Source organism: Streptomyces sp. 150FB, from assembly GCF_000818195.1.
In the GTDB taxonomy this organism is placed as follows: Bacteria; Actinomycetota; Actinomycetes; order Streptomycetales; family Streptomycetaceae; genus Streptomyces.
In genome coordinates, this window is sequence record NZ_JTHL01000001.1 from 9188621 (window position 1) to 9246291 (window position 57671).

Below are 57671 nucleotides of genomic sequence, written 5' to 3' on the forward strand. Positions count from 1 at the left end.
GGAGCGCCCGGGGCACGTCCGTCCGGATGCCGGGGAGGCCGAACTCGGCTACCTGTTCCTGCCGGAGGCCTGGGGACGCGGGTACGCCGCGGAGGCGTGCGCGGCGGCACTCGACTGGTTCGCCGACACGCGTCCCGGCGAGCCGCTGGTGCTCTGCACCCAGACCGCCAACGACCGCGCGATGCGGCTCGCGGCGAAGCTGGGGTTCACCGAGGTGGAGCGGTTCGAGGAGTACGGCGCCGAGCAATGGTTCGGCGTGTGGTCCCCGGCCGCTCCGTCCGGTTGAGCTCGTACACCCTGTCCAGGCTGATCACCGCGTGCGTCACCGATTGGCGCCCCTCATCCGACGTATTCGATGAGCTGCATCATTCCCCGGTCCTCGTGCTGGAGCTGATGGCAATGGACGAGAGCCCGCCCGGCGAAGTCCTTGAAGCGGACTCGCATGGTCACTGAGCCCGCCTTGTTGATGCCGACGGTGTCCTGCCAGACCGGGGTGTCGAGGGGGCGGCCGTCGACGGCGGTGACCAGAAAGTGGTTGGTGTGCAGGTGAAACGGATGGTTGGCGTGGCCGGTCGAGTCGTTGTGGAGCGTCCATTCCTCCGTCTCGCCGAGCCGGAGGGTGTGGTTGACGTACGTCGGGTCGAACCGGCCGTAGGTCGGATCCGCCGGGTCGGCCGGGTCACGGGTGGCCGGCGTCGCACCGTCACCGGTGATCCGGAACGCATGGCTGAAGGGCTGCCCGGGGAAGGCATCCGTGTCGCTGTGGAAGGTCAGGGAGCGACGCCGGGTCACTTCGCGCGGGTCGATGAACGGGGCGGGACCCGGCAGATCGGTGGGCAGGTCCATCCGTACTCCGGCGCCGGACTGCACGGTCATGGTCGCCAGCAAGGTGTCGCCCGCCATGATGCGGTAGTTGCCCGGGCGCTGCGCCCTGATCATGACGTCGGCGCGGTTGCCCATCGACAGGGTGACCCGGTCACGCTCGACGGTCCGGGTGAAGGCGACGCCGTCCATGGCGATCTGGTGCAGGGTGTGTCCCTCCACCTCGATCGGCAGGGCGGTGAACGCGGACGCGTTGACCAGCCGCCAGCGCTGCACCTCGCCCACGCGCAACCGCATCACCGGCTGGTAGTTGCCGTTCATGACGAACGTCGACTTGACCGCGCTGAGGTCTTCCTCGGCGCGCAGCTCGGGTACCTTCCCGTTGGAGATCTTGAGCTCACCGACACACATCACGATGTCGCTCGCGGCCGCGATCTCCGGAACCCGGTCGATCGCGCCTTCCACGATCAGTGCGCCCAGCAGACCGCTGGAGAGTTGCACGGCGGCTGATCCGTGCACATGCGGGTGGTACCAGAACGTACCGCCCTGGTGGTCGGAGGGAATCTCGATCCGGCTGCGGTAGCTCCTGGTGGTCAGGCCGTTGGCAGGATCGTAGGGGGCGAACTCACGGAAGACGTTGTCCGCGTTCCCGACGGGCGACACGTGCAGTCCATGGGTGTGCAGATTGAACGAATTGAACTTGTGCGGAATGTTGTGATCGCCGTGAGAATCCTGATCAGGGTTGGGCGGCAGATTGTTGATGTGCTCAAGGTCGAGCAGATCGCCCGGACGCACTCGCAGCGTCGGCCCGTTGACGTGCCCGTTGTAGAGCCGAAGATTGACGTTGCCGACCCCGGGGAGTACGCCACGGGTGAACGCGACCCGCAAGGTGGTCGACAGGACACCGTTCGCCGAGCGGATCAGCGGAGGTTGACGGAATGGCCGGGGCGCCGCCGACGCTCCGGGAGCGAGCATTACGCCTCCGGCCAGGACGGGAACCGACGCCAGTAGCGCACGCCTGCTGATACCGCGTGATGAGTCCACGGATTCACCCCTACTCGTAAACGGCTAAATGTCGTTCAGCATGGCGAGCAGCCCATCGCTTCCACCGAACGACACGTTCCCGCACCCGGCCCTTCCCCCGATTGGCGCAGGGTGGACCGGGTTACTGCGCTCAGTTGCCCGAGGTTCCGGGCGACAAGGTGGAGGTGCCTGGGCGTCAGGAAGGTGATTCCATGAATTCCACGAGGACGGGGGCGTGGCTGAGGGCACGGTTCTTGGTGCTGTAGAGCAAGGTGACTGTCTCGTTCTCGTCGGCGAGGCGGCGCAGTTCATCAACTGCCGGATTGGCGTGCAGCTCGGCGACATAACGGCGAGAGAACTCGGCAAAGCGGTCAGGGCGATGCGAGAACCAGTGGCGCAGATCGGCGCTCGGCGCGATGTCCTTCAGCCACACATCAAGGGCGGCGCGTTCCTTGGATACGCCTCTGGGCCAGAGACGGTCGACAAGAATCCTCAGCCCGTCTTCGGGGACCGGGTCATCGTAGACTCGTTTGATGAGATAAGGCACGGGATCATCATGGCATTCCGCGAGAGACGACGCTCGTTTCGAGACGCCGAAGAAATGACGGCGCCGCAATCGGGTTCGGTCCTGAACGCTTGTTGCGCAGGGCTCAAGAGCACAGCAACTGCGCGACGGCGAGAGCCGCGTCGGTGTCGGCGCTCGTCAGGTCGGCGTTGATGCGCGCTCCGGCCAGGGCGCCGGCGGCGGCGGAGGCTCCGACCTGGGCGGTCAGGTCAGTCGCGTTCCCCGCCACCCACACACCCCGAACGGACGTGGTGCCCGCCGTGCCGGTCGCGAAGTGGCTGCCCATGCCGCCCGGCAGGTCCAGCATCGGTAGATCCAGGCCGGCGACGCCGTCGGTGCGGGCCCGCACCGTGGTCGCGACCGCGAGGATCCGGCGGGGAACCACCTGACCGTCGGTCAGCCGTACGCCCGCGATGCCGCCGTCCTCGGTGGACTCGACCGCGGCGACGGGGGTGTCCACGACGCGGATGCCGCGCGCGGCGAAGCGCGCGCGGGTGTCCTGGTCCAGGTCGGTGCCGCGAGTGAAGTAGACCAGGTCGTCGGTCAGTTGCCGGAACAGCAGCGCGTGGTGGATGGAGGCAGGGCCCACCGCCAGGATCCCGATGGCTTCGTCGCGTACCTCCCAGCCGTGGCAGTACGGGCAGTGGACCACGCCGTGCCCCCAGTGCTGCGCCAGCCCAGGAACGTCGGGCAGTACGTCACGCAACCCGGTGGCGACCAACAGCCGACGCGCCCGCAGAACGCTGCCGTCGGCCACAGTCACGGCAAAGCGCGGATCACCCTCGGCGGTCGGGCTGGCCGGGACAGCGGCGGTCACCTCGCCGGCCACGATCCGGCCGCCATAACGGCGTACTTCCTCCCGTCCGCGGCGCAGCAGTTCCGCCGGCGCGATGCCCTCCAGGCCGAGCAGGCCGTGCACACCCTCGGCGGGTGCGTTGCGGGGCGTGCCGCTGTCGATCACGACGACCGAGCGGCGGGAGCGCGCGAGCATCAGCGCGCCGTTCAACCCCGCGGCACCCCCGCCGATCACCACGCCGTCGACGGTCTCACGGGGCAGCTCGTCGGTCGCGTACTCAGTCGCGTACTCAGCAGTTCTCATAGACATGCGTGAGGCCTTTCCTTGCGGTGAGTGAGCCCTGAGCGGGCCCTTGTGCGTTCACAGTAAGCACGCTTTGCGCAAGGGGCATATAATATTGCCTATGACGCAAGAAGATGGCGAGCTGGACAGCCTGGTACGCAAGCGGATCCGCGCTCTTCGGGTGGCCCAGGGCTGGTCTCTCGACGAGCTGGCCGCCCGAGCCCGGCTCAGTCCCTCCACGCTCAGCCGGATCGAGACCGGCCGGCGCCGGCTGGCTCTGGATCAGCTCGCCACCCTCGCCCGTGCCCTGGACACCTCGATCGATCAGCTCGTCGAGACAGCCGCGGACGAAGTGATCTCCAGTCCGGTGATCGATGCGGCCCACCAGTTGATGCGGTGGCCCGTACGGGCGGACCCGGGCATGACGGTCGTGCGTCAGCGGATGACGGAACCCCCGCCCGACAACCCGGCGCGTATGCGTGCCCATCCCGGCCGTGAGTGGCTCGTTGTCCTCTCCGGCACCGCGGCCCTGCTGCTGGGCAACCGCCGCTTTCGCGTGGAGACCAATCAGGCCGCGGAGTTCCCCACCATGCTTCCGCACGCCATCGGCGCCGAGGGCGGCCCGTGCGAGATCCTGGGGATCTTCGACCGCGACGCCCGCCGCGGGCACCAAAGCGGCGAGAGCGCAGGGGACGCCGCCGGGCCGTCGCAGTGATACGAGCGCCGTGCGCGGCCGTCTCTCCTCGCCGCAGGTCGCGAGCCGCTTGCTGATTCAGCAGTCCACGCGGCCATTGCCTTGCCCATTCCGAAAGCGACGCTGCCGCAAGCCCATGATCCTCTTAGCGTGGGTGCCATGACACACGCATCCCCGCACGCATCCCCGCACGCAGCGCACGACCAAGGTGCACCTACGATCCACCAGCACGGACAGCAGCACGACACCGATGGGCAGGCGGAGATCCTCGACCTGGACGCGGAAGTGCTCGCCGAGCACAACGCCGCCATCACCGCATGGCTGCCCGTCAGAGCCACCCCTCGTCACATCGTGGATCTGGGCTGCGGGACCGGAGCCGGCACTCTCACCCTGCTCAAGCGCTTCCCGGAGGCCGAGGTGACCGCCGTCGATTCCTCAACCAGCCATCTTCGCCGCCTGCTTGAGAAGGCCGAGTCGCAAGGGCCGGCCGGCCGCGTGCACACCGTTCAGGCCGACCTCGACACGGCCTGGCCCGAACTCGGCAGGCCCGATCTCGTGTGGGCGTCGGCTTCCATGCACCACATGGCCGACCCCGACCGCACTCTGCGACAGATCCACGAGACGCTCACGCCAGGCGGGCTGTTCGCCCTCGTCGAACTGGCGGGCTTCCCGCGATTCCTGCCGGCTGACGCTCCAGCGGACCGGCCCGGCCTCGAGGAACGCTGCCACGCCGCACTCGACCATCACCACGCCGAGCACGTGCCCCACCGGGGCGCCGACTGGGGACCCAAACTGACCGCCGCCGGCTTCACCGTCGAGGGCGAACGCACCATCACAGTGAACCTCGGCCCGCCCCACACCGAGGCGGTCGGCCGCTACGCACTCAGCAGCCTGCGCCGCCTGCGTGGCAGTGTCACGGAGGCGCTGACGGTCGAAGACCTGGCCGCCCTCGACCAGTTGCTGAACACCGAGGGCCCTCACAGCATTCTGCGCCGCGACGACCTGACGGTACGGACCGAGCGCACCGTATGGGCGGCGCGACGCACCTGAGCAGGGCGTCGTCCACACGGCCGGAGCGCCTGCCCCAAGGGATTGTGGTCAGCCCCGCTGTACTGGCGGCGACTCCCACAGGCAACACGGCGCGCAGAGGGTCAGATCCGGCCCATTGACACCTCGGGAACCGTCTCCATACTGGCACTCAGCATCTCGAACGAGTGACGAAATATCGAACGGTGCGGGCAGTCGCCCTACCTCTCACGGCAGTTGGAGCGCATGTGCGGCGGGCGCCGCCTCCCTCCTCGGCGAGGGTGCCGCGCCCGGACAGACGTACCGGTCGAGGACCGCGTACTCGTTCAGCAGCCGATCCGGGCTCCGGTGGGTGCGGGTGCGGGTCGGAGCCTGCCCGCCGGACGGTCGTAACGCGGCCAGGCTCCTCGCGGGCGGTGTCCCTTCGTGATCAAGAAGGAGATCAGAATGGCAGAACTCTCACGGCGCGACGCCTTGCGACTGGTCGCACTGGCCACCGCCATCCCGGCGTTCCAGACAGCGGCTTCCCTTGCGTCACCTGCGCAAGCGGCCACGGCAGGCGGTGCGGCCACCGGCAACTCGGTCGCGGCGGCGACCGGTCACGCCTCCGGTCCGGCCCTCCCCGTCCCTGCCGCCTGGACCGTCAAGCCGTTCGCGAACGAGCAAGTGGCCCTCGCGCCCAGCCTGTTCACGGTGAACCGTGACCGCGTGCTGAACTTCCTGCACGAATACCCTGCCGACCGGATGCTCGCTGTCTTCCGTATCAACGCCGGACTGGACACCCTCGGCGCTCGCCCGCCGGGCGGCTGGGAGACCGCCGACGGCAACCTTCGCGGCCACTACGCAGGGCACTTCCTCAGCGCCCTGGCCCTGGCCTACGCCGGCACCGGCACCGCCGCCTACAAAACCAAGACCGACTACCTGGTCACCGCCCTCGGAGAGTGCCAGGAAGCGCTGAACGCGACAGTCGGCCAGGGCGATCCCGCCGCGCCCAGTCACGCCGGCTATCTGGCCGCGTATCCCGAGGCGCAGTTCATCCAGTTGGAGCAGTACGCCACCTACCCGACGATCTGGGCACCTTGGTACACGTGTCACATGATCATGAGGGGGCTGCTCGACGCCTACGAACACGCGGGAAACCAGCAGGCGTTGAGCATCGTGCTCGGCATGGCCGACTGGGCCCACAGCAGGCTCGGACACCTGCCCCGTACGCAGCTCGACCGGATGTGGAAGATCTACATCGCGGGCGAATACAACGCGATGCCGGTGGTGATGGCCGATCTCCACGCGCTCACCGGCAACGAGGACTATCTGACGACCGCCAAATGCTTCGACAACACGTATCTCTTCGAGGCGGCGGTCGCGGGCCAGGACACCATCGACGGGGAGCACGCCAACCAGCACATCCCGCAGTACCAGGGCTACCTGGAGATCTTCGAACGGACCGGTGAGCGGCGGTACTTCACCGCCGCCAAGAACTTCTGGGACATGGTGGTGCCGCACCGCACCTACGCCGACGGAGGCATGGCGGGATCCGGGGAGATCTTCGGGGCCCGGGACGTCATCGCCGAGACCATACAGAAGGACAACGCGGAGACCTGCTGCGTCTACAACATGCTCAAGCTCAGCCGGAGCCTGTTCTTCCACACGGCCGATCCCAAGTACATGCAGTACTACGAGCGGGCCCTCTACGGGCAGATCCTGTCCTCACGCAAGAACGCCGACAGTGACGACGACCCGCTGCTGACCTACTTCGTGCCGGTGAATCCCGGCGCGCGGCGTGCGTACGGGAACATGGGTACCTGTTGCGGCGGCACCGGCCTCGAGTCACACGCGAAGTTCCAGGACTCCGTCTACTTCAGCTCCGTCGACGCAACGGCCCTCTACGTCAACCTCTACCTCCCGTCCACACTGGACTGGCCGGAGAGGGGGCTGAGCATCACCCAGTCCACGAACTACCCCACGGACCCGGCCGGTACGAGCACCCTGACGGTGACCGGCAGCGCTGCCCTGGACCTCAAACTGCGAGTGCCGTACTGGGTCGAGCGCGGTTTCACGGTGCGGCTCAACGGCGTGGTGCAGAAGGTGAAGGCCACTCCCGGCACGTACGTCACGCTGAGCCGGCGCTGGCGGACCGGTGACACCGTCGAGATCGCCGCCCCGTTCACTCTGCGCATCGAGCGGGCCCTGGACGACCCCGCGACGCAGAGCATCGCCTACGGTCCCGTCCCCCTGGTGATCGAGAGCTCAGCGACGAGCTACCAGAACCTGACGCTCTACCGGGACTATCCGCTCAGCCGCGACCTCAGCCGGGCCGTACGGCCAGGGGCGACGCCCATGACGTTCACCGCCAACGGCCTGACGCTGGTGCCGTTCTACCTGAACACCACCGCGAATTACCACATGTACTACCGGCGCGCGGAACCTGAGGTCGTCTTCGGCTCGACGGACACCGGCGTGGCGAACCGTGCCGGACGCGACGGCCGGACGTTCCTCGACGAGGTGTGGGACCAGGGGCCGTTCGCGCACCGGGCGGCCTTCATCCGCGCGGTCGCCGACGTCTCCTCGGAACGGTTCGGCGCGGGCGAACTCAGCCGCCAGGAGCGTCAGGCCCTCGTGGTGGCAGCGACCCGCGCGGACCTCCCGGCGTAGGAAGGCGCGGCGCGGGGCGCCGGCCTGGTGCGTGGCGACGCCGCGACGCCGGTGCTGGGCCCCGTACGCGTCTTACGAGCAGGCACCCGGGACCGGTGCCCGGCAGCCAAGACACCCGATGAATCTGCGCTACGGGCAGTCGAGGCGCTGTGCGCAGACCCTTGACAGGGAACACGGGCAGGCCGAGGATTCACCAAACATCGGATGTAAGCGCAGGGGCGGCCAGGCAGTGCAGGCGACTCCACCGCTCGCCTACCCGTTCGTCCGTTGACACCCGGGCCGGCGCCGAGGGCCCCAGGGCCCTCGACGCCGGTACGCCCTTGATGAGGATTCGCGCTGCCCGGCCTCCCCCACGCCCTCCCTCCGGTCAATCAGAAGCAGCTCGTCCGTACAAGGGAAGGACCCACCCGTGTCACCACAAGGTTCGATCACGCGGAGGCTGCTGCGCCGCGCCGGCCCGATCGCGGCAGTCCTCGGTCTGGTTCTGGCGGCGCCCGTAGTTCAATCCGCCGCAGCCGCACCCTCGGTGACGCTCTACGCGTCGCCGTCCGGGGCGGGTTCGACCTGTTCCTCCTCGTCCCCGTGTTCTCTGTCCGGGGCCCAGAGCGCGGTTCGTACCCAACTCGCCGCCAACGGTTCCGCGGACGTCAGCGTGCTGCTGGCCGACGGTGTGTACCGCTTGTCGAAGACCTGGTCCCTCGGCACGGCGGACTCGGGCACGCCGGGCCACCCTGTGGTGTGGAAGTCCGCGCCAGGGGCGCGTCCGGTGATCTCGGGGGCCTCGCAGGTCACCGGATGGACGCAGGTCGGATCGAGCGGGGTGTGGTCCGCTCCGGTACCCAGGACCAGCGACAGCCGCCAGTTGTACGTCGGCGGCCATGAGGCCCCGATGGCGCAGGCGACCCCGGCGAGCCTGGGATTCCGGGGCTCGTGGACCGGCTCGTCGACGGGCTACACGATCTCCGGCGACCAGGCGGCGATGGCGTGGTTCGGCTCGCTGACCGCGAGCCAGGTGGCGGGAGTCGAGTTCGACTACCCCGGTGGCAACGGGCCCTGGACCGAGTCGAGATGCCGAGTGGCGAGCTTCTCCGCCGCGGCCGGCACGCTGAAGATGAGCCAGCCGTGCTGGACCGATGTGACCGCCCGGGCGTCCTTCGCACAAGGCAGCGGTGGCCTGCCGTCCATGTCCACCAACACGATGCCCGCGCTCATCGAGAACGCGCGGACTCTGATCGGTTCCGGGCAGTGGTTCCTGGACGGCGCCGGCGGCACGCTGTACTACAAGCCTTCCGCGGGCCAGCAGATGTCCGCCCTCGACGTGGAACTGCCGCACCTGGAGTCGCTGGTCCAGGGCGCCGGTACGCTCGACGCGCCCGTGCACGACATCACCCTCAGCGGTCTTCAGTTCTCGTTCGCCACCTGGAACGCTCCCTCCACGAGCGCCGGGTTCGCCGACGTGCAGAGCAACCTCCGGATGACCGGCGCGAACAACCAGGGCATGTGCACGTTCTCCACCCCTGCGGGAAGCTGCCCCTGGGGATCGCTGACCCAGCCCCTGGCGAACGTCTCGTTCACCGCTTCCAAGAACATCACCCTCACCGGCAACCGGTTCGCCGAACTCGGCGGCGCCGGACTGAACGTGATGTACGGAGCGGCCAACACCCTCATCCAGGGCAACGAGTTCACCGACATCGCCTCCACCGCGATCCTCCTCGGCTGCACCTACGACCCGCTGCCGACCGACCCGTCCGAAGCCGCGGGGATCAGCCAGAACTGCACTTCCAACGGGGCAACTGAACGCGCTGCGATCGGTACCAACGAAATCCTGACCGGCACCACCGTGGCGGACAACGTCATCCACCACATCGGTACGGACTACTCCTCGGCCAGCGGCATCACCCTGCTGTTCTCGCAGCACACGACCATCACCCGGAACAACCTCTACGACCTGCCCTACACCGGCATCACGGCCGGAGTCGTCCAGGGACACGTCGACCAGGCGAGCACCCCGCAGAACAGCACGAACATCAACAGCTCGAACACCATCAGCGACAACATCTTCCACGACTACCTGTCCGTCCGGAGTGACGGCGGCGCCATCTACGTCGAGGGACACCAGGCGCAGTACGTGTACCAGGCGGACGGGAAGACGATCGACCCGGTGCAGACCCTGGCCAAGGGCCTTCAGGTCACCGGCAACATCGCCTACCACGGCCCGTCGACCAACTTCACCTACTACGACGACGCCGGCTCGGAATGGGTCAACTGGCAGGGGAACGTCGCATTCGGAGCAGGCGGCAGCGCACAGGGCGGCTGCAGCCCGACGGGCCACTTCTGGATCACCGGCAACTACTTCTCCGCCGGCATCCAGTCGTACCCGTGTGCCCAGCCCGTCGACACACACGCGAGCGGGAACACGACCATCCCGGCGACCCCCAAGCCGACCGACCTCCCCAACGCCCTGCTGAAGGCCGCGGGCGCGGGCTCCGGCTCCTTCACGCCGGTCCTCTCCGTCCCCGCGAGCATCTTCTACGTGTCGCCCACGGCCGGCGCGACGCAGGTCCTCGTCGCCGGCGAGGGCTTCGGCCCGTCAACGCCGGTGTACATCGGCAGCACCCCGGTCAGCAATGTGACCCACCTGTCCAGCGGATTCATGATCGTCCCGGTTCCGGCCGGCACCACGGCCGGGCAGATCTCGGTCACTCCGCAGGTCCCTGGATCGATCCGGGTCAACGACGACGACAGCAGAGTCGCCTACAGCGGGTTCACGTACGCGGGCGGCCGCTCGTACGGCGACTACCAGAACGACGTCCACTACGCGACGGCCAGCGGGTCGACCGCGTCGCTCACCTTCACCGGCACCACCGTCACGGTGTACGGCGAGCAGAACACCGACCAGGGAAACATCGGCGTCAGCGTCGACGGCGGAGCGCAACAGGTCGTCAGCACACTGCCGAGCGACGGCGTACGACACGCGAACGTCGCGGTGTACACCTCGGGCCGACTCTCCTCGGGCACACACACCGTCGTGGTGACCAAGCTGTCCGGTCAGTACAGCACCCTCGACGGATTCACCGTGTGACGGCGAACGAACCGGCCTCGGCGCACCACTGACCGACAGAACTCGCCCCCTTGCCACCACTGTGCCTGGCACCCTCCTCCACGGGGGTGCCAGGCACAGTGGTGCGGGACGGCAGCTACATCGGGGTATCAGCCTTCAGGCCGCGCCCGCGCCGGTGGGTGGGACGGGTCGCGGAGAGGGCGTGCAGATCGTCGAAGGCCTGGAGGAGATGCGCGTCCAAGCTCTGTGAGGGGTCGTCGATCCAGGCTTGGGCCGCGTGGTGGAAGGTGGCCCAGCCGGTCTGTGCGGCCAGGCCGGCCAGCCGGTCGGGGACATCGCGCTGACGTAGTGCCTCCGCCACCGCTTCGGTGAGGGATGCGGCCTTGGCCAGGTCGCGTTCCCGGAGCGCCGGAGTCTGGGCGATGAGCGCCAGCCGTGGCTCGGAGAACGGGCGGTTGTCCTCAAGGATTCGTCCGGCTCTCCGGAAGGCCCACAACAGTACGCCGAGTGGCGGCAGATCATCGGGGGCGTCGGCGACCTCCTGCGTCAGCGCCGCACGGAGGCCGGCTTCGCCGTCGAAGAGCACCTCGCGCTTGTCCGGGAAGTGCCGGAAGAACGTGCGCTCGTTGAGGCCTGCCCGGGCGGCGATCTCAGCCGTGGTGGTCTGGTCGAATCCGCGCTCCCGGTACAGCTCCAGGGCTGCCTGCTGAAGGCGGCGGCGCGCTTCTGCTCCGCTTCGTGGCACCCCTCGAAGATACCGCATACGCCAGCGACTGACACTGCTTGACGCCAGTGACTGGCGCTACGTAAAGTCAGTGACTGGCGCTACTTAGTGCCAGTCGCTGGCGTCACGTGTCGTCGTTGGTGGGCAGCGGTCCGTTCACCGGATTTCACCGGACCGATGACCCAGTGGCGGCCGCGGTGCGCACACTCACGGAGAGGGCGTTTCATGCATATTTTTGTCACTGGCGGTTCTGGCCAAACAGGCCCCGCCGTTGTCGCAGAGCTCGTCGCGGCAGGCCACCAGGTCACTGCTCTGGCTCGCTCGGATGCCGCCGCCGCCCGGCTGGAGTCACTGGGCGCCGCATCGCATCGCGGCTCCCTGGACGACCACGCCAGCCTGCGCCGCGGCGCCGAAGCCGCCGACGGCGTCCTGCATATGGCTTACGGCGGTGACTTCTCCGACCTCGACGACATGATGAGGCGCGACCGGACCGCGATCGAGGTCCTCGGGCAGCCGTTGGAACACTCGGGCAAGCCGCTCGTCGTCACCTCGGGCACCCTGGTCATGCCTGCCGGCCGGGAGACCACCGAGAACGACGAGCCCGACACGGCCGGGATAGCCGCCTTCCGTATCGCGGGCGAGCGAGCTTGTCTGGACTTCGCCGCCCGGGGAGTACGGGCGAGCGTGATCCGGCTCGCTCCCACCGTCCACGGCCCCGAAGACCATGGCTTCATCACCATGCTCATCGCCACCGCGCGAAAGACCGGCGTCTCGGCCTACGTGGGCGACGGCACCAACCGCTGGCCCGCGGTTCACCGGCTTGACGCCGCGGTCCTGTTCCGCCTGGCACTGGAGAAGGCTCCTGCGGGCAGTGTGCTGCACGGAGTGGCCGAAAGCGGCGTCACGATGAAGAACATCGCGCAGACGATCGCCCGGGGCCTGGACCTGCCGACCGTCTCGCTGACACCCGACCAGGCCGCCGGGCACTACGTCAGCCCGTTCATGGCCAGGGTCTACGGCTTCGACGCGCCCGTATCCAGCGCTCACACACAGGAGTTGCTCGGCTGGTCGCCCACCCGCCCGACACTGCTCGATGACCTGGAGCACGGCGACTACTTGGCCAGGCCGGCCTCCTGACCGTCAGGAGGTCCGGCCGTCGTACAGCACCGGGTTCAGTGGGGTGTCGGGGATCTCGCCGACCCCGGCGCCGGGCATCCAGTCCCGGTCCCGTATCTGGGGTGCGTTGGCGGGCTCGGTCACGCGGATGTCGGCATCCATGTAGATGACGGTCATCACCCGGCGCGGCACACGCCCGCGGTTCGGGCCGGCGTGGTGGAAGGTCCAGCCGCGGTGGAAGCTGGCGTCGCCGAGTGCGAAAGGCCGCACGATGTCCTCGAACCCCTGCTCGACGACGGCCTGCTTCAGCCTGTCCTCGGACTCGTCGGAGATGGGCAGGTCGCGGCCGTGGGCGAAGTTGTGGCTGCCGCGCGCGAAGGCCAACGGGCCCATGTCGAGGGGGGTTTCCTGGAGCGGCAGCCAGATCGTCAGGCAGCGGTCGGAGGACAGCGGCCAGTAGTACTGGTCGGCGTGCCAGGGAGTGATTCCGCCGCTGGGCTCCTTGTACAGGGCCTGGTCGTGGTAGAGGCGGACCGCGTGCACGCCCAGCAGCCGGGCCGCGATGCCGGCCAGCCGGCGCGAGAACACCAGTCGCCTGACCGTCTCGTTCTCCCGCCACAGGTTCGACACCTGGAGGAACGCCCGGCCGTACGTGTCGCGTTCGGCCAGCGGGAGGTGCTGGGTGTTCAGCCGGATCACCTCGGAGGTGATCACCGGCTCGTACCGGGCGATCGTCCCGGGGGACAGCACGCCGGTCAGGTGCGCGAATCCGTCGCGCGCGAAGTCGGCGGCGGCTGTCGCGGGCAGGCCGGGGTAGGGGACGTCGAGTTCGTCGGTCTGCGTTTCCGGTATCACGGTCATGTCGGACGACTCCAGACAGGAGAGGGACGGGCGGGTTGCCGACTCCACCGTCCCAGCGCGTCAGCGGTGGCGCCACGCTGCCGTTGCCCACTTCTGGTACGCAGTTGCCGCTTATCCGAACGGCCAGGCCGCCGGGCCTAGGCTGGCCCGTGTGAAGCCCCGTTACGAGCAGCCACGTACGCTCGACGGCACCACCTTCCTCAGCTATATCCGCCGTGAGCGAGCCTTCGGCTTCGGCTGGCACTACCACAGGGAGTACGAACTCACCCTCATCGCCGAGGGGGAGGGCACCCGCTATGTGGGTACCACCGTCGAGCGCTACCGACCCGGCGACCTGGTCCTGCTCGGGCCCGATCTGCCGCACACCTTCACCTCCGAGCCGTACGAGGGAATGGCCGAGGCGGCGGTGACGCAGTTCCGGCACGACTTCCTCGGCCCGGGGTTCTTCGAGCTGCCCCAGTTCCGCGGCATCGACGGCCTGCTGGCCCGGTCAGCCCGGGGCCTGCGCTTCGGCGGCGTCGGCGAGGACGCGCGGGCGGTGCTGACCGGGCTGCCCCATCTGGAGCCCGCCGCCCAGACGGTGGCGGTCCTGGACGTGCTGCGCCGCCTGGCCGCCGACGGTTCGGCCACCCCGATCACCGGCCCCGGCTACGCCCCGGCGCCCAGTAACGCCACGCGCGACCGTATCGACGCGGTGTGCCGTCACCTCCAGCAGACGCACACCGAACCGGTGCGCCAGGAGGACGTGGCCGCCCTGGTGCACATGTCGCCGACGTCCTTCAGCCGCTTCTTCCGCGCCGCCATGGGCCGTACCCTCACCGACTACGTCAACCAGCTCCGCGTGGAGACCGCCTGCTCCCTGCTGACCGGCACGTCGCTGCCGGTGACGGAGGTCGCCGCGCGCGCGGGCTACCGCAACCTGTCCAACTTCAACCGCCGCTTCCGCGAGTTGAAGGGCCTGCGCCCGACCGGGTACCGCGCCGCGCACCAGCAGCCCGGCACCACCGTGTGAGGCGCGTCCCTCACATGTGCGTCCTTCACACCTGCGCCGCCCCGCCGATGACCTGGGCGCGGTAGCGGGACGGTGTGGTGCCGGTCTCGCGGCGGAAGGCCGTGGCGAAGTGCTGGGACGAGGAGTAGCCGAGGTCCGCGGCGAGGGTGGTGATCGGCAGGTCGGTCTCGGCGAGCAGCAGCCGGGCGCGCTCCGTACGCAGCCGGGTCCGGTACCGGCCGGGCGTCTCACCCGTCTCGGCGCGGAACAGCTCGGCCAGGTGGGACGGCGAGAGGTGCGCCGCGGCGGCCAGCTCGACGACCGTCAGGCCGTCGGCGAGGCGGTCCTCGATCAGGCGCTTGGCCGTGGCGAGCGCCGGGTGCAGCGCCAGCGGGCGGCCCGGCCGCCGGCCGTCGGCCAGCCGGGACGCCTCGGTGATCAGCAGTGCCGCGGAGTACGCCAGGCCCGCCGCGCGCAGCGGCTGATACGTGGTCACCTCCCGCAGGAACAGCGCGAAGGGGGCGACCATCGAACCTGCGTCGGCGACGACGAACGGCCGGCGCTGCCGCCACACCGGGTGCAGTTCCTCCGGCGGTACGAGCTCCGCGGGCGCCAGCGCGGCGAAGTGGAAGTGGTACGGGGCTGTGCTGGCGGCCGCCATCGCGTGCGGCACCTCCGGAGGCACCGCCAGCAGGCCGCGCGCGGGCACCTCCCACGTCCGGTCCGCCACGGTCCACCGGGTCGGCGGGTCCGCCAGTTGCAGATACAGCTCCCAGGCGTCGTGGGTGTGTGTGCGGATCACCCAACTGGTGGGGGCGTGCTGGTCGCCGGCGTGCCGCAGCCCGGGCACCCCGGCGTGCCGCAGATGGGCGTGGAAGCCCGCGCTGAGCCCGGTCGGACGGTCGATGGACATCCGAGGATTATGTACATCCGCCCGGGTCACCCGCACGCCCCGGCAGGGGAGTTGGCCGTAGCGTCTCGGCCATGACGAACGACACGCTCACCGCGCTGCCGACCGACGAGGACGTGGCCTTCTACCGGGAGAACGGGTACTGGATCTCCCCTCCGATCCTCCCCGACGACATACTGGACGCCGCCGAGCGAGGCATGCGCCGCCACCACGCCGGCGACGTGGACCGCGAGATCGCCCGCGACCCGGAGGGGGTGTTCCGGGGCTGGCGCCCCGCGGACGGCGACGTTCTGCGCAAGAACGACGGCGCCTCGCTGCGGGTCGACGAACTGGCCCTGCTGGTACGGCAGTCGGTGATCGCGGGCTGCGCCGCCCGGCTGGCCGGAGCGGACGAGATACGGCTGTGGCACGACCAGTTGCTGTACAAGCCCAGCGGCTCCGACCGGCAGGTCAACGTCGGCTGGCACACCGACCGGCGCTACTGGCTCGGCTGCTCCAGCCAGGAGATGCTGACCGCCTGGGTGCCGTTCCACGACATCACCGAGAGCCACGGCCCGGTGATGTTCGTCGCCGGAAGCCACCGCTGGGACGCCCGGGCCGACCTGGACTTCTTCGACCAGGACCTGTCCACCATCGAGCGTTACGCGGCCCGGCGCGACCTGCGCCTGGTCACCGCCACGCTCGGCCGGGGGCAGGTCAGCTTCCACCATTGCCGGACCATCCACGGGAGCGGCCCCAACACCAGCGGCGAGCCGCGCCGGTCGCTCGCCATCCACCTGCAACCCGGCGACAACCACCACGTCGCCGCCCGCAACCCCGACGGGGACCCCGCCACCCACCACAACGACCGGCTGACCGCACGCCCCGACGGCACCCCTGACTATGCCGATCCCGCGGTGTGCCCCCGCCTGTGGCCGCCGGCCCCGTGACACCCCGGCCGGGGTTCAGCGCCGACGCGTACACCGTGGTGCGGACCAGGAACCAGCGGGTCCCCGGCGAGGAGGGTGACCAGCATCTCGTCGGTCTCCGCGTCGGGCGCCAGCCGGTCGGCGAGCAGCGCCAGGTCGCGGGTGAACGAGGACGCGTGCACGTCGACCCGGTAGCCGCCCTCCACGGCGGTGGCGTGTGCCGTCCAGGCGTCAGGGGCGCAGGCCAGTTCCGGGTCCTCCAGGAAACAGTGGACGACCCGGGTGTCGGCGCCCGCCGCCACGAAGACCTCCCGTTTCGGCTCGCCGGGCTCCAGCAGCGAGCCGGGCAGCTCCAGCCGCGCCACCGAGCGGGGCGGCACGTCCAGCGCGACATCGGCCGCGTCCCGCGCATCGCCGTCGAAGGACTGCCGTTCGGCGTGCGGCGCGCCCGTCGCGCGGCTGGACCGTCAGCAGCCGCGGGGCGGGCGCCTGGCGCAGGGCGTACCACAGGGGTTTGGGCCGACCGTCGCCGTCGACGGCGGACCAGGACGTGACCGGCCAGCAGTCGTTGAGCTGCCGGACGATGGCTCCGGCGGTCCGCGGCCACCAGGAGCGGAAGTGCTCGATCGCGGAGGCGATGGCGCGGGATCCAGCGGTCCAGCGTCGCCCAGGTGGGCGGGGCCTGGAAGCCGAAGTCGGAGCAGAAGCGGGCGCACATGGCGCGAACGAGCCCTGGACCGTCGGTCGTCGCCGACTCCGGGCGAGCCGCGCCCATCGGTGAATGCGCTCTCAATGCTGCGCATGAAGCATGCGATTCGTCTACAGCCTCGCACCCAAAGCCCTTCAGGAAGCCCTGACCGACGGCTTGACACTGTTCTGCAAGCGCGTGCAGGATTGCAGAAAAGGAGGTGAGCGATGACTGTCCACGCACGCGCCGCCATCGTTGGTACCGGAAGCCGCGCTCAGCAGTTCACCGAAGGTCTCGCCCGCCGCGAGCACATCGAGGTCGTCGCGTTCTGCGACCCGAACCAACAGCGCATGGCGCACCACAACCGGCTGCTCGCCGCCGCCGGGCGGCCGCCGGCCATCACGTACCGGCCGGACCGCTTCACCGAGATGCTCCGCGCCGAACGCGTCGACACCGTGGTCGTCACCACCATCGACGCTCTGCACGACGGCTACATCGTCGCCGCGCTGCGCGCCGGCTGCCGTGTCGTCACCGAGAAGCCCCTGACCACCGACGCCGAGCGCTGCCGTCGCATCCTGGCCGCGGTCGACGAGACCGGCGGCGACCTGTCGGTGGCCTTCAACTACCGCTTCAACCCCGTGCACGAGCTGGTCCATGCCCAGTTGCGGCAGGGTGCCATCGGCGACCTCGTCTCGGTGCACTTCGAGTGGATGCTCGACGTGCGCCACGGCGCGGACTACTTCCGCCGCTGGCACCGGGAGCGGGCCAACAGCGGCGGCCTGATGGTGCACAAGGCCGGCCACCATTTCGACCTGGTCAACTGGTGGCTCGGCGCCCGCCCGCAGCGCGTCTTCGGTCTCGGCAGGCTCGCCTTCTACGGCCGGGAGAACGGCGAGCGCACCGGCTACCGCCGCGACTACGAGCGCGCGCACGGCTCGTCCGCCGCGCTGGACGACCCCTTCGCCCTGCACCTGGAGGACAACGAAGGCCTGCGCGCCCTGTATTTGGACGCCGAACACGAGGACGGCTACTTCCGCGACCGCAACGTCTTCGGCGACGGCATCACGATCGAGGACGACATGGCGGTCCTGGTACGTTACGACTCGGGTGCGTCCATGTCGTACCACCTCACCGCCTACTCGCCTTGGGAGGGCTACCGGGTGATGTTCAACGGCACCCGTGGCCGGCTTGAGCTGGAGGTCGAGGAGAGCGCGTGGCAGCGGCCCCAGGCGAAGGTCACGTCCGCCAAGGGGAACGTGCACGGAGACACCGAGATGGAGAACGCAGGCGGCGCCCGCATCCTGGTACGCCCGCTGTGGCAGCCGCCGCGCGAGGTCGAGATCCCGGAGTTCGACCACGCCGGACACGGCGGCGGGGACGCCCGGATGCTGCACGCGCTGTTCGACGGCGGAACGGGTGGCGCGGAGGGCGGCGCGCAGACCGCTACGGCCGCGGACGGCGCGCTCGCGCTGGCCGTCGGCCTGGCCGCCAACACCGCCTTCAGCCGGGGTGAGGTCGTGGACATCGACGACGTGGTGCGCGTCAAGTGACCGCCACCATGGCGGACGTGGCACGCGAGGCGGGGGTGTCCGCATCCACTGTCTCGCGTGTCTTCAGCCTGCCGGACACGGTACGGGCCGACACCCGCGAGCGGGTGCTCGCCGTCGCCCGGCGGCTGGACTTCACACCCAACAGGGCGGCCAGCTCGCTCGCCCGGGGCCGTACCCGTACGTTGGGGCTGCTCGTGCCGGACGTGGCGAACCCGTACTACGCGGAGATCGTCAAGGCCGTGCAGCACCGGGCGCGCGCCAAGGACCACGCGCTGTTCCTGGCCGACGTCGGCGACGACCCCGGCGACGGCTTCGAACTGGCGCAGGCGATGGCCCGGCAGACCGACGGCCTGCTGCTCGCCGGCCCGCGTATGACCGACGACATGGTGCGCGCGCTGGCCCGGGCCGGCCCGGTGGCGCTGATCGGGGCCCGGCTCGCGGAGACCGACAGCGCCTACGCGGAACTCGGCACCGGCATGCGGCACGTGGTCCGGCACCTGGCGGCCCTGGGCCACCGCCGGATCGTCTACGTCAACGGCACCCGCACCGCCCGTACGGCGGGTCACCGGCAACCGGTGCGGGAGGCCTGCGACGAGCACGGGGTCGAACTGGTCGAGCAACTCGGCCCGTTCGACCTCACCTTCGACAACGGCGTGGCGGCCGCCGACCTGGTGCCCGTCAGCGGTGCGACCGCGGTCATCGCGCACAACGAGATGGTGGCGCACGGCGTCGCCGGCGGCCTGGCCCGCCAAGGCCGTTCCATCCCGGGCGACTTCAGCCTGGTGACGGTCGACGACACGTTCATGGCGCGCGCCATCCACCCGGCGCTCACCGCGCTGCACATCCCGCTCGACCTGATGAGCACCAGGGGAGTCGACCTGCTGCTGCGGCGGATCGACGACCCCGACGGCGAGCCGCGGCACGCCGCGCTGGCGACCAGTCTCGTGGTCCGGTCCTCCACCGCGCACCCGGGCGGCCCGGCCGCCTGACCGGGCGCCCGCGCGGTCGCGGGCCCGCGACCGCCCCGTACCGCTTTCCCCCTTACCCTGCGCGCGCCCGCACGGGTCATCCCGCCCTGCGCGCCCTCCCCGGGGTCCCGCGTTCCCACGCCCAGGACCCCTTCGGCACCCACCCACTGAACGGTCCGCCGTCCCGGCGGACCGAGAAGGAGGAATGGTCCATGAAACACACAGCCAAGGCCGTCGCCATCGCCGCCGCGGTACTGCTCGCGGCGACCGGCGCCGGCACCGCCGCCCAGGCCCAACCCGCCCCCGCGCAGCCGCAGGCGGCACCGCAGGCCGCCGCGGCACTGCTGGGGAACGGCTATCTGGGCACGAACGGCAGCCAGATCGTCGACTCCACGGGCAAGCAGGTACGCATCTCCTCCGTGGCCCTGCACGGAAACTCCCGCCTCGACCAGAACGAGATCGTCAACCAGGACACCCCGTTCGTCGGCCTGGACGCCAACATGCGGGCCATCCGCGCCGCCGGATTCAACACCGTCACCCTCGCCTGGAGCGACGCCAGCCTGCACGACGCCAATGCCGCGAACTACGTCGCGGGCCTCGACGCGGTGGTCGCCGCCGCCAAGGCCAACCTCCTCAAGGTCATCCTGAACCACCACAACGACGAGGGCGCCGCCGGCAACGGCAACTGCCTGGCGCAGCAGGGCAACGGGCTCTGGTACGACAGCGGCCCCGGCACCGACGGCACGGACGGCTGCGGCACCCCCGGCACCGTCACCCAGGCGTCGTTCCTCGCCGACTGGAAGCAGATCGCCACCCGGTACAAGGGCAACCCCACCGTCATCGGCTTCGACATCGACAACGAGCCGCTCGCGTACCCCGGCGAGAGCACCTGGGGAGACGGCGGCGTCACCGACATCCACGCCATGTACACAGACGTCGGCAACGCACTGGAGTCCATCGACCCCGGGGTGCTCATCATCTGCGAGGGCCCGCAGAACTACGGCGGCTCCTTCGCCGGCGGCGCGGGCGTCAAGGCCTTCGAAGGCGACCTCACCGGGGTCGCCGCCCACCCGGTCGTACTCTCCGGGGCCAACGGCGGACGGTCACGCGTCGTCTACTCGGTCCACGAGTACCCGTACTCGGTCGGCCACACCGACCCGGACAGCGGCACCGCGGCCGTCCAGCGCATGAACGCGGTGTGGGGCTATCTGGTGTCCCAGGACATCGCCCCGGTGTGGATCGGCGAGGCCGGCGCCGCGATGGACAGCACGCGCGACGCGGCCTGGGCCGACACCCTCACCTCGTACGTCAACGGCCAGCAGGGTGCCAATGGCGGGCCCACGTTCTCCGGCACCGAGAAGGGCGTCGGCATCACCTGGTACGTCTGGGACACCCAGGGGCTCGGCGCGCTGAACGCCGACGGCACCCTCAACGCGGCGCGGAACGCCGTGTACTCCCAGTGGCAGTGACCTGATCCCCTTCCAGGGCCTCGCTCTCCGTCGCCCCACGTGGCGCCCCATGTACCCCGTCGCGACGGGGTACATGGGGCGCCTCCTGGCGGACGCCCGGACGGCACCGTGGAGTTGGGGCCCTCCGTCCGTTCGGACTGGTGACTCTCCGCCCTCCCGGGCCGCCCTCAACTGATCCAACGGACTTTCTTTGTCCGATGCGTTGACGTTGGACCGTTCCAAAAGTAAGTTCCACAACCAGCGCTGGAACGGTCCAACGCCTCTCTGACAGCGTGGCGTTGGACCAGTCCAACAGAAAGAGGAACGGCATGGCCAAGCTCACCATTCGCGACATAGCCCGGCTCTCCGGCCTTTCGAAGTCCACCGTCTCCCTGGTGCTCAACAACAGCCCCAAGGTGGATCCGGAGACCCGCCGCCGGGTGATCGCCGTGATGCGCGAGCACAACTACGTGCCGAGTTTCGCCGCCACCGCACTGGCCAAAGGGAACACCGGTCTTATCGGAATGATCGTGCCGGGTCTGACCTGGCGCTTCATGGCGAACATCAACTACGGCGTGGCCAAGGTCGTCGAGGACACCAAGTACGAGATGGTCCTGTTCACCAGTACCAACGAGCGGGACTACGGCGGCGCCATCGACCGGGTCATGAGTTCGGGCCTGTGCGCCGGTCTCATCGTGGTGACGCACGACCAACAGCCGCTGGACCGGCTGGTCGACCTGCACGCGGGCGGCCTGCCGCTGGTCCTCATCAACACCCTCGGCGCGGTCAACGCACTGCCCTCGGTCGGCGCCGACAACTACACCGGCGGCCTGCTCGTGGGCCGCCATCTGCTGGAGCTCGGGCACCGCAGGATCGCGGGCATCCTGGGGCCGCTCGACCACCCGTACGTCCAGGAGCGGCGCAGCGGGCTGCGGGAGGCCCTGCGTGAGGCCGGCCTGGAGCCCGATCCCGAACTGGAGGCCGAGACCGACTTCGCGGAGGCGCTGATCCGCAGCCGCACCCGGGAGCTGATGGCACTGCCCGCGGACCGCCGTCCCACCGCGCTGTTCGCGTACCACGACTCCGCGGCCTTCACCGTGCTGGACGAGCTGGTACGGGCCGGAGTGCGGGTCCCGCAGGACGTGTCGGTGGTCGGGTTCAACGACATCGACGCGGCAGCCCATGTGCGCCCGGCGCTCACCACGGTCCGCCAGCCCTTCGTCGACATGGGACGGCAGGCCGCCCGCATTCTCATGACCGCTCTCGACGGGGTCGAATCCGACGAGGAGTCACAGCGCGTCGTCCTTCCCACAGAACTGATCGTCCGGGACAGCACGACGTCCGTTCCGGCCGATCGTTGAAGCGCCCTTAATTCCCTGGGCAAGCTCATTCATTCGCACCGCCTCACCCCGGTGGAGCCGCAGCACGGAGCGGGAAAGCACCGTGCCCACCCATACCCGGAAGAGCAGTCGTCATGAGGCATTCCTGGAGACACCGAATACCGCCACACAAAGCCCGGGCGAGAAAGACGCTCGCCATTCCCGCCGCACTTGTTGTCGCCGACCTGGGTTTCCGGGCGGTCCGGGCACCACCCGCGCCGCCGCTCACCCGGTCGAGACCATGGGCGACCCGGCCCCGCAGTACCAGGTGCTGCCCGTCAATGGCCTGAAGCCGAGCGCCCCCTCAAGCCCGACGGCCGGCTCCGGCACGACGTAGTGACCACGCAGTGACGGACCAACGCGTCCGGCACCACCGCCCCTTGGGGCACCCACCGCACCCCCGGCCTCCCCGGCCGGTACCGCCTCGGCCCGGCGCCGGGTGCCGGCACCACCGCGCGGATCAAGGTCAAGCTGTCGTACGCCGACGGCACCCCCGAATCCGTCCCGCTCGCCTCCGCCACCGTCTCGAACGGCGGCCGGGCCCGGCCGGCGAGTCTCTCCGCCGTGCCCTTCGACTTTCACGACAAGACCTTCAGCGAGGCCGAGTGGTGGGTCAACTCTGCCGTCGGCACCGGCGACCTCCTCCTCGACGACGCATCACTCACGAACGGAGCGTAGAGCCCTCATGTCTCCCCTCAGCAGACGCGGCTTCCTGACCGCCTCCGCCGCCCTCGGCGGCACCGCCCTGACCTCCGCGCTGACCGGCTGCTCCTCGTCGCCCTCCGTGCCTCCCGGCACCAAGACGATCAACCACTGGGACTGGTACGTCAGCCAGGAGCCGTGGCTCAAGCAGGAGATCGCCCTGTTCCAGAAGGCGCATCCGAAGATCAGGATCAACCGCACGGTCCAGGTCAGCGACAAGTACCCGGACCTGATCAACCTCGCGTTCCGCGGCAACACCGCCCCCGACATGCTGATGATCCCCAAGTCGCCGGCCCTTGAACAGCAGGTCGCCGACGGCTGGCTGCGCACGCTCGACGACTACGCCACCCCGCAGTGGCAGGCGAAGTTCCCCGCCGGCAACTTCTACAACGGCGTGGACATGGTCGAGGGCAAGACCTACAGCGCGCCCTTCGGCGGCAACAGCCCCTGGCTCCAGCTGTACATCCACAACGGCCTGTTCAAGCAGGCCGGTATCACCAACCCCGACGGCACGGTCAAGCTCCCCAAGACCTGGGACGACGTCACCGCCGCCGCCGAGGCCATCACCAGGAAGACCGGCGGCAAGGCGTACGGCTTCGGCTTCGGCAACGTCCCGAACGTGTCGCTGCCGTGGTGGGTGGAGCTGTTCGTCCGCGGCGCCGGCTCGCCCGCCGGCTACGGGGTGGACCTGCCCGACTACCGGGTCGGCAAGTGGACCTTCGGCTCCGACCGCAACTACGCGGACTTCATCGAACTGCTGCTGGAGTGGAAGAAGAAGGGCTACATCTACCCGTCCTCGATGTCCATCGGCGACGAACAGGCGCGGGCGTTCTTCGAGCGCGGCAAGTTCGGCATGATCGTCGGCGGTGTGTGGAACCAGTCGACCTGGACCGAGCACGGGTTCAAGGACTACAGCCTGACCACGCTGCCCTCGCCGACGGCCAACCCCAAGGCGTTCTTCTACTACCTGCCCGGCGGCCGCGTGTGGGCACTGTCCAAGAGCACCAAGGTCTCCGCCGAGTCCTGGGCCTGGTTCGACTGGCTGCACAGCCCGGCGGCCGGCCAGCGCTGGGTGGAGGCCGGGCAAGGCCTGTCGATCTTCCCCGAGGCGAACAAGAACGCCAAGGTCGCCTCAGAGCAGTTCCAGGCGTACATCGACATGCGCCGTTACGCGCTGCCCATGCCCGTCCCGGCGATCCGCAACCCCGACGCGTCCAAGGTCGTCATCCCGGCCGTCACCCCTGACCTGCCCGACGTCCTCGTCGGCCTCTACACCGGCCAACTGGGGGACATGGGCTCGGCCCTGACAGCCCTGGAGGACCGCCGCAACAAGGCCCTCGCCGACGGCATCAAGCAGGCCCAGGCCAAGGGAGCCAAGGTCAGCCTGGCCGACTGGGTGTTCAAGGACTGGGACCCCACCAAGCCCTACCAGAACAAGCCGGCCTGACTCGGAGGTTCGTGTGCAACTCCTCGAAACCGCCGCCCCGACCCCGCCACTCAGCGGGCCAGGGGCGGCGGCCCCCACGCCGACACCGCCCAGGACCGGGCTGTGGCAACGGCTCAAAGCCCACAGGTGGAGCTACCTGTACCTCGCACCGCTGCTGGTGCTGCTGCTGACGTTCGTCATCTACCCGATCTTCGGATCGCTCGGCTACGCCTTCTACCGCTGGAACGGCATCGGCTCACCCGGCGACTTCGTCGGCCTCGACAACTTCCGCCAGGTCGCGCACGACTCGATCTTCTGGCGGGCGGTCGGCCACACCTTCGTCTACGCGATCGTGATGGTGCCGATCCAACTGCTGATCGCGCTCGTGCTGGCGCTCACCCTCAACAACAAGAAGCTGCGCTTCTCCAGCTTCTACCGCACGCTGTTCTTCCTGCCGGTGGTCACCTCGCCCGCCGTCGTCGGCATCATCGTCCAGCTCATGCTGTCCAACTTCGGTGACATCCTGAACGGCTGGCTGCTGGACGCCGACCTGATCAGCCGGCCCGTCGACTGGCTGGGCAACCCCCACGTCGCACTGGGAATCATCATCCTGGTCGGCGTCTGGCAGACCCTCGGCTACAACCTCGTCTACTTCCTCGCCGGACTCCAGACCATCCCCGAGGAGGTCTACGAGGCCGCGAAGATCGACGGCGCGGGCCGGGTACGCACCTTCACCCGCATCACGGTGCCGCTGCTGCGCCCGGTCGGCCTGATGATCGTCATCCTGGCCTTCATCGGCTCCTTCCAGATCTTCGACCTGGTGCAGGTGCTCACCGGCGGCGGCCCGTACTTCGGTACCGAGGTGGTCAACACCTACATCTACCACCTGGCCTTCGGCGGCAACCAGGCCACGGCCACCGAGCCCAACGTCGGACTGGCCTCGGCGTCCTCCTTCTTCTACGGCCTGCTGCTCATCGGCTTCTCGGTGATGCAGGTGCTCATCTTCCGCTCCATCGCCAAGCGCCGCGCCACCGGGCGCGCCTGAAAGGAGGCGGCGACATGGCAGTCCTGGTCTCCGACGACCGACGCCGCAGTACATCCGCGCGACGCCGGGCACGCGCGGGCCGTACCGCCGGCCGGTCCCTCACCCATCTGGTGCTGCTCGGCGGCGGCCTGCTGTGGCTGTTCCCGTTCCTGTGGACCCTGGGCAGCTCCCTGAAGAGCCCCGACGGCTTCTTCTCCAAGGGACTGAACCCCCTCCCGGACGGCGTGCACGCCGGCAACTACAGCAGCGCCTGGCAGCAGGCGTCCTTCGGGCGCTACTTCGTCAACACCGTGCTGGTCGCCGGCGGATCGGTGGTCCTGGTGCTGCTCGCCACCTCCATGGCCGGCTACGTCCTCGCCCGCACCAACTTCCCCGGGCGCAAGGCCGTCATCGGACTGATCTCGGTGACGCTGTTCCTGCCGCACGGCTACACGATCATTCCGATCTTCGACATCGTGCGCGGGCTGCACCTGCTCAACACGGTGTGGGCGGTGATCATCGTGCAGGCCTCCAGCGGCCTGGTCTTCGCGACCTTCCTGTTCATGGGCTACTTCTCCACGATAGACAGGCAGATCGAGGACGCGGCCAAGGTCGACGGCGCCAGCTTCCACCAGACCTTCTGGCGGGTGATGCTGCCGCTGTCGGGACCGATGCTCGCCACCGTCGGCCTGTTCACCTGCATCAGCGCCTGGAACAGCTTCTTCATCCCGCTGGTCTTCACCCTCTCCAAGCCCGAACTCCGCACGCTCCCGGTGGGGATGTACTCCTTCGTGGGCCAGAACTCCACCGACTGGACGTTCCTCTGCGCGGGCTCGGTGATCTCGCTGGTACCGATCGTGGTGATATTCCTGCTGCTCCAGCGCTACTTCGTCAACGGCCTGGCCGGCGCCGTGAAGGGATAGCCGGACGGCGCGGCCGGACGCCCGTGCCGGGCACTCCCGGTCCCACCCCCACCACCCCGGCGCGACCGACCACCGCGCCCGCGTGCGACCCGAACCAACCCACCCCCGCGACGTAAGGACCACCGTGCCTCTGCGCCTCGCCATCCTCAGCTTCTGGCACGTGCACGCCGCCGACTACGCACGCCAGGCGTCCGCGCACCCCGACACCGAGATCACCGCAGTCTGGGACGAGGACACCGCCCGCGGGCGCGCCCAGGCGGACGCCCTCGGCGCCGACTTCCACCCCGACCTCGGTGGACTGCTCGCACGCGACGACGTCGACGCCGTGGTCGTCACCTGCCCCACCACCGCCCACCGCGAGGTCATCACCGCCGCCGCGGCCGCCGGCAAGCACGTCTTCACCGAGAAGGTGCTCGCGCCGACCCCGGCCGAGTGCGCCGAGATCGTCGCGGCGGTGCGGAAGGCCGGCGTCTCCCTGATGCTCGCCCTGCCACGGCTGTACGAGGGCTTCACCGCGGCCGTCCGCGAGGTGCTCGCCGACGGCGTGCTCGGCCGCCTCACCCTGGTACGCGTCCGGCTCGCCCACGGCGGCGCGGTCGGTGAGCGCTGGCTGCCGGAGCGCTTCTACGACCCGGCGGCCACCGCGGGCGGCGCCCTGATCGATCTGGGCTGCCACCCCATGTACCTCGCCCGGCTGTTCCTCGGCCGCATGCCCGACACCGTGAGCGCGTCCTTCGGCCATGTGACGCAGCACGCCGTCGACGACAACGCCGTCGCGGTGCTGCGCTGTGACGACGGCACCCTGGCGGTGGTGGAGGCGTCCTTCACCACACCGGCCTCGCCGTTCTCGATCGAACTGCACGGCACCGAGGGCTCCCTCGTCTACGGCACGCCCGAGCCGCGGCTGCTGCTGCGCACCGACGGCGACTGGCGCGAACTACCCGTACCGCCCCCCGCCGGCACCCCGTTCGATCTGTTCGTACGCCATGTCGCCGAGGGCACCAGCGACGAGGAGAACCTCGCCCTCGGCCTGGACCTGACCCGCCTGATGGCCGCCGCCGCCCGCAGCAGCCGCGAGGAGGGAAGCCGGATATGACCGTGTCCATCGGCCTGTTCGGCCGCTGCAACATCCCCCGCGCCCACCTGCGCGGCTACCGCTCCGTTCCCGAGCGCGCCGAACCGGGGCACACCCATGGAGAAGGCACGGACGTGCTCAAAATCATTCTCGCGGCCCACCGGGCCGCGCACGAGACACGGGAGATCGCTCTGTGACGGGCTATGAGGTCGGCGACTTCGCCTTCGACCTGCGACAGGGCGTCGCCGAGACCCCCTGGACCACCAGCGGCTGGTCCACCGTGGCCCTCGCACCGGGCACGGTGTGCGGCGTGGGCGCCTGCCACGCCCCGCCCTACGCCGCCCCCCAGGCCGGGCTGGCCTTCACCCTGGAAGCCGACGGCATCCGCATCGCCGACACCGGCGCCGCGGGCATGCACAGCATCGTGCTGCTGCCGCAGGGCGGCACCTGGAACCTGGACGGCATCGACCGGCAGGGTACGTACCACCGTCGGCACGAGGGGCGACTGCTGTCGCTGCTGGTCCGCTCCGAGCTGACGCCGCTGCACGGACACCCCGGCTACGCCCTGCGGATCTCCGTACGCAACCGCTCCGAGCGGCCCCTGCACCTGCGCCTGCTCCCCGAGCTGACCACCGGCCCGGTCGGCGAGGTGCCGCTGAGCGCCTGGGGGTGGATGCCGCCGGAGAATCCGGCGGGCGAGCGGGACCGGGCAGCCCTGGTGCACGGCCCCCTGGAGGCGGAACTCGGACCCGCCGACGAGGCCGACTTCGAGCTGGCGGTGCTGCTCGACGGCTCCCGGCCGGACGGCTCGCCCGCGGAGTGGGCCGCGCGATCCCGGGCCCGGACCGCGCGGCGTGCGGCCGACGCTCTGGAGCGGGTGCCGCGGCTGGTGACCGACGTACCGGGCCTGGACACGTACTACCGGCGGTCGCTGGCGAGCGGTCTGGTGTGCCTGTGGGACAACCCCGCTTTCGCCACCGTCCCGTTCCCGGCCACATCCGGTATCGACGGCGGGGCGTTGTGCGCGTACGCGTGGGACACCGGCGGCTACGCCCCCCACCTGCTCACCCTGATGCTCGGCCGGGGCATCACCGACGTGCTGGAGGCCATGGTCAAGGCCGACCTGACCGACCACTACGCCATCGCCCCGGACGGCTCGGGCACCGGTGTGGCCTACGCGTACAGCGCCTGGTCGCTGGTGATGCTCGCGAACGCCGCCGCCTGCCACGACGGGATCGCCCCCGACCTGGTGGCGCGGCTGCACGAGACCGAGGAGCAACTCGCCGAACGCTTCCCGGCCGTGGGGGAGTTGCGCGACTACGGCGGCCAGCCCAACCTGCTGGAGATGCGCTCGGCCGGCTGGGAGCACGTGGTGGCGAGTCCTAACGCCGAGCGAGCGTGGAGTCTTGAGCTGTTGGCCGAACTGGCCGAGGAGTGCGGAGCCCCGTTGCGGGCCGCGCCGTTGCGGGCGCGGGCGCGGCGGATCCTGAAGGCGGTCGGTCAGGAGCTGTGGGACGAGGAGGCGGGTTGGTTCCGCAGCCGATATCCGGACGGGCACAGCGAACTGGCTTACTCGGTGCAGGCGTTCGACGCGCTGCGGGCGGGGGCGTGTACGCCGCCGATGGCCGCCGCGTTGCTGACACACCTGGGGGAGGGCGCGTTCCTCGGCCCGTACGGGGTGAGCAGCGTGTCGGCGGAGGACCAACTGCACTACGAGCTGGGCGACGTCGACTGGTCCGGCGGTGGCGCCTACACCGGTGAGGCGCCGCAGTTGGCGCTGACGCTGTGGGAGCGCGGCGAGCCGCACCTGGCGTGGGACGTGCTGCGCCGGGTGCTGTGGATGGGTGAGCACTTCCCGTACTTTCCGCAGGACCACTTCTGCGACCGCCCGGCGGCCCCGCCGCGCGGCCGGCGCGCCAATGTCATCGCCGGTCTGACGGGTGCGGAGGCCGTGGTGACGGGCCTCGCGGGGTTGCGTCCGCGGGTCGACGGCACGCTCGACCTGACCCCGCCGGCCTGGCTGCCGGGGAAGCTGGAACTGCACGGGCTGCGCTATCGCGGCCACGAGATCGACGTGAAGCTCGCGACCGCCCACTGCGAGGTGCGGGTGGACGGCCGCGTCATCCACAGCGGGGCGCCTGTCCCGCTGCACATCCTGGGAGACCGTGATGAGTGACATCCTCGACCGCTTCGACCGCGACGGCTACACCATCTTCCGCGATGCCCTCGACCCGGACCTGATACGGGAGGCAGCCGGCCACGCGGAGTGGCTGCAAGCCCGCCACCCGGACCTACGGCCCGAGCAACTGGGCCACACTCTGCTGCGCGACGACCCGTTCTGGCTGCGCCTGGTCAGCGACGACCGACTGCTGGACATCGCCGAGACGTTCATCGGCCCCGACATCGCGCTGTTCGCCTCGCACTACATCAGCAAGCCGCCGTACTCCGGCCAGGCGGTGCTCTGGCACCAGGACGCGGCGTTCTGGCCGCTTGAGCCGATGCGGGTGGTCACGCTCTGGCTGGCCGTCGACCACTCCACACCGGAGAACGGCTGCGTACGGCTGATCCCCGGCAGCCACCGCGGCGCCCTGGAGGCGATGCGTACCAACACGTCGGTGGACAACGTCCTCGGCGAGGAGATCGCCGTCACCGTCGACGAGTCGGCGGCCGTCGACATGGTCCTCGCGCCGGGCGATGTCGAGGTCCATCACCCGAACATCGTCCACGGCAGCAACGCCAACACCTCCCCGCACCGCCGCTGCGGCCTGACGATCCGCTACATCCCGACCTCCACCCGCATCACGGCGGACGAGCAGCCCTTCCCCAGCGCGTTCCACCTGCGCGGCGAACCCGGCGTGAACGCCTACCAGCCCTGGCCGGCCTTCACCCCGTCCCGCCATTACCCGTTCGCGGGCGCCGTGCCCCCGCGCGACTGACCGTTGTGGAGTCGGCGGGCGGAACAGGTGCCCGGCGCGTCCGCGTCGCGCTAGGCCCAGCGTGCGGGAACCCGGACGGGCATCAGTACCGCGTGGTGCTCGCGCCACTCGATCGGTGCGTCGGTCGCGAGTCGCAGATTCGGCATTCCGGCCACGAGTGCCTGCAGGGCGACCTCGGTCTGCATCTGGTTCAAGGCAGCAGCGGGGCAGTAGTGGCTGCCTTGGCCGAAACGCAGGTGCGGCGCCGCTTCCCGGTCGATGTCGAGGCGCTCGGGATCCGGGAAGACAGCCGGGTCGTGGTTGGCCGCGTCCGTGGAGATCATCACCAACTGACCGGCCTTCACGTGGACATGGCCGATGACGAGGTCCTCGGTGGCGATGCGGGCGATGGAGTCACCGAGCAGTGGCGCCCATCGGTACACCTCCTGCACCATGCGCGGTACGAGACCGGGCCGCAGGCGCAGGCGCTCCGAGAGTTCCGGATCGCGGGCGAGCGCCAGGCCGCAGGCGACCAGGAAGGCCGCGGGATTCGCCAGTCCGGAGAAGGCGAGCATCTGGCCGATCTCCGTGAACTGCTCCTGCGAGAGGGGCTGAGGGGACGTGTCGTTCAGCCGCTTGAGGCAGACCAGCAGGCCCGTCTCCTCCAGGTTGTCCGCCCAGGTCCGGAAGCGGTCGAGTGACGCCGGCCAGGCGGTGGGCAGGATCTCGTCGCCCACCGGCCCGGTGGCCATCAGGTCGAACCAGCTGCCGAGTTCGACAGCCGCCTCCCGGGGCAGGCCCAGGAGCTCGCAGGTGGTCCGGGCCGCCCAGGGCAGCGCGAAGTCCTCGACCAGATCACCGGAGCTGCCGTTCCGAACCATGGTGTCCAGCAGTTCGTCGGCGATGCCGCGCACGCGGGCGAGAGAGATGTACGGCTGTCGCGGGCTCAACCCCTTGACCGCTTCGTCCCGCAGCCCGGCGGTCCTGAGCATGTGCATGGTGCCGACGACGGCGAACGGTGGGGCTCCCATGTCCTCCTGCGGCATTGTGGGGTCACTGATCGTGCTCCGGCTCAGGCGCCTGTCCTTGAGGGCTTCGCGGGCGAGCGCGTATCCGGTCACCAGCCAGGCCGGATCTCCGGCGTTGGTCACGACCCCGGCCACCGGCTCGTGGAGCAGGAAACGTTTGAGCGCGGGAGCGAGGCCGTCGTCCCCGCGGAAGCTGAACGGGTAGTGGGGAAGCGGCGAGGCACGTTCGGTGGTACTCACGTCGCACTCCTGACGATGGAGGAAGAACCGTCCCGAGGCCCCGCGACGGGCGTGGGGCACCCGGCACCGAGGCTCGGCCGTGAGATGAAGCCGGAGGTGAAGAAGTACTCCAGGTACCGGTCCAGAAGCTGGTCGTCGACCGGCGGGCATTCCAGGCCGCCGCCGGCCAGGGCGCGTTCGGTGTTGTCGCGTCCGAGCGCGGGGAAGGTGCCCTGCAAGTACATCTCCTTGACTGAGATGTCGGCCTTGTTGCTGCGGTCGACGCACAAGGAGACGAACGGTGCGGTGGCGCTGGTGGGGTGAGCCACGACATGTCGCACGAGTTCACGGACCCAGGGTCCGTACGGCAGTGTCCGCAGGTGGAAACCCGCGGCCCGCATGCGGTCCAGCACGTCGTCGAGCAACGCGGGGGCGGGATTGGTCAGGTGATACGTACGGTTGTCCGCCGGCTGCCGTGTGGCGATCCGCACCACGGCCGCGGCCAGGTGGTCGACGGGCACGAAGTCCATGGGGAGGGGAATGCCAGGCGCGAGCCCGGTCTCCGCGATGGTCTTGAACAGTGAGCAGATCGCCGTCTCGGTGTTGCAGGCACCGCTGCGACGGTCACCGGTGACTTCGTAGGGGCGGTAGATCGACACCGGGAGCCCTTCGCTGCCCGCGTTGCGCAGGAGTTGCTCGGCGACCCACTTGGACTCCGCGTAGCCCATGGTCAGACCCTCGGCATGGTCCAGGGGCTCGTTCTCCCCGATCGCACGCACACCCGCCGTGCCGAATCCGGCCAGCACCGCCACGGTAGACAGGAAGTGCACCGGGACACGGCGCGGTGCGGCCAGTCGGATGATCTCGCGCGTGCCCTCCACGTTGGCGGCGCGCAACGCCTCGTACGGGTAGAGGAAGTTCACGTGCGCGGCGCTGTGCAGCACCAGGTCCAGCCGGTCGCCGAGTTCCGAGGCATGGGCGGGGTCGAGGCCGAGCCCGGCGGCGGTCAGGTCGTACGGGAAACAGCGCACGCGCGCGTCCTCGGCCCGCGCCATGACCAGGCCGAAGCGGTCGAACGCCGCGTGCACACGGCGCCGGGCGTGTTCGGGGGAGCGGGCCCGGACCGGGCAGTGCACCACCGCGTCGGTCTCCCGTAACAGCTCTGCCAGCAGGAAGGCGCCGATGAAGCCACTGGCTCCCGTCAGCAGGACGTGACGCGGCCGGCCGGGGCAAGGAGCCGCGCCCGCCGCCGGGGGAAGGGCGAAACCGAGCTCGGCCTGCTGGACGAAGTAGCTCTCCGAGGTGGTCCGCTCTCCCGAAGGAGCGTGCCGAACGGTCCGTACCGCGTGGGCGAAGGCGTCCAGCGTCGGAGTGGCGAGGAGCGCCCGGATGAGCCTGCTGCTGTGTTCCGCCTCCAGACCGAGCACACCGACGGTACGGGTGACCGCCTCAGCCGCCAGCAGGGAGTCGCCGCCGAGCGCGAAGAAGCTGTCCGTCCCGGCGGGACGTACCCGCAGGACCGTGTGCCAGATCTCGGCGAGCGCGTCCTCCAGTCCGCGCACGCCCGTGGCGTCCGCTGTCTCCCCGGCTCTGGGCAGGGGCGGAGCGGCGCTGTGGCCCGGGGCCGTGCGGAGCAGTGCGTGCCGGTCGACCTTTCCCGCCGCGGTGACCGGCAGATGTTCTTGAACGATCAGTCGCGGCACCGCTTGTGGGGGGAGCCACTGTGCGCAGTACTGCCGCAGTTCGTCCGGCGAGGGGAGGGCGCTGGGACGCAGGGGGGTCACCCAGGCGACAAGGGCCTCGGCCGCCGTGTCTAGTTCGACGACCGCTTCACCCACCCGGGGGTGGCTCCGCAGGAGGGCCTCCACCTCGTCCGGTTCCACCCGGTGGCCGCGCAGCTTGACCTGCCGGTCCAGCCGGCCCAGGTACTCCAGTGCGCCGTCGTCGTTCCGCACGACCCGGTCGCCGGTGCGGTAGACCCGCTCGCCAACAGCGCCGGGCGACTCGGCGAACCGCCGGGCGGTCAGGTCCCGGTCGCCGAGATACCCGAGGCCGAGCCCGTCGCCTCCCACCACAAGCTCACCCTCCTCTCCCGGGGGTGCCTCGCTGCCGTCCGGGCGCAGTACGTAGCAGGTCGACGCGCCGAAGGGACGGCCGATCGGTACGCGGCCGGTGTCGCAGTCGGCCGCGGTCACCTGGTGGAAGGTGGACACGACGGAGTTCTCGGTGGGCCCGTAGAAGTTCACCACCGTGGTGCCGGGGCAGGCGCGCAGAACCTGGCGCGCCAGACCGGCGTCCATGGCCTCCCCGCCCGCCGAGACGAACCGTAGGCCGGCCAGCGCTTCCGGTCCGGAACGTGCCACGTGGTGAAAGACGCTCGTCGTCAGGTAGGCGACGCTCACCCCGCCTTCACGGATGCGTCGCTCCAGCCCCTCGGCGGACAACAGGTCCTCGCGGTCGAGCAGTTCGAGGCAGGCTCCGTTCAGCAGGGCGGACCAGATCTCGATGGTGGAGGCGTCCGAGGACAGCGCGTAGGCGTGCAGCACCACATCGTCCGGCAGGGGTGCGGTGGGGTGTGGCCCGGACAGCGCCAGCCGGACCACCCCGCGGTGCGGGATCATGACCGGCTTCGGCCGCCCACTCGATCCCGAGGTGAACATCACGTACGCGCAGTCGGCCGGACCGGGCTTCGGGGGACGGGCAGGGGCAGGTGTACGGACGCGGACCGGTGGCTGTGTCCCGTCCGCAGCGAGTTCGACGCGCGCCCTGATGCCGCGTACCCGACAGGTACTGCCGGGAAGTACGACGACGGTGCGCACCTCGGCGTCCTCGGCCATCGCCTGGAGTCGTGCGGGCGGCAGTTCGTCATCGAGCGGAACGTAGGCGCCGCCCGCTTTGAGGACGCCGAGGAAGGCCACCAGCGCTTCGAACGAACGCCGCCCGCAGACACCCACGTTCGTCCCCGTGCTGACATCGCACTCGGTGAGCCGGACCGCCAACGCGTCCGAACGGTCGTGCAGTTCACGGTAGGAGAGGGCTCGGCCGTGGTGACGCGCGGCCACCGCCCCGGGCGTACGAAGGGCTTGCCGGTCGAACAGTTCGTGCAGCGGAAGGTCGCGGTCCCGGGTGTAGGCGGGCGGGGTCACCATCTCGGCTCGGAGGGACGCGGAGGTCTGGTCGTCATCACCTGTCAGGCATCCTTTCGGAACATGCGGCGGGTTCAGACGAGTTCTGCGGCGAAGGTGGAGAAGTCCGCCGACCGCCAGCGTTCGGGCCTCATGCGGAACGTCACGTCATCGGTCAACTGGTCCTTCGTGGACCGCAGATAGGCCGCGGCTTCGTCCGGCGGCAGATAGCGGTGAGCCATCGCCGCACGTTCCGCGGGATCCGCGGGGTCGGACACACTGACGACGGGGCCGGCCACGCTGACATAACGATAGGGAGCCCGCTCGTCCTGCACGCAGAGACTGAAACGGCCCGCCTCACGGATCAGCCTCGCCTTGAGGCTCTCCCGCCCGGTCTGCACCACTACCTCGCCGCCCGGCTCGTACACGTACCAGAGGGGAACCAGCAGGGGCTCCAACGCCCCGGGCCGCGTGTCCCGCACGCCCAGCACTCCTACGTGGGCTCCCGCCAGGAACGATTCCCGCTGAGCAATTGTCATTCTGGGCAGCATTCAACACTCTCCTCAAATGGCAAGTGGCAGATGCGCGTTGATCCGGATTCGGGGGAGTCAGGCATGTGCAGCCCATTTCTACCCAGGCCCCCGGCAGACACCGGCACCGGCAGCGCCATCACCCCTGGAGGTGAAAGCAGAAAGGTTTCATCCACTCTGATGCGGGAGCGTACGACCGGGGAATGCGCTGGCGTGGAATCCGGCGCATCACGTATACGCGTGTGCTCGCCGAACGCGAATTCCCGGCAATCGGCGGACCGATGAACGGGCTGGGGCGGCAGAGACCGACAGACGGCGTCGGTCGTCGACCAGGAGTACGTTCCGCTGCCTACTCCAGCAGTCCGACGAGCCTGTCGCGGACGCCGTCCCTGCCCTCCACCCGGCTCGGCACCAGACGCTCCTTGTCGTCCGGATCCCGGGAAAGCACGTGCAGCTTCCCGTCGTGCCGGGCGAGGACCAGGTCGGTGCTGACGCCGGCGATCTCGGCCGATCCTCGCGCGGTGTAGTGGGTGACGGTCACCAGCGCGGAACGCTCCGAGGCAGCGAGTACGGCATCGGTGTCCAGCGCCCGGTCTGGGTCCGCGGCCGACCCGCGCGGCAACCAGTCGGTGAGCATCTCGAGGGCGTCGTCCATCTTGTACAGGCCGATCTGGTGGACGCCGAGCGCGTCGATGCGGATCAGCAGGCAGATCTCCTCGGGCTGCGGGAGCAGCAGGATCCGCCAGGGCTCGCCCGGATCCGTTCCGGTCGTACGGGCGTCGAGCACGCTCCGGGCCCGCTGCTGGAACGCCACGGCGATGCCCAGGTCTCCCCGTACCTGGACCTGCTCGGCCGTGGAGCCCGCCACGAGCATCTGGCGCGCCGCCAGTGAGCGGACGGCCTCGGCGAGTACGTCGTCCGACGGCCGGACCTCCAGGAAGTCCACGACGGCGTCCACGGCCGTCAGCTCGGCGACGGTGTACGCGCCGAGCAGGACAGGACCGGTGTGCACCAGATTCACCACGGCCGAGACCAGCCCCTCGGGCACGGCCGCCTCGTCGGAGCCGGGCGGGGTCGGGGCGTCGCGCGGGTCGTCGCTCATGTCGAGTCTCCCGTCCGCCGTGTTTCCAACGGGGGCGGCCGGTGGTGCTCGTGCAGAATCGCGGCGGCGCTGCCCGACGCCGTCTCGGTGACCCACACCTCGGAGTTGCCGAACAGCCCCCGCCCGGCCCTCCCGGACAGTGTCCGGCCCAGCTCACCGCCCAGGTCGGGGCGGTCAGGGGGCGGGAAGCGCGCCGCCAGGTCCTGGGACACGGAGGTGACGTCGTCGTCCTCCTCGATCCGGTGCAGAGCCCGGGTCAGCGCCCGCGCGACCGGAGGCGTCAGGGACGTGGGCATGGCCAGATTCGGTGACAGGTACATGGGACGCCGTTCGGTCATCCGCGACAGGCCCCAGGGGCCCACATTGCTGCGGGTGATCCGGTACACCACGTAGTCCATGAGATGCCGGAAATCGCTCGGGCGGGGCAGCTTGCTGCCACCGAAGGCGGCGGGGGTCTTCTCCAACTGCACCCAGGTGCCCTGCGCCGTGCGCCCGTGCAGCTTCTCCCGCACGACGTGTCCGCGCATCCCGATGTCGGGATAGAGCTTCTTGTCGATGTCGTGATGGTGGCTGGACACACGCGGATGACTGATGCCGGCGAACCGCCACCGCTCGTACAACCGCGGATCGTCCACCAGGACGTGGCCGCCGCACAGCACGTCGTGCAGTTGCGGCACCTGGAGCCCGTTCCCCTCCAGATCGGCGATGATGACCGCCTCCTCGGGGCTGAGGCGTCCGGCCGCGGCCAGCAGCCCCTTCCGGTACGCGCCGGCCCGGGCGGTGATCTCGATCATGAGCCGGACCCTGCTGCGCGTCTCGTCGGCCCGCTGGTCACGCACGGCTTCGGCAGCCGGCTGGCTGGGCCGCGCGGGGTGCGTCAGGGACGCGAATGGGTGCTTACGGTCCACCTGGCCAGTACAGCACGGCAGGCACCTGAGCGCTTCCCAGGCCGAGTCCCTCCCCGGTGGCGGCGACACCTCGTCCGACGATCACGGCACGGCCGCCCACCCACGGCTGCGGGCCCACCACCGGAGAACGGCTGACGCGTTCCGCCGCCTCCGCCCAACCGTGCGAGGGATCCCGTTCGGGTGACAACGCTCTTCGCGCCTGGCGTGTTCGGCGGCACCGGTGCAAGGGTCCTGTCGTCGCTTTCTGTCCTGGTATGGAGGATCTGTCCGCGAAGCTGCCACCCGGCCTTGCGGCGCGTGGTCACCACCGGACACACACCAACTCAAGGGGAGGACACATGTCCGCATCGAAGTTCCGGATGACGGCCGCCTGCATGGCCGCGGCAGCGGGGCTTACGCTCACGGCGCTCACCGTGCCCGTGGCGTCGGCGGCGCCGTCGGCGAAGAACGCGGCGGTCGTAGCCACAGTGCCGGCCCACACCGAGGTGTTACGCAGCTATGCCCGGTGCGGGGCCGGGAATTTCTGCCTGTTCGAGCACATCAACGGGACAGGGCGTGCGGTGGGACTGCACGGTGCGCGCGGGACTCTCGGCTCCCTGAAATTCGACAAGATCACCTCGTCCATCAGAAACCGCAACGGCAAAATCTGGTCCGTCTACAGCGGCACCAACTTCACGGGACGCTGCCTGCCTGTCGCCGCGACGTACTCGGGAAACGTCACCCAATACGGCCTGAATGACCATATCCGCTCCGCGCGGCCCGGTCGTTGTCCGGCCTGATCACCACCCCGAGTGCCTGGTCAGGTGCCCCACGGGGACCGGACCAGGCACTCACCCGTTCCAATTGAGGTCGTACTCCGTCAGCCGCCCACCCGGGCCGACGGAGGCTCAGCGCTACCACTGCGTACTGTCAGAGGCCGGCGATGACCTCCGCCGACGTCATGGGGATGGAGAACATGGGGTAGTCGTAGGTGATCGCGTTTTCGTGCTCCTCCTGGGAAGTGGCGGCAACGCAGTCCGGCAGCGTGATGACCCGGAAACCGTTCTCGTACCCGGTGCGCATCGTTGACTCGACGCAGCAGTTGGTGAGGAAGCCTCCGAGGACGATCGTGTCGATCCCCTTGTTCCGCAGGATGAAGTCGAGGTTCGTGCTCGCGAAGGTGTCGAGGCCGCGCTTGCCCTCGATCACGATGTCACCTTCGGCAGGGGCGAGTTCGTCCACGATCGCGGCGCCCCAGGTGTTCTTGACGAAGGCCGAGCCCTCCACGACCCCCTTGAGGATGCCGTAGGGGTGCCGGGACAGTTCGCCGTAACCGGGGGCGAAGGTGATGGGCGCGTGCATGATGGTGACGCCGGCGGCGCGCGCCGCTCCGGCCAGGGTCACGGTGTTCGCGAGCATGCCGGTCTTCTCCATCACTCCGGCCACGGCGCTGTTGAGTGCGCCGCCCTCGCTGGTGAAGTCGTTCTGGTACTCGATCAGGACGAGTGCGGTCTTCGCGGGATCGAGGGACAAAATCTCGGACATGACGGCTCCTTGGCGAGCTGGGACGCATCAGCGGCATGAACAGCTTGCCTGACAAGGGGAGCAACCGGACAGTGGCAGGCAGGATCAGCTACCCGAACGCCGACCGGCGGCGGCCCCCGGTGGGTCACCGCACGGCGGCCGCGTCGAGGTCGGCCCACGCGGCGTCGGTCAGGTCCTCGCCGGCCCAGCGGGCTGCGGAGGTGACCTCCTGGGAGGAACGGAAGCCCGCGACCACGCCGGCCACGCCGGGGTCGCGCAGCGGGAAGCGGACGGCGGCGTGGGGGAGGACGGTGCCGTGCAGGGCGCAGACCTCGGCAAGGCGCCGGGCACGGCGCAGCACCGCGCCGGAGGCGGGACCGTAGTCGAAGGAAGCGTCATCGGGAGGGCTGGGCCGGCTGAGCAGACCCGAGTTGAACGGCGCCGCGGCGACCACCGAGACACCGCGTTTCGCGCACGCCTCCAGCAGTGGGCGGGCGGTGCGGTCGATCAGAGTCCACCGGCCGGCCGTCATCACGGTGTCCACGTCCGCTTCGGCGACGACCCGCAGCAGTGGGGCGACGGTGTTCGTGCCGACGCCGACAGCGCCGATGACGCCCTGGTCGCGGAGGGCCGCCAGGGCGGGCAGTGCCTGGTCGAGGGCGGCGTCCAGGTGATCGTCTGGGTCATGGACGTAGACGATGTCCACCCGGTCGAGGCCCAGGCGGGTCAGGCTGCCCTCCAGGCTCCGCAGGACGCCGTCACGCGAGTAGTCGGGGCGGCGGATCAGCGTGTCCGGTACGGCGAAGCCCCCCGCGGCCAGGTCGGATCCGGTCGGTGCGGGGTGTGGTTCGAGCAGGCGACCGACCTTGGTGGAGACAGTGAACTCGGCGCGCGGCCGGTGGGCGAGGGCCGCGCCGAGCCGCCGCTCGGACAGTCCGAGACCGTAGTGCGGGGCGGTGTCGTAGTAGCGCACACCGACGTCCCAGGCGGCCTCGACCGCGGCCCGCGCCTGGTCGTCGTCGAGCGGGGTGTAGAGATTGCCGATGGGGGCGGCGCCGAACCCCAGGGAACTGACGCGGACACTCGTACGGCCGAGCCGGCGGGGCGTCACCCGGCGATCCCGTACCGGCGCGCGGCCGTCGTGCCGACGACCGTCCGGATGTGCGGGTCCCCGGACGCCAGGGGCCATGGCTGGTCGCGTACTCCGAGGTCCCACAGATGGTGATGAACGTCGATGCGCACCGTTCGGTCCTTCGGTTCGGTGACGGGTATTCGGACGGGGCCCGCACCCGCGTCCGGACGGGAGCCCGCGCACACCGTCCGAGTGGGGACGCGGTCCGGTGCACCGCACTCGCTCCGACTCGGCTCCTCGATTCGTCCTACGGATGCCGAGCGCGGTTCCAGGGCGCGGGGACGTCCTCGTAGCGAGCTACCAGGTCGGGAAGGATCTGCTTCATCTGACAGGCAGGACCATAAGGATCAGATCCCTTCCGTGCAACAGTTCCAGGTTGAATGCCCCTTTTGTTGCCATAAGAGGCAGAATTTAGCGGCTGATTCAACGAATTACCTTCGAACACTTCTCAACGCGTAACGGAGATGTCATAGTTGCCCCGCCGATTAACCTGATTCATTTGAAGGTCACGAGGGGGGTACGCCATGGCAGCTCCAGCACAGGTCCCTGGCGCAGGAGATGACGACGCGTCAGGTCGCTACCGACCGGGTTACGAGCTGGTCGCCGAGCAACTGCTGAACTACATCGCCGAGCAGAACCTGCGGTCCGGGGACCGGCTTCCCACGGAACAGGGCCTGGCGCAGATCCTGGGCGCCTCCCGCAACGTCACCCGCGAGGCGGTGAAGGTCCTGGCCGCCATCGGGCGGCTGAGTGTGCGGCGTGGCGCGGGAATCTTCGTCGCCGAGTCGGCCGGCGGGCTGGTGGACGACGAGCTCTCGCACTTCCGGCCGACGAGCATGGAACACGTGCTGATGCTTCTGGACTACCGGACGGTGATCGAGTCGGAGACAGCGCGCCGTGCCGCCGCCCTCGCCACGCCGATCGAGGTCCGGGCCATCCGGGAGTGCGCCGAGACATCACTGGTGGCGGCCCGGGCGGCCGACGGGTACGGCTTCGCCAAGGCCGACGCCGCGTTCCACGACGCGGTGGGTGCCGCCGCGCACAACCTGTTCCTGAGATCGAGCGTCGGCAACGTACGGCGTCTGGCCTCACAGTCCGATGTGCTGCTTTTCCACGGGGACGCGCCGGGGTCGCTGGAAGTGGCCGCCGGACAGCACCTCGCCATAGCTGAGGCGGTCACCGCAGGGGAGGCCGATCTCGCCGGTGAGCTGATGGTGGAGCACATCGCCACGACTCAGAGCCAGTTCGAACGAAAGATCCGCGACCGGCTGTTCAACCTTGACGGCCGCGGTGCCTCCGGGACGCCGGTGCGGCCGTCGCGGAGCACCGTTGCCGCGGACGAGCCACCGTCCCCCTCGGAGACGTCCGCCTCGTAAACCGGCGGCATGCCGTCGTTACGGGCGCGGGCCGAGCCGCCCAACGCCAGGAACCCGGAGGACGACCGGGTTCCCCTACGTCATTCCATTCAGGCGATTGGATTTCCGTGTCTGTACCGTCTGCTCGCAAACGCATACCCATACCGTTCAGGAGAGCGCTGATTGTCGCTCTGTCCCTGGGGGTGATGGCGGCGCCCCTGGCCGCCGGGACGGCCCAGGCGTCCCCGTCGAAGGCGTCGGGCCTGGACGTCTACGTCTCGCCGACCGGCAAGGACTCCGGCTCCGGCACCACCGCGCATCCGTTCAAGACGCTGGAATACGCGCGGGACTACGTACGTGCCGCCAAGAAGAAGGTCTCCGGCGATGTCCATGTGCGGCTGCTGTCCGGTACGTACCAACTGAGCCGTACCTTCAGCCTCACCGCCCAGGACTCGGGCAGTGACGCGCAGCGGATCGTCTACGAGGCCGCCCCGGGCGCGCAGCCGGTGATCAGTGGGGGCAAGCAGGTCACCGGCTGGACCGTGGCCGACCCCGCGCTGGGGATCTACAAGGCCAAGATCGGTGACCTCGACACCCGCCAGCTCTATGTGAACGGTGAGCTGGAGACGCGGGCGCGCGGCGCGAAGAACCCGCCGGGCTTCACCAAGACCTCCACCGGCTACACCTTCACCGACACCAGTCTCAGCGGCTACAAGCGGCCCCAGGACCTGGAGGTCGCGAGCAGTTGGGGCTGGAAGCTCATGCGCTGCCCCGTGCAGTCGATCTCCGGCAACACGATGACGATGCGGCAACCCTGCTGGCACAACGCCAATCTCCAGGCAGGCCAGGAGATCCAGAATCCGACCTGGCTGGAGAACGCCCGCGAGCTGCTGGACACCCCCGGCGAGTGGTATCTGGACAAGGGGGCGGGCGAGGTCTACTACATGCCCAAGGCCGGTCAGAACCTGTCCACGGCGACCGTGACGGTACCGACCGTGCAGGACCTCGTCGACCTGAACGGCACCAGGGCCGCCCCGGTCACGGACGTGTCCTTCCAGGGCATCACCTTCTCCTACTCCACCTGGCTCGCCCCCAGTTCGCCGGACGGCCTCATCGAGGGCCAGGCGGGCTTCCGGATGGTCGGCACGGACAACCCCGACTTCGACTCCACCCGTCTGAAGTGGCAGAAGACACCCGGCGCCGTCAACGTGAGCTACGGCCACGGCATCGGCTTCACGGGCAACACCTTCACCCACCTCGGCGCCGTCGGCCTGAACCTGAACACCGGGACCCAGTCCACCACCATCACGGGCAACGTCTTCCGGCAGATCGCCGCCACCGGCATCCAGATCGGCGGCACCGACGTGGTGGACTCCCACCCCGACGACCCGCGGGACATCACCAAGAACACCATGGTCGACAACAACGTCGTCACCAAGGTCGCCGACCAGTACAACGGCTCGCTGGGCATCCTGGCCGGCTACACCGACCACACCGTGATCACCCACAACAAGGTCTACGACCTGCCCTACAGCGGCATCTCCGTGGGCTGGGGCTGGGGTCTGACCGACAAGGGCGGCGACACCAACTACCCGGGCAACTCAGGCGTACCGGTCTGGGACACCGACACCACCAGCCGCGACAACATCGTCACTGACAACGACATCTCCGACATCATGAAGTCGCAGGCCGACGGCGGCGCCATCTACACCCTCGGCACCAACCCCGGCGGCACGGTCTCCGGCAACTACATCCACGGCGTTCCGGCGCCCGCCTACGGTGCCATCTACCACGACGAGGGCAGCCGCTACTGGCAGAACACGGGCAACGCCCTGTGCGACGTCGCGTACCAGTGGCTGCTGATGAACCACGGCATGGACATCACCGCCACCGGCAACTTCACCACCCAGCCCGCGTTCACCACCCAGGCCAACAGCACGGGCGACACCGTCAGCGGCAACGTCACCGTCGGCGCCTGCGACCAGCTCCCCGCCTCGATCGTGAACAACGCCGGTCTCCAGCCGGCCTACCGGGATCTCGACCCCGGCCCCGGGGTCACCGACAGCAAAGCGCCCACCGCGCCCGGCACTCCCACCGCTGCCGCCGACTTCCCGACGGTGGCGGACCTGAGCTGGCCCGCGTCCACCGACGACACGGGCGTCACGGGCTACTCCGTCCACCGTGACGGCAAGCTCGTCAGCGCCGCCGGAAAGAACTCGGTGCGTCTGTCCGGCCTGACGGCGGGTCAGACCTACAGCTTCCGGATCACCGCCCGTGACGCGGCCGGCAACGAGTCCCAGCAGAGCCAGGCACTGAAGATCACCATGCCCGCGGGCTCCGACCTGGCACTGAAGAAGCCGGTCACCGCCTCGTCGGACTCGGAGGGCAACATCCCCGGGAAAGCCGTGGACGGCGACCTGTCCACCCGCTGGGCGCAGGGTCTCGGCCTGCCCGACCCGTCCTGGATCCAGGTGGACCTCGGTGCCCGGTACGACGTGAACGGCGCGATCACCACCTTCGAGAAGAGCAGCGGTTACGAGTACCGCATCCAGGTGTCGACCGACGAGGTCAACTGGAAGACACTGGCGGACCACACGTCCGCGAACACCACGGAGGCGACCAACTACTCGCACACCGCCGAGCCCGTCACCGGCCGCTTCGTACGGCTGACGGTCACCGGGACCAGTGGGAACGGCGGCAGCGTCTTCGACTTCCAGGTCTACGGCACCCCCAGCGCGCCCAGCTCGGACAGCACCGCCCCCTCGGCCCCCGCAGCTCCCGATGTCAGGCCGTTGCTGCCCAGTCTGGTGGAGCTCAGTTGGCCGGCCGCGACCGATGACACCGGCGTGACCAGCTACGCCGTGTACCAGGACGGCAAGCGGATCGCTGTCACCGGCGACACGACCCTGCGGGTCTCCGGCCTGACCCCGGCGAAGGAGTACTCCTTCACCGTCGTGGCCCGCGACGCCGTACTGAACACCTCAGCGCCCGGTCGGGCGACCGTCGTCACCACGCCGGCCGACAACGACCTGGCGCTGAGCAAGCCGGTCACCGCCTCGTCGGACTCGGACGGCAACGTCCCCGAGAAGGCCGTGGACGGCGACCTGTCCACCCGCTGGGCCCAGGGCCGCGGCCTGCCCGACCCGTCCTGGATCCAGGTGGACCTGGGCAAGGACACCAGCGTCTCCAGTGTGGTGACCACCTTCGAGTTGCCCGGCGGCTACCAGTACCGCCTGGAGTACTCGACCGACGGGACGAAGTGGTCCACGCTCGACGACCACACCTCGGCGAACACCGTCTCGGCGGCCAACTACTCGTTCGCCGACCAGCCCGTCACCGCCCGCTATCTGCGGCTGACCGTCACCGGCTCCAGTGGGAACGGCGGCAGCGTCTACGAGCTCCAGGCGTACGGCGAGTTCTGAACCGTACGCGCGCCCACCGGGCCGGCCCGCTCACACCGAAATGAAAGTCACGATGAAGATCACGCATGTCGAAGTACACCGGATCGATGTTCCGCCGGCCAGCCCGCCCTTCCGCTGGAGGGACGGACTGAGCGGAAGCGCTCCGGTGGGCGACGGCGCGGTGCTGCGTATCGGTACCGACGAGGGAGCCGAGGGGGTGGCCCTGTTCGCCAGGCCGGGAGCCTTCACCACCCTCCGGGACCTGGTGGAGCGGGTCTTCCGTGACGAACTGGTCGGAGCCGACCCGTTCCAGCGGGAATGGCTGTGGCACCGGGTGTGGGAGCTGGACCGTATCCACGAACTCCCGCTCCCCGTCCTCGGGCTGATCGACACCGCCCTGTGGGACCTGGCCGGCCGCTACCACGACCAGCCGGTCTGGCGCCTGCTCGGCGGGTTCCGGAAGTCGATCCCCGCCTACGCCTCCACTTCGACGTTCTCCAGCGTCGCGGAGTTCCTCGACGTGGCGGACCAGTGCCTGGAACTGGGGTACCGCGGTATCAAACTGCACGCCTGGGGCGATGCCCGCCGTGACGCCGAGCTGTGCCTGGCGCTGCGCGAGCACGTCGGTCCTTCAGTACCTCTCATGTACGACGGGTCGGCCGGCTTCGACCTGCCCGACGCGATCCGTCTGGGCCGGGCGCTCTCCGAGGCGGACTACCTCTGGTACGAGGAGCCGATGCGCGAGTTCAGCATCTCCGCCTATCAGAGACTGGCGGCGGCCGTGGACGTACCGCTGCTGGTGGCCGAGACCTCCGACGGAGCGCACATGAACTCCGCGGACTTCATCAAGGCCGGTGCCGCCACCTTCGGCGTGCGGGCCGGCACCACCCTCCGCGGTGGGATCACCGGCGCCATGCGCACCGCACACCTCGCCGACGCCTACCGGCTGCGTGCCGAGGTACACGGTTCGGACATCCCGAACCACCACCTGTGCATGGCCATCTCCAACACCACCTATTACGAGTCCCTGGTGACCGCGGCGAAGGTCGTCCGCGAGCGCCATGTGGACGCACAGGGCCTGGTGCACGCCCCCACGGGGCCTGGCATAGCCCTCCCGCTCGACCTCGGCTACGGCAGCGAACTCCAGCCGTTCGTCGAGCAGCCGCGCTGACCGGGCGGTGACGGGGTGGCAGTCGTCCACCCCGTCACCGCACCCGGCGCCCCCATCCGGCGCGTCGCCCGTCCTCCGCACAGAACCAAGAAAGGCAAGACGATGAGGTCTTCCGGATCTCCGAGAGCCGGCCGACGCCGCGCAGTGCTGCGCACTGCCGCGGCCGCGCTCTCCCTGGCCACAGCGGCCATGCTGGCCGGCTGCGCCAGCGCCGACACCACCACCAAGCCCTCCTCCTCGGGACCGGAGTTCAAACCGGTCACGCAGAAGGCGGGCTCACAGATCACGGTGTGGGCCGACTCGACCCGGCTCCCGTCGGTGCAGGCGTACCAGAAGGCACACCCCGACGTGAAGATGAAGATAGTCACGTACGACGGCGGCGCCGACGGTTCCACCTATCTCCAGTCGAAGGTGCAGTTGTTCGACCGGACCGGCAGCGGCTGGCCGGACGTGGTGTTCGGCACACCCACCGACGTGACCTGGGCGTCCGAGCCCACGAAGTCCGGTGCGCGGCCGTTCGCGGCGCCCCTGGACGACAAGCTCGTACCGCAGAGCACGCTGGACGGCTTCGCCAAGGGCTCTCTCGCGCCCTGCCAGGTCAACGACCACACCTACTGCCTGCGCAACGACATCGCGCAGGTGGTGCTCTGGTACAACAAGACCCTCATGGACAAGTGGGGATACAAGGTCCCCACCACCTGGGAGCAGTACGAGGCCCTGGGCAAGCAGGTCGCCAAGGACCACCCCGGCTACCTGGTCGGCTCGGTCGGCGACACCAACTCGCACGAGTCGTACTTCTGGTCCGGCCAGTGCCCGGCGTTCAGCCTGACGAAGCCGGACACGCTGCGCAGCGACCTGACGGATCCGAAGTGCACCCGGATGTCGAAGCTGCTGGACGGCCTGATCTCCGCCAAGGCCGTGACCACCAAGGGCTTCTTCAGCCAGGGCTTCGCCAAGGACAGCGCCGACAAGGTCCTGATGGCGTACGGCCCGTCCTGGTACGGCCAGTACCTGTTCCAGGCCGCCTTCAAGACCCCGGCCAAGCAGATCGCCGCGGCGGCACCGCTGACCTGGCAGGGAGAGACCACGGCCGCCACCGGCAACGTCGGCGGTGGTGTGTGGATGGTGTCCTCGCACAGCGCCAACCTCAAGGCGTCGACGGATCTGGCCACCTGGCTGACCACCTCCAACGAGAACCAGGCCGCCGCGCCGACCTACCCGGCCTACACCAAGGCCGCCGAAGCGTGGCTGGCCAACCCGGCCAACAGCGACTACTTCGCCACCGACGTGAGCAAGCCCTTCCAGGAGGCCGCCAACGAGGTGTGGAGCGGCTGGTCGAACACCAAGTTCTCGGACGCCACTGCCTGGTCCAGCGTCGTACTGCCGGCCCTGACCTCCGGCAAGAGCCTGACCTCGACCCTGCCGGCGTGGCAGCAGGAGATCAGTAACGAGGCGAAGGCCAACGGATATCAGGTGGCCGGCAAATGACACTGCTGGAGACTGAGCGCGTCGCCGTCTCCCTCCTCCGCCGCGGCACCGTGCCGCGGCGGAGGGGCCGCAGCCGCGCGGGCTACTTCTTCGTCGCCGGCTACGCGCTGTTGCTGCTCGCGTTCGGCGTCTTCCCCACGGGCTACTCGTTCTATCTGGCACTCACCAACGACCAGGGCCAGTTCACCGGGCTCAACCAGTTCCTGAAGGTCGCCCAGGACTACCGTTTCGTCCCGGCCTTCACGAACATGCTGATCTACCTGGTCATGTGGCTGGTCGTGCTGGTCGTGCTGGTCGTCCTGGTCGCGGTGGTCCTGCGCAGCCGGGTGCGTCCGGGCACATCGGCGCTCTTCCGCTTCCTGTACTACATTCCCGGCGCCCTCGCCGGGGTCGCCAGTGTCCTGGTCTGGCTGTTCGTTCTCGACCCGGACGTCAGCCCCGTGTCCTGGCTGCTCAACAGCATGGGAATGCACAGCTTCGCGGCCGTGCTCGCGCCCGGCCACCTGCCACTGATCTTCATGCTGATCGCCTTCTGGACCGGCGCGGGCGGCTGGATGGTCGTGATGTACGGGGCGCTGAACAACATCCCGGACGAGGTGATGGAAGCCGCCCGGATGGACGGCGCTGGGCCCTGGCGTACCGCCTGGCACATCCAGATACCGATGATCCGACAGTGGATCGTGTACATGGCGATCATGGCCTTCGCCACCGGCACCCAGTTGTTCGTCGAGCCCCAACTGCTCCAGACCGCCAGCCTGGGCCGGGTGAGCCCCACCTGGTCACCCAACCAGCTCGCCTACGTCTTCGCCTTCCAGCAGGGCGACTTCAACGGCGCCGCCGCTATTTCCGTCTTTCTGCTGGCACTGGGGCTCATCGCCGCCGGTCTGCTGGTCGCCCGATCGAACCTGTTCAAGTTGGACGAGAAATGACACAAACCATCCTCCCCTCGACAGCGGCGGGCCGGCGCGTCCGGCCCTCGCGGGCCGTCTCGTTCCTGGTTGTGGGCCTCCTGCTGGCCGTGCTGCTGGTGTTCTTCGTACTGCCGGTGATCTGGCTGCTGCTCGCGCCGTCGAAGACCGCCGGCCAAGTGGTGCACGACAACCCGTTCTCCTTCGGCTCGTTCCAGCAGATCGGCACCGCCTGGCAGCACCTGTTCGGCTTCCAGAACGGCGTCATGATCACGTGGCTGCGCAACTCGGCGATCTACTCCGGTGGATCGCTCATACTGACGCTGGCCGTCAGCGTGCCCGCGGGCTACGCGCTGGCCCTGACGAAGTTCCGAGGACGCAAGACGCTGCTGACCATCACCCTGGTCACGATGATCATGCCGCAGGCCACCCTGGTACTGCCGGTTTTCCTGGAACTCAACCGCTTCCATCTGATCGGCACCGTGTGGTCGGTGATCCTGCCCTTCTCCTTCTATCCGTTCGGCGTGTATCTGGTCTACATCTACTTCGGGAGCAGCCTGCCCAGAGACCTGCTGTCGGCCGCGCGGATCGACGGCTGTACGGAATGGCAGCTCTTCTCCCGCATCGCGCTGCCGCTGGCGAAACCGGTGGTCGGGCTGATCGCGTTCTTCAGCTTCGTAGGCAACTGGAACAACTTCTTCCTGCCGTATCTCGTGCTGCCGAACAGCGACCAGTTCCCTGTCCAGGTGGGCCTGAACCAGCTCCTGACCTCCACTCCGTCGTTCAACCCGGTGGCCGGCGCCGGTCTGAACATCACCATCCCGGAACTGGCCCTGGCGATTCTTGTCGCCATCCTGCCTGTTCTGGTGCTCTTCCTGTTCTCGCAACGCACGCTGGTGTCCGGGATGCTCGCCGGAGCGACCAAGGAATGAGCGCGGCGGGCATCGCGAGGCGCCCCCTCTCCCAGCGGCGCCCGGAGCCGCCCGGCAACCGAAACGGCCCGCCGGGCGAACCCGGCGGGCCGTCACGGAATCGGAGCTAGCCGGTGACCTTCACGGTCCAATCACACTCACTGACGATCTGAAGCTGATGTGTGCCCGACGTGTGCTGTGGCGTGCTGCCCTTGCCGGACTTGTCTATTTCGTTGACGAGCTTGGCGTCCTTCTCGAAAACGATGAAGTTGCCCTTACCGCCGACAGCACTCATGGCCTTGGCGCAGTCGAACGTGTAGGACAGCGTCCACGTGTCGCCGACCTTGAACGCGCTCGTGTCCTTGGTACCGGAACCTGTGAGGGCGAGCACCGTGGTCGGCGGCTTGGCCTCGTGCGTGGCGGCGGGCGCCGCCTTCCGGGACGCCTCCGCCGACGGCGAAGCGGGTGCGCCTCCAGCCGAGTTGGCCTTGCCGGCCTGGTCGTTACTCCCACAGCCGGAGACAGCCGCGGCTATCACCACGACGGCGAGCAAGCCGCCGAACCCCCACGTGAAACGACCGCCGTTCTTCTCGGCCGGCTGCTGTCGGCCCGTCTCCGGGCCATCCTTCGGATGAGGGTTGAACACCCTGATCCCCCCTGTTTCTCTGCAACTGCGAAACCCCCTAGCCCCGCATGGTGCCCACCGTGACCTTGCGGTCCATCCCGCGATGTCCGGGCGGTGGGCCAGTACCCCTTGATGCGAAACGAACGGCCTGGCTGGTACTCCACATCGAGATCGCGATCCTGCTGGGCGAGCGTGTGTCCGGTGGGCAGGCGGGGTGTGGTCACCGTTGATCATCTTAGGTCGTGTGGACGAACGGCGAAGCCAAACCCAGCGCCTTCGGCCAAAGGGACGACGTGGCGGCCCGCGTCCGTCCGGCCACGGGCCGGCTGTGGCCCGGGGTGCCTAAGCTGCCACCCTTACGGAAGGGCGGTGCCATGGATGCTGACTCCCGGATCAGGGCCGCGATCGAGGAGCATTGGCGGGCCTCGGAACGCGGGAACACCGAAGCCGAGCACGCCATCTACGCCACGGACGCGATCCTGGACTACCCGCAGTCAGGTGAGCGGTTCCGGGGCCGCGCGACGATCGCGGCGCAACGCGGCGGGCACCCTGCCGACCGGCACTTCACCGTCCGGCGGATCACCGGCCATGCGGAGCTGTGGGTGAGCGAATGCACCATCACCTACGACGGTGTGCCCTCCTACTCGGTGAGCGTCATGGAATTCGCCGGCCGGCACGTGGTGCACGAGACGCAGTACTTCGCCGACCCCTTCGGCGCGCCGGCCTGGCGGGCCGCGCTCGCGGAGCCGATGCCGGGCCGAACCGTCGCCGGAGCCTGATCCCTGACCTTGCTCGGCGCTGAACAGGCCGGCCGGCCTGTCCAGCGCCAGGGGGTGTCCGCGAAGTCTCGTCGTACGCCTGGCGAGACTTCGCGGACACCCCCTTGGTCCTGCGCGTCGGCGACGCGAAGCCTCAGCCGTCCGTGGTCAGGCGCAGCGTGTCGAGGTAGATGCCCGGCTCGGCGAAGACCAGGTAGAGGTCGCGTGTCCTGCCGGCGCCTCCGGCGCCCCGTAGCGTGCCTGTCGCCGTCGTGAAGTTCTGGAGCCCCCCGGTGGGGCCGAACCTCACCGTGCCGAGCAGCGGTCCGTCCGGCCGGTCGGCGTGGACACTGATCGCCGGGTGCGTGACCCGCGCCCAGGACGCGGTGGTCGTCGCCACGCGAAGTTCGACCGAGCGCGCCTCGCGTACGTCGACGTTCGAGAAGCCGATGTGGTCACCCGGGTGGCGTGAGGTGACCGAGTGGTAGCCGCCGCGCCGTGCCAGCGTGTTCTGCTTGGACACCTCCCAGTGACTGATACCGGGACTGCTCACCGTGTAGTACTCCCAGGCGTTGCGCGCCGTGCTCGTGAGGTCGAGCGCGCCGATCCTGTGCGCGGTGAGGACGAGCGTCGTGCTGAGCCTGATGTCGGCCGACGAGGCGCCGACCATCAGCCTGTAGTGCCCGCTCTCGACCACAGTGCTCTGGCTGGCGGGGTCCCACACGGCCAGGGCCTTCGGGTCGACCTCGATGCTCACCTTCCTGCGTTCACCGGGCTTCACCGACTTGATCCGCCGGAACCCCACCAGTTGCTTGACCGGGACGTTCGCCCCGTACACGGAGTCCTGCGCGTGCGCGTAGACCTGCACGACCTCGTCGCTGGTCACCCTGCCCGTGTTGGTCACGTCGAGGCCGACGGTGAACGCGTCGCCGTCGGACGTCTCTTCGGGGACCGACAGACCGCCGTAGCGGAAGCCGGTGTACGTCAGGCCGTGGCCGAAGGGATAGGTGTGCGGCGCCTTCGAGTAGCGATACGTCAGCCGGGCAGACAACTGGTCGTACTGGAGCATGTCGACCGTGTACTGAGGCTCGTGCCCGTCCGCGTCGGGTCCCAGCTTCGGCAGGGACGACTCGTCGGCCAGCCAGGTCGAACTCAGCCGGCCGGCCGGCGCGTAGTCGCCGAACAGCACGTCGGCCAGCGCCGTCCCCGCCGCCTGGCCCGCGTGCGACGAGTAGACGATCGCCGCGACATCTGGATTGTCCTGGATGTCCCCCAGCGCGAACGGATAGCTGCTCATCACGACCACGATCGTCCTGCCCGGACGTGCGGCGGCCGTCGCGCGCACGAGGTCCGACTGCTGGGCCGAGAGCGCGAGACCGGGACGGTCCTGGCTCTCGCGGGCGTTGACCCTGACGTGGTTGCCGATCACCACCACGGCGTAGTCCGCCGCCTTCGCGAGCTCGGCCGCCTTGTGCGTGCCGCGTTCCACTACGACCTCGGTGAACTTCGCTGTGGACCGGAGCTGCTCGTCGCCGGCCTCGAAGTCGTCGTGGTCCAGGGTGGGGGCGAGCAGGTGAGCGGGGTCGTCCCCTGCGCGGACATAGCGGCCGGTGGGGAACTGCCGGTAGAACTGGTCGTTCTCGATGTAGTCCACTCCGTAGATCGAGCGGGTGCCGTCCTCGTTGCGCAGGTAGTGGAAGTTGGTGTTGGTGTTCCACTGGGCGTCGCCGTCGGGCATCGTGCTCTGCGAAGTCCGAAGCTGCGTCGCACTGTTGACGATGTCCTGGTCCGTGTTGACATAGCCGCCGGTGGAGACGCTCTTGAAGAAGTGCTGGTCGAAGCCCCAGTCGTAGACCTGGAACTGCTGCTCGGCGCCGATGTGTTCGGCGTCGGCCGTCATCTGCGCGTCCCCGGAGGCAGCGGTGACATACGTCCCGTGGGCGACCGACTTCCAGGCGACGGTGTCGGTGCCGTTGGCGAACGTCACCCGGTCCGCCCCGATCTTCTCGCGGACACCTCGCAGCGGTGTGACCCGCTGGTCGTCGGGCGGCGCCGGACTGTAGTAGTCGCGCAGATTGACATCCGCGAGCGGGCCGACAAGCGCGAGAGTGCCTACCTTCGAGCCCCGCAGCGGCAGCACGCCCCGGTCGTTCTTCAACAGCACCATCTGTTCCTGGGCCGCCAGCAGGGCGAGCTGCCTGCTGGCTCGCAGCTCCTGCGGATTCTGGTTCGGGGGCACGGTCTTGACGGTGTACGGGCTGGCGTCGCCGTCGAGGGCTCCCGAACGTATCTGGTAGGCCAGCCAGTCCCGTACCACCCGGTCGACGTGCTCCATCGAAGCACCGAGGACACCCTTGGCCACCGCGCTGCGGGCGGCGTCGTCCGCCTTGAACCCCGCGCCGTTGCCGTCCGAGAAGTTGGACATGCCCGAGCGCAGCAGCAGGGCGCCCGTGGTGGCCTGGTTCGTCGCGTCGTCCGACGGCTGCGGGCTCAGCCCCGCCACGTAGGAGACGTCGGCCTTCTCGGGAACCGTCAGGGGGAAGACGTACGGAGCGCCCTTGGTGTTGTAGACGTTGAACTCGTCCCAGGCGTCGGAGACGAACATGAAGCTGCCCGGCGCCCAGTCGTCGCGCACCTTCTGGAGGATCGGATTCACGTTGCTCGGTACGCCGTTGATCAGGTTGTAGGAGACCATCGCGCCCAGCACCGCCCCCGCCTCCACCGGCATCCGGTAGCTGACGAGGTTGAACTCGTGCATCGCCCGCGCGCTCATGCTGCTGCTCGAACGGGCCCGGTTCCACTCGTGGTTGTAGGCGAAGAAGTGCTTCATCTCCGGCTTGGCCAGGATGTACAGCGGATGGCGGCCCTTGATGCCGAAGGCGTAGGCCGTGCCCAACGTCCCGCTCAGGAAGGGGTCTTCGCCGTACCCCTCCTCGTATCTGCCGGCCAGCGGGTTGCTCCGGACATCCGCCACGGGAGCCCAGGCACGCAGGCTCGCCGGGTTCTTCGACCTGATCTCGAACCCGACGACATGGCCCATGGACTCGACGAGGTCGGTGTCCCAGGTCGAGCCGAACCCGATCGCCTGGGGGAACATCGTGGCGTTGGCCACCTGTCCGGAGCCGTGCAGTCCCTCCACGCCCGAACTGCTGCGCGCGGGAAGCCGGTAGCCGTCGCTCAGTGTCATGGCGGGGAGACCGGTGAGGCAGCCGAGCTTCTGCTCGTCGGTCATCAGGGCGAGCAGGGAGTCCACTCGGCGGTCGAGCGGCAGCGAGGTGTCCAGGTAGTCGGCGGCGCCGGCTGCGGCCGCTGCCGTCCCTGTGGGGCCGGTGGCGGCTTCGGCGTACGGTGCGAGCGGGCCGAGGGCGGCGCCCGCGGTGCCTGCCGCGAGCACGCCGAGGAGCACGCGCCGGCTGGGTCCTTCCGCGGGCCCCGAGGCGTTGGTGCCCGAGGGGTTGGTGCCCGAGGTGTTGGTGTGGCTGTTCTGGTTCATGTCACGGTCCTCCGACAGGAGACGCTCCGGGATGGTCGAATCGATTCGATGAGGGGCGGGGTCAGGCCCGGCCTGAGAGGTGGTGGGGCGCGGGCGGCGGTACGGGGGCGGGGCGCCGGTCAGCGCGAACGGACTGTCAGCCGTGGTGTACCGGCCGGACACCTGTACAGCGCCCCGAGCGGATCAGGGACGCCCTCCCCGTCGGGCGCCGCCCCCACGAGCAGGACGTTCCAGGGGACTCGGGCCGCGGTCTCGACCACGATCTCCTCGCCCGTACGCCGTGTGGTGAAGACCGCGGCGGCGCCCGAGCCGTCCGCGGTGGGGACGGTCGTCGTGGTCGCCGAGCCGTCGGCCGGCGCGTACACGCGCAGGGTCACGTCGTGGGCCCAGTCGTACACGGGCGCCTCGTCCAGGGCCCCGAAAGGCACCACCGCACCGGGCCGCGCCAGCAGCGGCATCGTGTCAAAACCGTGCGTCTCGCGCTGCCAGCCGGGACCCGACACCCGCGCGCCGGTGAGAACGTTCGTCCAGGTACCTGCGGGCAGGTAGTACTCGACGGTGCCGTCCTCGGTGAACACCGGCGCGACCAGCAGATCGTCACCGAGCATGTACTGACTGTCCAGCGGCCGGCAGGCAGGGTCGTCGGGGAACTCCAGCGCCATGGCGCGCATCATCGGGGTGCCGGCGTCCCTGGCCTGTGTCGCCGCCCCGTAGAGGTAGGGCATCAGCCGGTGCTTGAGCCGGGTGAAGGCGCGGGTGACGGCCACCGCTTCGTCGCCGTAGTCCCACGGCACCCGGTAGGACTTGCTGCCGTGGAGCCTGCTGTGCGACGACAACAGGCCGAACTGCACCCACCGTTTGAAGAGGGCGGGGCTCGGGGTGCCCTCGAACCCGCCGATGTCGTGGCTCCAGAAACCGAAGCCGGAGAGGCCGAGCGAGAGACCGCCGCGCAGTGACTCGGCCATCGCCTCGAAGGACGACTCGCAGTCCCCGCCCCAGTGCACCGGCAGCCGCTGGCCTCCGGTGGTGGCCGAGCGGGCGAAGAGGACGGCCTCGCCCTCACCGCGTACCTCCCGCAGCAGGTCGAACACCGTCTCGTTGTAGAGCTGTGTGTAGTAGTTGTGCATCCGCTCCGGGTCCGAGCCGTCATGCCACTTCACATCGACGGGGACGCGCTCGCCGAAGTCCGTCTTGAAGCAGTCCACGCCCTGGTCGAGCAGCAGCCGCAGCTTGTCCGCGTACCAGGTGCGTGCCGCCGGGTTGGTGAAGTCGACCAGGGCCATGCCGGCCTGCCACCGGTCCCACTGCCAGACGTCCCCGTCCGGCTGCCTCAGCAGGTAACCTCCGGCCATCCCCTCGGCGAACAGCGGTGATTTCTGGGCGATGTAGGGGTTGATCCAGACGCAGACGCGCAGCCCGCGCTCCTTGAGACGGGCCAGCATCCCGCGCGGGTCGGGGAACACGGCCGGGTCCCAGACGAAGTCGCTCCACTGGTACTCGCGCATCCAGAAGCAGTCGAAGTGGAAGACACTGAGCGGGATTTCGGCGTCGGCCATGCCCTGGACGAAACGGGTCACGGTCTCCTCGTCGTACGAGGTGGTGAAGGAGGTCGAGAGCCAGAGGCCGAACGACCAGGCGGGCGGCAGCGCGGGGCGGCCGGTGAGCGCGGTGTAGCGGGCGAGGATCTCCTTGGGCGTCGGGCCGTTGACGACGAAGAACTCCAGGCTCTGGTCCTCCACACTGAACTGGACCTGGCCCACGGCCTCCGAGCCGACCTCGTAGGACACCTGCCCCGGGTGGTTGACGAAGACGCCGTAGCCCCGGGTGGTGAGGTGGAACGGGATGTTCTTGTACGCCTGTTCGCTGCTGGTGCCGCCGTCCGACTGCCAGATGTCGACGCTCTGCCCGTTCCGGACGAGCGGAGTGAACCGCTCGCCGAGCCCGTAGACACTCTCGCCGACACCGAGCGTGTGCTGCGCGAGCATGAAGTGCCTGTCCTCGGCGTCGACGGCGATGCCGGTGCCGCGTGAGCCGATGGAGGTGAGGTGCCGGCCGTCGGATGAGAAGTCGAGCTGCCAGGGGGCAGCGGTGTCCACCTTCAGGGAGAGCGCGCCGGACACCAGCTCGACTACGGAACCTTCGCGCACCACTGTGCCGGGAGTGGGGCCGGGGGCCTCCGCGAGTGCGAACTCCGGCCGCCCGGCGGCCCGTCCGGCGAAGTGCGTGCAGCGGACGCCGATCACGCCCTCGGCCGGTGACCAGCACTCCACGGTCAGCAGGGGGCCGTCGAGGGTGTCGCCCCGGTGGTTGATCCGCTTGACCGGTGCGTAGAGGGTGACCCGGTCGTCGGTGACGACGGAGTCGGTCACCCCGGCCGCGTAGTGGGCCGTGACACCGGGGCGCATCATCCAGTGGCCATCGGTGAACTTCATCTGCGCTCCTGCTCGGTGGGAGTACGGAAGGGGATCGGCATCACTTGACGGAGCCGCCGGTTATCCCGGCGGCGACGTATTTCTGGGCCAGCACCAGGAGGATCGCCGCCGGTACCGCCGAAACGACCGCGGTCGCCATGACGGCGCCCCAGTCACTGACATGCGCGCCGATGTACTCGTACATCGAGAGGGTGATCGGCTTGACCGCGTCGGTGGTGTTGAGCGTCAGAGCGAACATGAAGTCCGACCACGCGAAGAGGAAGGTGAACAGGCCTGCCGTGATGAGGGCGTTGCGGCTCATCGGCAGCACGACGCGCCAGAAGGCGGTGAACCGGTTCGCGCCGTCGACCAGCGCGGCTTCCACGACCTCACGCGGGATCGAGACCATGAATGCCCGCAGCAGCACGATGGAGAACGGCAGCCCGAGTGAGGCGTCGGCCAGGATCAGCCCGAACGTCGAGTTGACCAGGTGCAGATCGACATAGGCGCTGTACAGCGCGTTGGCGATGACGATGCCCGGCACCATCTGGGTGATCAGCGTGCCGAACACCATGCTGCGGCTGCCGCGCAGCCCGAGCTGGGCGAGGCCGTACGCCGCCGGGGCCGCGAGAGCCAGGCACACCACCACGGCGCCGACCGCCACTACCAGGCTCGTCACCAGTGAGTCGCCCTGAGTGCTCAGCGCGCGGCTGAAGTTGCTCCAGCCGGGCGCGGTGGGCAGCCAGTCGGTCGAGGCGAGACTCTCGCCGGGCTGAAGGGCGATGTTGAGCATCCAGTACAGCGGGAAGAGGAGGATGACCAGAATGATCAGCGCGATGACGGTATTGCCGCCACGGCGCAGGTCGCGGGTGGGCACAGCAATCACTTCCCCTGGCCGAAGTCGGACCTGTTGACCCGCAGATAGAGCACGGCGAAGACCGCGCTGACAAGAATGAGAATGTTGCCGGCCACCGCGCCCTGGCCGAAGTCGAGCTGCTGGAAGGACAGTTGATAGGTGACTGTGCCCACGGTCTGGGTGGAGTCGGCGGGACCTCCGCCGGTGAGGGCGAGGAT

47 protein-coding genes (1 of these 47 cut by a window edge) are annotated in these 57671 nt (G+C 69.3%); 27 read left to right on the plus strand and 20 right to left on the minus strand.

Annotated elements, in window-relative coordinates; all coding sequences use genetic code 11:
* The coding region (locus tag QR77_RS39370; protein ID WP_040026710.1) for a GNAT family N-acetyltransferase at nt 1-286 on the plus strand (286 nt) is incomplete at its 5' end.
* A 53-nt stretch (nt 287-339) separates the two neighbouring features.
* On the opposite strand, the gene QR77_RS39375 is transcribed toward QR77_RS39370, so the two are convergent.
* The 3 genes from QR77_RS39375 to QR77_RS39385 form a co-directional block, all read right to left on the minus strand.
* On the minus strand, nt 340-1797 hold the full coding sequence (locus QR77_RS39375; RefSeq protein ID WP_040026711.1) for a multicopper oxidase domain-containing protein: 1458 nt from the start codon (nt 1795-1797) through the stop codon (nt 340-342).
* A 244-nt stretch (nt 1798-2041) separates the two neighbouring features.
* Complete coding sequence (locus QR77_RS39380; protein ID WP_040026712.1) at nt 2042-2392, minus strand: DUF488 family protein; 351 nt, start codon at nt 2390-2392, stop codon at nt 2042-2044.
* A 103-nt stretch (nt 2393-2495) separates the two neighbouring features.
* Entirely contained in the window at nt 2496-3515 is a 1020-nt protein-coding gene (locus QR77_RS39385; protein WP_040026713.1) for an NAD(P)/FAD-dependent oxidoreductase, read from the minus strand.
* 94 nt (nt 3516-3609) lie between these two features.
* On the opposite strand from QR77_RS39385, the gene QR77_RS39390 reads away from it, so the two are divergent.
* From QR77_RS39390 to QR77_RS42655, 4 genes are all read left to right on the plus strand, one after another.
* Nucleotides 3610-4203 (plus strand): XRE family transcriptional regulator, encoded by a 594-nt coding sequence (locus QR77_RS39390; RefSeq protein WP_040026714.1) that lies wholly within the window; start codon nt 3610-3612, stop codon nt 4201-4203.
* A gap of 138 nt (nt 4204-4341) precedes the next feature.
* Nucleotides 4342-5232 (plus strand): class I SAM-dependent methyltransferase, encoded by an 891-nt coding sequence (locus QR77_RS39395; protein WP_040026715.1) that lies wholly within the window; start codon nt 4342-4344, stop codon nt 5230-5232.
* 423 nt (nt 5233-5655) lie between these two features.
* On the plus strand, nt 5656-7860 hold the full coding sequence (locus QR77_RS39400; protein WP_078877680.1) for a beta-L-arabinofuranosidase domain-containing protein: 2205 nt from the start codon (nt 5656-5658) through the stop codon (nt 7858-7860).
* 409 nt (nt 7861-8269) lie between these two features.
* The gene (locus tag QR77_RS42655) at nt 8270-10942 is read left to right on the plus strand and encodes a NosD domain-containing protein (protein ID WP_150130512.1); all 2673 of its coding nucleotides are present in this window, start codon (nt 8270-8272) and stop codon (nt 10940-10942) included.
* Between the two features lie 115 nt (nt 10943-11057).
* On the opposite strand, the gene QR77_RS39410 is transcribed toward QR77_RS42655, so the two are convergent.
* On the minus strand, nt 11058-11666 hold the full coding sequence (locus QR77_RS39410; protein WP_040026716.1) for a TetR family transcriptional regulator: 609 nt from the start codon (nt 11664-11666) through the stop codon (nt 11058-11060).
* Between the two features lie 204 nt (nt 11667-11870).
* Here QR77_RS39410 and QR77_RS39415 point away from each other — a divergent pair, with 204 nt between their 5' ends.
* Entirely contained in the window at nt 11871-12782 is a 912-nt protein-coding gene (locus tag QR77_RS39415; RefSeq protein ID WP_040026717.1) for an SDR family oxidoreductase, read from the plus strand.
* A gap of 3 nt (nt 12783-12785) precedes the next feature.
* Here QR77_RS39415 and QR77_RS39420 read toward each other — a convergent pair whose 3' ends face one another.
* Nucleotides 12786-13622, minus strand: coding sequence for a phytanoyl-CoA dioxygenase family protein (locus QR77_RS39420; RefSeq protein ID WP_040026718.1), 837 nt, complete (start codon nt 13620-13622; stop codon nt 12786-12788).
* A 151-nt stretch (nt 13623-13773) separates the two neighbouring features.
* Here QR77_RS39420 and QR77_RS39425 point away from each other — a divergent pair, with 151 nt between their 5' ends.
* The gene (locus tag QR77_RS39425; protein WP_052489436.1) at nt 13774-14634 is read left to right on the plus strand and encodes an AraC family transcriptional regulator; all 861 of its coding nucleotides are present in this window, start codon (nt 13774-13776) and stop codon (nt 14632-14634) included.
* A 25-nt stretch (nt 14635-14659) separates the two neighbouring features.
* Here the strand turns inward: QR77_RS39425 and QR77_RS42660 are convergent, their stop codons facing one another.
* Nucleotides 14660-15526, minus strand: coding sequence for an AraC family transcriptional regulator (locus QR77_RS42660; protein ID WP_052489437.1), 867 nt, complete (start codon nt 15524-15526; stop codon nt 14660-14662).
* Between the two features lie 71 nt (nt 15527-15597).
* On the opposite strand from QR77_RS42660, the gene QR77_RS39435 reads away from it, so the two are divergent.
* A complete protein-coding gene (locus tag QR77_RS39435; RefSeq protein WP_040026719.1) occupies nt 15598-16452 on the plus strand; it encodes a phytanoyl-CoA dioxygenase family protein in 855 nt (284 codons plus the stop codon).
* On the opposite strand, the gene QR77_RS39440 is transcribed toward QR77_RS39435, so the two are convergent.
* Complete coding sequence (locus QR77_RS39440) at nt 16404-16811, minus strand: hypothetical protein (protein ID WP_150130513.1); 408 nt, start codon at nt 16809-16811, stop codon at nt 16404-16406. The two genes, QR77_RS39435 and QR77_RS39440, sit on opposite strands and share 49 nt — an antisense overlap.
* A gap of 535 nt (nt 16812-17346) precedes the next feature.
* Here QR77_RS39440 and QR77_RS39445 point away from each other — a divergent pair.
* From QR77_RS39445 to QR77_RS39495, 11 genes are all read left to right on the plus strand, one after another.
* Entirely contained in the window at nt 17347-18669 is a 1323-nt protein-coding gene (locus QR77_RS39445) for a Gfo/Idh/MocA family oxidoreductase (RefSeq protein WP_040026721.1), read from the plus strand.
* Nucleotides 18666-19658 carry a LacI family DNA-binding transcriptional regulator gene (locus QR77_RS39450; protein WP_052489438.1) on the plus strand — a complete coding sequence of 331 codons (993 nt, stop codon included), beginning with the start codon at nt 18666-18668 and terminating at the stop codon, nt 19656-19658. The genes QR77_RS39445 and QR77_RS39450 overlap by 4 nt, the downstream gene beginning before the upstream one ends.
* A 191-nt stretch (nt 19659-19849) precedes the next feature.
* Nucleotides 19850-21106, plus strand: coding sequence for a cellulase family glycosylhydrolase (locus QR77_RS39455; RefSeq protein ID WP_052489439.1), 1257 nt, complete (start codon nt 19850-19852; stop codon nt 21104-21106).
* A 308-nt stretch (nt 21107-21414) separates the two neighbouring features.
* Complete coding sequence (locus tag QR77_RS39460; protein ID WP_040026722.1) at nt 21415-22446, plus strand: LacI family DNA-binding transcriptional regulator; 1032 nt, start codon at nt 21415-21417, stop codon at nt 22444-22446.
* 703 nt (nt 22447-23149) lie between these two features.
* Nucleotides 23150-24613, plus strand: coding sequence for an extracellular solute-binding protein (locus QR77_RS39465; protein ID WP_040026724.1), 1464 nt, complete (start codon nt 23150-23152; stop codon nt 24611-24613).
* 13 nt (nt 24614-24626) lie between these two features.
* Nucleotides 24627-25637, plus strand: coding sequence for a sugar ABC transporter permease (locus QR77_RS39470; protein WP_040026725.1), 1011 nt, complete (start codon nt 24627-24629; stop codon nt 25635-25637).
* A 14-nt stretch (nt 25638-25651) separates the two neighbouring features.
* Nucleotides 25652-26539 carry a carbohydrate ABC transporter permease gene (locus tag QR77_RS39475; RefSeq protein WP_040026726.1) on the plus strand — a complete coding sequence of 296 codons (888 nt, stop codon included), beginning with the start codon at nt 25652-25654 and terminating at the stop codon, nt 26537-26539.
* 124 nt (nt 26540-26663) lie between these two features.
* Nucleotides 26664-27635 carry a Gfo/Idh/MocA family oxidoreductase gene (locus QR77_RS39480; RefSeq protein ID WP_201778866.1) on the plus strand — a complete coding sequence of 324 codons (972 nt, stop codon included), beginning with the start codon at nt 26664-26666 and terminating at the stop codon, nt 27633-27635.
* Nucleotides 27632-27811, plus strand: a complete 180-nt coding sequence (locus tag QR77_RS39485; protein ID WP_040026727.1) for a hypothetical protein — start codon at nt 27632-27634, stop codon at nt 27809-27811. The genes QR77_RS39480 and QR77_RS39485 overlap by 4 nt, the downstream gene beginning before the upstream one ends.
* Nucleotides 27808-29790, plus strand: coding sequence for a hypothetical protein (locus tag QR77_RS39490; RefSeq protein WP_040026728.1), 1983 nt, complete (start codon nt 27808-27810; stop codon nt 29788-29790). Before QR77_RS39485 ends, QR77_RS39490 begins: the two co-directional genes overlap by 4 nt.
* Entirely contained in the window at nt 29783-30550 is a 768-nt protein-coding gene (locus tag QR77_RS39495) for a phytanoyl-CoA dioxygenase family protein (protein ID WP_040026729.1), read from the plus strand. The genes QR77_RS39490 and QR77_RS39495 overlap by 8 nt, the downstream gene beginning before the upstream one ends.
* Nucleotides 30551-30600: 50 nt before the next feature.
* Here the strand turns inward: QR77_RS39495 and QR77_RS39500 are convergent, their stop codons facing one another.
* From QR77_RS39500 to QR77_RS39520, 5 genes are all read right to left on the minus strand, one after another.
* The gene (locus tag QR77_RS39500; protein ID WP_052489440.1) at nt 30601-31797 is read right to left on the minus strand and encodes a cytochrome P450; all 1197 of its coding nucleotides are present in this window, start codon (nt 31795-31797) and stop codon (nt 30601-30603) included.
* On the minus strand, nt 31794-34925 hold the full coding sequence (locus QR77_RS39505) for an amino acid adenylation domain-containing protein (protein ID WP_052489441.1): 3132 nt from the start codon (nt 34923-34925) through the stop codon (nt 31794-31796). The genes QR77_RS39500 and QR77_RS39505 overlap by 4 nt, the downstream gene beginning before the upstream one ends.
* A 71-nt stretch (nt 34926-34996) precedes the next feature.
* Nucleotides 34997-35440, minus strand: a complete 444-nt coding sequence (locus QR77_RS39510) for a pyridoxamine 5'-phosphate oxidase family protein (RefSeq protein WP_236711006.1) — start codon at nt 35438-35440, stop codon at nt 34997-34999.
* A gap of 340 nt (nt 35441-35780) precedes the next feature.
* Complete coding sequence (locus tag QR77_RS39515) at nt 35781-36533, minus strand: hypothetical protein (protein WP_040026731.1); 753 nt, start codon at nt 36531-36533, stop codon at nt 35781-35783.
* Nucleotides 36530-37327 carry a hypothetical protein gene (locus QR77_RS39520; protein ID WP_150130514.1) on the minus strand — a complete coding sequence of 266 codons (798 nt, stop codon included), beginning with the start codon at nt 37325-37327 and terminating at the stop codon, nt 36530-36532. Before QR77_RS39520 ends, QR77_RS39515 begins: the two co-directional genes overlap by 4 nt.
* A gap of 452 nt (nt 37328-37779) precedes the next feature.
* Here QR77_RS39520 and QR77_RS39525 point away from each other — a divergent pair, with 452 nt between their 5' ends.
* Nucleotides 37780-38220, plus strand: coding sequence for a peptidase inhibitor family I36 protein (locus tag QR77_RS39525; protein WP_040026734.1), 441 nt, complete (start codon nt 37780-37782; stop codon nt 38218-38220).
* A gap of 130 nt (nt 38221-38350) precedes the next feature.
* Here the strand turns inward: QR77_RS39525 and QR77_RS39530 are convergent, their stop codons facing one another.
* The 3 genes from QR77_RS39530 to QR77_RS49910 all read right to left on the minus strand — a co-directional run bounded on the left by QR77_RS39530 (nt 38351) and on the right by QR77_RS49910 (nt 40186).
* Nucleotides 38351-38965, minus strand: a complete 615-nt coding sequence (locus QR77_RS39530; protein ID WP_040026736.1) for a cysteine hydrolase — start codon at nt 38963-38965, stop codon at nt 38351-38353.
* 124 nt (nt 38966-39089) lie between these two features.
* Nucleotides 39090-40055 (minus strand): aldo/keto reductase, encoded by a 966-nt coding sequence (locus tag QR77_RS39535; RefSeq protein WP_040026737.1) that lies wholly within the window; start codon nt 40053-40055, stop codon nt 39090-39092.
* A complete protein-coding gene (locus QR77_RS49910; RefSeq protein ID WP_269084352.1) occupies nt 40052-40186 on the minus strand; it encodes a hypothetical protein in 135 nt (44 codons plus the stop codon). The genes QR77_RS39535 and QR77_RS49910 overlap by 4 nt, the downstream gene beginning before the upstream one ends.
* A 414-nt stretch (nt 40187-40600) precedes the next feature.
* Between QR77_RS49910 and QR77_RS39540 the strand changes: the two genes are divergently transcribed.
* The 6 genes from QR77_RS39540 (at nt 40601) to QR77_RS39565 (ending at nt 49331) form a co-directional block, all read left to right on the plus strand.
* Complete coding sequence (locus QR77_RS39540) at nt 40601-41452, plus strand: FCD domain-containing protein (RefSeq protein ID WP_040026738.1); 852 nt, start codon at nt 40601-40603, stop codon at nt 41450-41452.
* Nucleotides 41453-41637: 185 nt separating this feature from the next.
* On the plus strand, nt 41638-44853 hold the full coding sequence (locus QR77_RS39545) for a discoidin domain-containing protein (RefSeq protein WP_078877685.1): 3216 nt from the start codon (nt 41638-41640) through the stop codon (nt 44851-44853).
* Nucleotides 44854-44905: 52 nt separating this feature from the next.
* On the plus strand, nt 44906-46003 hold the full coding sequence (locus tag QR77_RS39550) for an enolase C-terminal domain-like protein (RefSeq protein WP_040026741.1): 1098 nt from the start codon (nt 44906-44908) through the stop codon (nt 46001-46003).
* Between the two features lie 102 nt (nt 46004-46105).
* Nucleotides 46106-47491 (plus strand): extracellular solute-binding protein, encoded by a 1386-nt coding sequence (locus QR77_RS39555; RefSeq protein WP_040026742.1) that lies wholly within the window; start codon nt 46106-46108, stop codon nt 47489-47491.
* Nucleotides 47488-48420, plus strand: coding sequence for a sugar ABC transporter permease (locus QR77_RS39560; protein ID WP_040026744.1), 933 nt, complete (start codon nt 47488-47490; stop codon nt 48418-48420). The genes QR77_RS39555 and QR77_RS39560 overlap by 4 nt, the downstream gene beginning before the upstream one ends.
* A complete protein-coding gene (locus QR77_RS39565) occupies nt 48417-49331 on the plus strand; it encodes a carbohydrate ABC transporter permease (protein WP_040026745.1) in 915 nt (304 codons plus the stop codon). The genes QR77_RS39560 and QR77_RS39565 overlap by 4 nt, the downstream gene beginning before the upstream one ends.
* 106 nt (nt 49332-49437) lie before the next feature.
* Here the strand turns inward: QR77_RS39565 and QR77_RS39570 are convergent, their stop codons facing one another.
* Entirely contained in the window at nt 49438-49956 is a 519-nt protein-coding gene (locus QR77_RS39570) for a hypothetical protein (RefSeq protein ID WP_040026746.1), read from the minus strand.
* Nucleotides 49957-50309: 353 nt separating this feature from the next.
* Between QR77_RS39570 and QR77_RS39575 the strand changes: the two genes are divergently transcribed.
* Complete coding sequence (locus tag QR77_RS39575) at nt 50310-50714, plus strand: nuclear transport factor 2 family protein (RefSeq protein WP_040026748.1); 405 nt, start codon at nt 50310-50312, stop codon at nt 50712-50714.
* A gap of 133 nt (nt 50715-50847) precedes the next feature.
* Here the strand turns inward: QR77_RS39575 and QR77_RS39580 are convergent, their stop codons facing one another.
* The 4 genes from QR77_RS39580 to QR77_RS39595 form a co-directional block, all read right to left on the minus strand.
* Nucleotides 50848-54186 carry a glycoside hydrolase family 3 protein gene (locus tag QR77_RS39580; protein ID WP_040026749.1) on the minus strand — a complete coding sequence of 1113 codons (3339 nt, stop codon included), beginning with the start codon at nt 54184-54186 and terminating at the stop codon, nt 50848-50850.
* A gap of 119 nt (nt 54187-54305) precedes the next feature.
* Nucleotides 54306-56618 (minus strand): alpha-xylosidase, encoded by a 2313-nt coding sequence (gene yicI, locus QR77_RS39585; protein ID WP_040026751.1) that lies wholly within the window; start codon nt 56616-56618, stop codon nt 54306-54308.
* A 40-nt stretch (nt 56619-56658) separates the two neighbouring features.
* On the minus strand, nt 56659-57483 hold the full coding sequence (locus tag QR77_RS39590) for a carbohydrate ABC transporter permease (protein WP_040026752.1): 825 nt from the start codon (nt 57481-57483) through the stop codon (nt 56659-56661).
* Nucleotides 57480-57671, minus strand: the final stretch of a protein-coding gene (locus QR77_RS39595; RefSeq protein ID WP_040026753.1) for a sugar ABC transporter permease. 762 nt of this gene lie beyond the right edge of the window; only the last 192 of its 954 coding nucleotides appear in the window; its start codon lies beyond the right edge, outside the window; the stop codon is at nt 57480-57482. The genes QR77_RS39590 and QR77_RS39595 overlap by 4 nt, the downstream gene beginning before the upstream one ends.

Excerpts from the sequence above, each read along its gene's own strand:
- QR77_RS39375 (WP_040026711.1), bottom strand. The coding sequence starts at position 1,797 with ATGCTCGCTCCCGGAGCGTCGGCGGCGCCCCGGCCATTCCGTCAACCT.
- QR77_RS39385 (WP_040026713.1), bottom strand. The coding sequence starts at position 3,515 with ATGTCTATGAGAACTGCTGAGTACGCGACTGAGTACGCGACCGACGAG.
- QR77_RS39390 (WP_040026714.1), top strand. The coding sequence starts at position 3,610 with ATGACGCAAGAAGATGGCGAGCTGGACAGCCTGGTACGCAAGCGGATC.
- QR77_RS39395 (WP_040026715.1), top strand. The coding sequence starts at position 4,342 with ATGACACACGCATCCCCGCACGCATCCCCGCACGCAGCGCACGACCAA.
- QR77_RS39400 (WP_078877680.1), top strand. The coding sequence starts at position 5,656 with ATGGCAGAACTCTCACGGCGCGACGCCTTGCGACTGGTCGCACTGGCC.
- QR77_RS39415 (WP_040026717.1), top strand. The coding sequence starts at position 11,871 with ATGCATATTTTTGTCACTGGCGGTTCTGGCCAAACAGGCCCCGCCGTT.
- QR77_RS39420 (WP_040026718.1), bottom strand. The coding sequence starts at position 13,622 with ATGACCGTGATACCGGAAACGCAGACCGACGAACTCGACGTCCCCTAC.
- QR77_RS42660 (WP_052489437.1), bottom strand. The coding sequence starts at position 15,526 with ATGTCCATCGACCGTCCGACCGGGCTCAGCGCGGGCTTCCACGCCCAT.
- QR77_RS39435 (WP_040026719.1), top strand. The coding sequence starts at position 15,598 with ATGACGAACGACACGCTCACCGCGCTGCCGACCGACGAGGACGTGGCC.
- QR77_RS39445 (WP_040026721.1), top strand. The coding sequence starts at position 17,347 with ATGACTGTCCACGCACGCGCCGCCATCGTTGGTACCGGAAGCCGCGCT.
- QR77_RS39455 (WP_052489439.1), top strand. The coding sequence starts at position 19,850 with ATGAAACACACAGCCAAGGCCGTCGCCATCGCCGCCGCGGTACTGCTC.
- QR77_RS39460 (WP_040026722.1), top strand. The coding sequence starts at position 21,415 with ATGGCCAAGCTCACCATTCGCGACATAGCCCGGCTCTCCGGCCTTTCG.
- QR77_RS39465 (WP_040026724.1), top strand. The coding sequence starts at position 23,150 with ATGTCTCCCCTCAGCAGACGCGGCTTCCTGACCGCCTCCGCCGCCCTC.
- QR77_RS39475 (WP_040026726.1), top strand. The coding sequence starts at position 25,652 with ATGGCAGTCCTGGTCTCCGACGACCGACGCCGCAGTACATCCGCGCGA.
- QR77_RS39485 (WP_040026727.1), top strand. The coding sequence starts at position 27,632 with ATGACCGTGTCCATCGGCCTGTTCGGCCGCTGCAACATCCCCCGCGCC.
- QR77_RS39495 (WP_040026729.1), top strand. The coding sequence starts at position 29,783 with ATGAGTGACATCCTCGACCGCTTCGACCGCGACGGCTACACCATCTTC.
- QR77_RS39505 (WP_052489441.1), bottom strand. The coding sequence starts at position 34,925 with ATGGTGACCCCGCCCGCCTACACCCGGGACCGCGACCTTCCGCTGCAC.
- QR77_RS39510 (WP_236711006.1), bottom strand. The coding sequence starts at position 35,440 with ATGACAATTGCTCAGCGGGAATCGTTCCTGGCGGGAGCCCACGTAGGA.
- QR77_RS39515 (WP_040026731.1), bottom strand. The coding sequence starts at position 36,533 with ATGAGCGACGACCCGCGCGACGCCCCGACCCCGCCCGGCTCCGACGAG.
- QR77_RS39520 (WP_150130514.1), bottom strand. The coding sequence starts at position 37,327 with ATGATCGAGATCACCGCCCGGGCCGGCGCGTACCGGAAGGGGCTGCTG.
- QR77_RS39525 (WP_040026734.1), top strand. The coding sequence starts at position 37,780 with ATGTCCGCATCGAAGTTCCGGATGACGGCCGCCTGCATGGCCGCGGCA.
- QR77_RS39530 (WP_040026736.1), bottom strand. The coding sequence starts at position 38,965 with ATGTCCGAGATTTTGTCCCTCGATCCCGCGAAGACCGCACTCGTCCTG.
- QR77_RS39540 (WP_040026738.1), top strand. The coding sequence starts at position 40,601 with ATGGCAGCTCCAGCACAGGTCCCTGGCGCAGGAGATGACGACGCGTCA.
- QR77_RS39545 (WP_078877685.1), top strand. The coding sequence starts at position 41,638 with ATGGCGGCGCCCCTGGCCGCCGGGACGGCCCAGGCGTCCCCGTCGAAG.
- QR77_RS39550 (WP_040026741.1), top strand. The coding sequence starts at position 44,906 with ATGAAGATCACGCATGTCGAAGTACACCGGATCGATGTTCCGCCGGCC.
- QR77_RS39555 (WP_040026742.1), top strand. The coding sequence starts at position 46,106 with ATGAGGTCTTCCGGATCTCCGAGAGCCGGCCGACGCCGCGCAGTGCTG.
- QR77_RS39560 (WP_040026744.1), top strand. The coding sequence starts at position 47,488 with ATGACACTGCTGGAGACTGAGCGCGTCGCCGTCTCCCTCCTCCGCCGC.
- QR77_RS39565 (WP_040026745.1), top strand. The coding sequence starts at position 48,417 with ATGACACAAACCATCCTCCCCTCGACAGCGGCGGGCCGGCGCGTCCGG.
- QR77_RS39575 (WP_040026748.1), top strand. The coding sequence starts at position 50,310 with ATGGATGCTGACTCCCGGATCAGGGCCGCGATCGAGGAGCATTGGCGG.
- QR77_RS39580 (WP_040026749.1), bottom strand. The coding sequence starts at position 54,186 with ATGAACCAGAACAGCCACACCAACACCTCGGGCACCAACCCCTCGGGC.
- yicI (WP_040026751.1), bottom strand. The coding sequence starts at position 56,618 with ATGAAGTTCACCGATGGCCACTGGATGATGCGCCCCGGTGTCACGGCC.